This window comes from Aeromicrobium flavum (assembly GCF_007992115.1).
Classification (GTDB): Bacteria; Actinomycetota; Actinomycetes; order Propionibacteriales; family Nocardioidaceae; genus Aeromicrobium; species Aeromicrobium flavum.
Genome location: NZ_BJZQ01000012.1, coordinates 53,917 through 104,149, shown reverse-complemented (window position 1 = coordinate 104,149; position 50,233 = coordinate 53,917). Strand labels below are relative to the sequence as shown.

The 50,233-nt window shown below is 71.4% G+C and carries 58 protein-coding genes (1 of these 58 cut by a window edge); 12 read left to right on the top strand and 46 right to left on the bottom strand.

The window, feature by feature from the left end; all coding sequences use genetic code 11:
- From AFL01nite_RS11575 to dapA, 14 genes are all read right to left on the bottom strand, one after another.
- Window positions 1–334: ATP-binding cassette domain-containing protein (locus AFL01nite_RS11575; RefSeq protein WP_146827835.1), on the bottom strand; the 334-nt coding region annotated here is incomplete at its 3' end.
- A gap of 37 nt (window positions 335–371) precedes the next feature.
- A complete protein-coding gene (locus AFL01nite_RS11570; RefSeq protein WP_146827834.1) occupies window positions 372–890 on the bottom strand; it encodes a regulatory protein RecX in 519 nt (172 codons plus the stop codon).
- On the bottom strand, window positions 890–2,002 hold the full coding sequence (gene recA, locus AFL01nite_RS11565) for a recombinase RecA (protein ID WP_146827833.1): 1,113 nt from the start codon (window positions 2,000–2,002) through the stop codon (window positions 890–892). The genes AFL01nite_RS11570 and recA overlap by 1 nt, the downstream gene beginning before the upstream one ends.
- A gap of 233 nt (window positions 2,003–2,235) precedes the next feature.
- On the bottom strand, window positions 2,236–2,784 hold the full coding sequence (locus AFL01nite_RS11560) for a type 1 glutamine amidotransferase domain-containing protein (protein WP_146827832.1): 549 nt from the start codon (window positions 2,782–2,784) through the stop codon (window positions 2,236–2,238).
- 15 nt (window positions 2,785–2,799) lie between these two features.
- Window positions 2,800–2,994: a DUF3046 domain-containing protein gene (locus tag AFL01nite_RS11555; protein ID WP_146827831.1), complete on the bottom strand. Its 195-nt coding sequence runs from the start codon at window positions 2,992–2,994 to the stop codon at window positions 2,800–2,802.
- The gene (locus AFL01nite_RS11550) at window positions 2,991–3,287 is read right to left on the bottom strand and encodes a helix-turn-helix domain-containing protein (protein ID WP_146827830.1); all 297 of its coding nucleotides are present in this window, start codon (window positions 3,285–3,287) and stop codon (window positions 2,991–2,993) included. The genes AFL01nite_RS11555 and AFL01nite_RS11550 overlap by 4 nt, the downstream gene beginning before the upstream one ends.
- Window positions 3,271–3,804, bottom strand: a complete 534-nt coding sequence (locus AFL01nite_RS11545) for a CinA family protein (RefSeq protein ID WP_146827829.1) — start codon at window positions 3,802–3,804, stop codon at window positions 3,271–3,273. Before AFL01nite_RS11545 ends, AFL01nite_RS11550 begins: the two co-directional genes overlap by 17 nt.
- A complete protein-coding gene (locus tag AFL01nite_RS11540; protein ID WP_146827828.1) occupies window positions 3,801–4,436 on the bottom strand; it encodes a CDP-alcohol phosphatidyltransferase family protein in 636 nt (211 codons plus the stop codon). Before AFL01nite_RS11540 ends, AFL01nite_RS11545 begins: the two co-directional genes overlap by 4 nt.
- A 15-nt stretch (window positions 4,437–4,451) precedes the next feature.
- Window positions 4,452–4,883: a DUF2752 domain-containing protein gene (locus AFL01nite_RS11535; protein WP_186813927.1), complete on the bottom strand. Its 432-nt coding sequence runs from the start codon at window positions 4,881–4,883 to the stop codon at window positions 4,452–4,454.
- Window positions 4,884–4,893: 10 nt separating this feature from the next.
- On the bottom strand, window positions 4,894–5,208 hold the full coding sequence (locus AFL01nite_RS11530; protein WP_146827827.1) for a CD225/dispanin family protein: 315 nt from the start codon (window positions 5,206–5,208) through the stop codon (window positions 4,894–4,896).
- Between the two features lie 82 nt (window positions 5,209–5,290).
- On the bottom strand, window positions 5,291–7,729 hold the full coding sequence (locus AFL01nite_RS11525; protein ID WP_146827826.1) for an FtsK/SpoIIIE family DNA translocase: 2,439 nt from the start codon (window positions 7,727–7,729) through the stop codon (window positions 5,291–5,293).
- 63 nt (window positions 7,730–7,792) lie between these two features.
- A complete protein-coding gene (locus AFL01nite_RS11520; RefSeq protein WP_146827825.1) occupies window positions 7,793–8,500 on the bottom strand; it encodes a sirohydrochlorin chelatase in 708 nt (235 codons plus the stop codon).
- Between the two features lie 75 nt (window positions 8,501–8,575).
- Window positions 8,576–10,255, bottom strand: coding sequence for a ribonuclease J (locus AFL01nite_RS11515; protein ID WP_146827824.1), 1,680 nt, complete (start codon window positions 10,253–10,255; stop codon window positions 8,576–8,578).
- Complete coding sequence (gene dapA / locus AFL01nite_RS11510) at window positions 10,252–11,163, bottom strand: 4-hydroxy-tetrahydrodipicolinate synthase (RefSeq protein WP_146827823.1); 912 nt, start codon at window positions 11,161–11,163, stop codon at window positions 10,252–10,254. The genes AFL01nite_RS11515 and dapA overlap by 4 nt, the downstream gene beginning before the upstream one ends.
- A 49-nt stretch (window positions 11,164–11,212) precedes the next feature.
- On the opposite strand from dapA, the gene AFL01nite_RS11505 reads away from it, so the two are divergent.
- A complete protein-coding gene (locus AFL01nite_RS11505) occupies window positions 11,213–11,998 on the top strand; it encodes a thioesterase family protein (protein ID WP_186813925.1) in 786 nt (261 codons plus the stop codon).
- Between the two features lie 3 nt (window positions 11,999–12,001).
- Here the strand turns inward: AFL01nite_RS11505 and AFL01nite_RS11500 are convergent, their stop codons facing one another.
- Genes AFL01nite_RS11500 through AFL01nite_RS11490 form a run of 3 tightly spaced genes read right to left on the bottom strand, consistent with a single transcriptional unit; the run spans window position 12,002 to window position 13,709 of the window.
- Window positions 12,002–12,370, bottom strand: a complete 369-nt coding sequence (locus AFL01nite_RS11500; RefSeq protein WP_146827821.1) for a VOC family protein — start codon at window positions 12,368–12,370, stop codon at window positions 12,002–12,004.
- Between the two features lie 56 nt (window positions 12,371–12,426).
- The gene (locus AFL01nite_RS11495) at window positions 12,427–12,915 is read right to left on the bottom strand and encodes a dihydrofolate reductase (RefSeq protein WP_146827820.1); all 489 of its coding nucleotides are present in this window, start codon (window positions 12,913–12,915) and stop codon (window positions 12,427–12,429) included.
- Window positions 12,915–13,709 (bottom strand): thymidylate synthase, encoded by a 795-nt coding sequence (locus AFL01nite_RS11490; RefSeq protein WP_146827819.1) that lies wholly within the window; start codon window positions 13,707–13,709, stop codon window positions 12,915–12,917. Before AFL01nite_RS11490 ends, AFL01nite_RS11495 begins: the two co-directional genes overlap by 1 nt.
- Before the next feature lie 93 nt (window positions 13,710–13,802).
- Here AFL01nite_RS11490 and AFL01nite_RS11485 point away from each other — a divergent pair, with 93 nt between their 5' ends.
- Genes AFL01nite_RS11485 through AFL01nite_RS11470 form a run of 4 tightly spaced genes read left to right on the top strand, consistent with a single transcriptional unit; the run spans window position 13,803 to window position 15,778 of the window.
- A complete protein-coding gene (locus AFL01nite_RS11485) occupies window positions 13,803–14,258 on the top strand; it encodes a hypothetical protein (protein WP_146827818.1) in 456 nt (151 codons plus the stop codon).
- A complete protein-coding gene (locus AFL01nite_RS11480) occupies window positions 14,255–14,785 on the top strand; it encodes a GNAT family N-acetyltransferase (protein ID WP_146827817.1) in 531 nt (176 codons plus the stop codon). The genes AFL01nite_RS11485 and AFL01nite_RS11480 overlap by 4 nt, the downstream gene beginning before the upstream one ends.
- Window positions 14,782–15,474: an AzlC family ABC transporter permease gene (locus tag AFL01nite_RS11475; protein ID WP_146827816.1), complete on the top strand. Its 693-nt coding sequence runs from the start codon at window positions 14,782–14,784 to the stop codon at window positions 15,472–15,474. Before AFL01nite_RS11480 ends, AFL01nite_RS11475 begins: the two co-directional genes overlap by 4 nt.
- Window positions 15,467–15,778 carry an AzlD domain-containing protein gene (locus AFL01nite_RS11470; protein ID WP_146827815.1) on the top strand — a complete coding sequence of 104 codons (312 nt, stop codon included), beginning with the start codon at window positions 15,467–15,469 and terminating at the stop codon, window positions 15,776–15,778. Before AFL01nite_RS11475 ends, AFL01nite_RS11470 begins: the two co-directional genes overlap by 8 nt.
- A gap of 4 nt (window positions 15,779–15,782) precedes the next feature.
- On the opposite strand, the gene AFL01nite_RS11465 is transcribed toward AFL01nite_RS11470, so the two are convergent.
- Window positions 15,783–16,766: a helix-turn-helix transcriptional regulator gene (locus AFL01nite_RS11465; protein ID WP_146827814.1), complete on the bottom strand. Its 984-nt coding sequence runs from the start codon at window positions 16,764–16,766 to the stop codon at window positions 15,783–15,785.
- A gap of 121 nt (window positions 16,767–16,887) precedes the next feature.
- Here AFL01nite_RS11465 and AFL01nite_RS11460 point away from each other — a divergent pair, with 121 nt between their 5' ends.
- Window positions 16,888–17,283 carry a RidA family protein gene (locus tag AFL01nite_RS11460; RefSeq protein WP_146827813.1) on the top strand — a complete coding sequence of 132 codons (396 nt, stop codon included), beginning with the start codon at window positions 16,888–16,890 and terminating at the stop codon, window positions 17,281–17,283.
- 5 nt (window positions 17,284–17,288) lie between these two features.
- Here the strand turns inward: AFL01nite_RS11460 and dapB are convergent, their stop codons facing one another.
- From dapB to hppD, 15 genes are all read right to left on the bottom strand, one after another.
- Window positions 17,289–18,035: a 4-hydroxy-tetrahydrodipicolinate reductase gene (gene dapB, locus AFL01nite_RS11455; RefSeq protein ID WP_146827812.1), complete on the bottom strand. Its 747-nt coding sequence runs from the start codon at window positions 18,033–18,035 to the stop codon at window positions 17,289–17,291.
- Between the two features lie 10 nt (window positions 18,036–18,045).
- A complete protein-coding gene (locus AFL01nite_RS11450) occupies window positions 18,046–19,119 on the bottom strand; it encodes an ABC transporter ATP-binding protein (RefSeq protein ID WP_146827811.1) in 1,074 nt (357 codons plus the stop codon).
- Window positions 19,116–20,120 (bottom strand): LacI family DNA-binding transcriptional regulator, encoded by a 1,005-nt coding sequence (locus AFL01nite_RS11445; protein ID WP_146827810.1) that lies wholly within the window; start codon window positions 20,118–20,120, stop codon window positions 19,116–19,118. The genes AFL01nite_RS11450 and AFL01nite_RS11445 overlap by 4 nt, the downstream gene beginning before the upstream one ends.
- A complete protein-coding gene (locus AFL01nite_RS11440) occupies window positions 20,117–21,475 on the bottom strand; it encodes a GH1 family beta-glucosidase (protein ID WP_146827809.1) in 1,359 nt (452 codons plus the stop codon). Before AFL01nite_RS11440 ends, AFL01nite_RS11445 begins: the two co-directional genes overlap by 4 nt.
- Window positions 21,472–22,311, bottom strand: coding sequence for a carbohydrate ABC transporter permease (locus tag AFL01nite_RS11435; protein ID WP_146827808.1), 840 nt, complete (start codon window positions 22,309–22,311; stop codon window positions 21,472–21,474). Before AFL01nite_RS11435 ends, AFL01nite_RS11440 begins: the two co-directional genes overlap by 4 nt.
- 1 nt (window position 22,312) lies before the next feature.
- Entirely contained in the window at window positions 22,313–23,215 is a 903-nt protein-coding gene (locus AFL01nite_RS11430; protein WP_146827807.1) for a carbohydrate ABC transporter permease, read from the bottom strand.
- A gap of 92 nt (window positions 23,216–23,307) precedes the next feature.
- Window positions 23,308–24,594 carry an ABC transporter substrate-binding protein gene (locus AFL01nite_RS11425; protein WP_146827806.1) on the bottom strand — a complete coding sequence of 429 codons (1,287 nt, stop codon included), beginning with the start codon at window positions 24,592–24,594 and terminating at the stop codon, window positions 23,308–23,310.
- A 166-nt stretch (window positions 24,595–24,760) separates the two neighbouring features.
- A complete protein-coding gene (locus AFL01nite_RS11420; RefSeq protein ID WP_146827805.1) occupies window positions 24,761–26,992 on the bottom strand; it encodes a polyribonucleotide nucleotidyltransferase in 2,232 nt (743 codons plus the stop codon).
- Between the two features lie 240 nt (window positions 26,993–27,232).
- Window positions 27,233–27,496 carry a 30S ribosomal protein S15 gene (rpsO, locus tag AFL01nite_RS11415; protein WP_146827843.1) on the bottom strand — a complete coding sequence of 88 codons (264 nt, stop codon included), beginning with the start codon at window positions 27,494–27,496 and terminating at the stop codon, window positions 27,233–27,235.
- A 157-nt stretch (window positions 27,497–27,653) separates the two neighbouring features.
- On the bottom strand, window positions 27,654–28,589 hold the full coding sequence (locus AFL01nite_RS11410) for a bifunctional riboflavin kinase/FAD synthetase (RefSeq protein ID WP_246119693.1): 936 nt from the start codon (window positions 28,587–28,589) through the stop codon (window positions 27,654–27,656).
- A 33-nt stretch (window positions 28,590–28,622) separates the two neighbouring features.
- Window positions 28,623–29,507, bottom strand: a complete 885-nt coding sequence (locus AFL01nite_RS11405; protein WP_146827804.1) for a phenylalanine 4-monooxygenase — start codon at window positions 29,505–29,507, stop codon at window positions 28,623–28,625.
- Between the two features lie 21 nt (window positions 29,508–29,528).
- Entirely contained in the window at window positions 29,529–30,677 is a 1,149-nt protein-coding gene (gene fahA, locus AFL01nite_RS11400) for a fumarylacetoacetase (RefSeq protein ID WP_146827803.1), read from the bottom strand.
- Entirely contained in the window at window positions 30,674–31,363 is a 690-nt protein-coding gene (locus AFL01nite_RS11395; RefSeq protein ID WP_146827802.1) for a hypothetical protein, read from the bottom strand. Before AFL01nite_RS11395 ends, fahA begins: the two co-directional genes overlap by 4 nt.
- On the bottom strand, window positions 31,360–32,538 hold the full coding sequence (locus tag AFL01nite_RS11390) for a homogentisate 1,2-dioxygenase (RefSeq protein ID WP_146827801.1): 1,179 nt from the start codon (window positions 32,536–32,538) through the stop codon (window positions 31,360–31,362). The genes AFL01nite_RS11395 and AFL01nite_RS11390 overlap by 4 nt, the downstream gene beginning before the upstream one ends.
- Window positions 32,539–32,553: 15 nt before the next feature.
- The gene (gene hppD, locus AFL01nite_RS11385; protein ID WP_146827800.1) at window positions 32,554–33,753 is read right to left on the bottom strand and encodes a 4-hydroxyphenylpyruvate dioxygenase; all 1,200 of its coding nucleotides are present in this window, start codon (window positions 33,751–33,753) and stop codon (window positions 32,554–32,556) included.
- Between the two features lie 118 nt (window positions 33,754–33,871).
- Between hppD and AFL01nite_RS11380 the strand changes: the two genes are divergently transcribed.
- Genes AFL01nite_RS11380 through AFL01nite_RS11365 form a run of 4 tightly spaced genes read left to right on the top strand, consistent with a single transcriptional unit; the run spans window position 33,872 to window position 36,840 of the window.
- Window positions 33,872–34,411: an Lrp/AsnC family transcriptional regulator gene (locus tag AFL01nite_RS11380; RefSeq protein WP_146827799.1), complete on the top strand. Its 540-nt coding sequence runs from the start codon at window positions 33,872–33,874 to the stop codon at window positions 34,409–34,411.
- Between the two features lie 4 nt (window positions 34,412–34,415).
- Window positions 34,416–34,772 carry a hypothetical protein gene (locus AFL01nite_RS11375; RefSeq protein ID WP_146827798.1) on the top strand — a complete coding sequence of 119 codons (357 nt, stop codon included), beginning with the start codon at window positions 34,416–34,418 and terminating at the stop codon, window positions 34,770–34,772.
- A gap of 27 nt (window positions 34,773–34,799) precedes the next feature.
- Entirely contained in the window at window positions 34,800–36,179 is a 1,380-nt protein-coding gene (locus tag AFL01nite_RS11370) for a sensor histidine kinase (protein WP_146827797.1), read from the top strand.
- Window position 36,180: 1 nt separating this feature from the next.
- Window positions 36,181–36,840, top strand: coding sequence for a response regulator transcription factor (locus AFL01nite_RS11365; RefSeq protein ID WP_146827796.1), 660 nt, complete (start codon window positions 36,181–36,183; stop codon window positions 36,838–36,840).
- Here AFL01nite_RS11365 and AFL01nite_RS11360 read toward each other — a convergent pair whose 3' ends face one another.
- From AFL01nite_RS11360 to rimP, 9 genes are all read right to left on the bottom strand, one after another.
- The gene (locus tag AFL01nite_RS11360) at window positions 36,841–37,701 is read right to left on the bottom strand and encodes a serine/threonine-protein kinase (protein WP_146827795.1); all 861 of its coding nucleotides are present in this window, start codon (window positions 37,699–37,701) and stop codon (window positions 36,841–36,843) included.
- A complete protein-coding gene (locus AFL01nite_RS11355) occupies window positions 37,701–38,123 on the bottom strand; it encodes a hypothetical protein (RefSeq protein WP_146827794.1) in 423 nt (140 codons plus the stop codon). The genes AFL01nite_RS11360 and AFL01nite_RS11355 overlap by 1 nt, the downstream gene beginning before the upstream one ends.
- A gap of 212 nt (window positions 38,124–38,335) precedes the next feature.
- A complete protein-coding gene (locus AFL01nite_RS11350) occupies window positions 38,336–39,574 on the bottom strand; it encodes a phospholipase D-like domain-containing protein (protein WP_146827793.1) in 1,239 nt (412 codons plus the stop codon).
- Window positions 39,575–39,594: 20 nt separating this feature from the next.
- Window positions 39,595–40,482, bottom strand: a complete 888-nt coding sequence (gene truB / locus AFL01nite_RS11345; protein ID WP_146827792.1) for a tRNA pseudouridine(55) synthase TruB — start codon at window positions 40,480–40,482, stop codon at window positions 39,595–39,597.
- Window positions 40,472–40,912, bottom strand: coding sequence for a 30S ribosome-binding factor RbfA (gene rbfA, locus AFL01nite_RS11340; RefSeq protein WP_146827791.1), 441 nt, complete (start codon window positions 40,910–40,912; stop codon window positions 40,472–40,474). The genes truB and rbfA overlap by 11 nt, the downstream gene beginning before the upstream one ends.
- 2 nt (window positions 40,913–40,914) lie before the next feature.
- Window positions 40,915–43,737 (bottom strand): translation initiation factor IF-2, encoded by a 2,823-nt coding sequence (gene infB / locus AFL01nite_RS11335; protein ID WP_146827790.1) that lies wholly within the window; start codon window positions 43,735–43,737, stop codon window positions 40,915–40,917.
- A gap of 143 nt (window positions 43,738–43,880) precedes the next feature.
- Entirely contained in the window at window positions 43,881–44,153 is a 273-nt protein-coding gene (locus tag AFL01nite_RS11330; RefSeq protein ID WP_146827789.1) for a YlxR family protein, read from the bottom strand.
- Window positions 44,154–44,170: 17 nt separating this feature from the next.
- On the bottom strand, window positions 44,171–45,199 hold the full coding sequence (gene nusA / locus AFL01nite_RS11325; RefSeq protein WP_146827788.1) for a transcription termination factor NusA: 1,029 nt from the start codon (window positions 45,197–45,199) through the stop codon (window positions 44,171–44,173).
- A complete protein-coding gene (gene rimP / locus AFL01nite_RS11320; protein ID WP_146827787.1) occupies window positions 45,199–45,663 on the bottom strand; it encodes a ribosome maturation factor RimP in 465 nt (154 codons plus the stop codon). Before rimP ends, nusA begins: the two co-directional genes overlap by 1 nt.
- Before the next feature lie 73 nt (window positions 45,664–45,736).
- Between rimP and AFL01nite_RS11315 the strand changes: the two genes are divergently transcribed.
- Together AFL01nite_RS11315 and AFL01nite_RS11310 are read left to right on the top strand one after the other, a co-directional pair.
- Complete coding sequence (locus tag AFL01nite_RS11315) at window positions 45,737–46,150, top strand: hypothetical protein (RefSeq protein ID WP_146827786.1); 414 nt, start codon at window positions 45,737–45,739, stop codon at window positions 46,148–46,150.
- Complete coding sequence (locus tag AFL01nite_RS11310; RefSeq protein ID WP_146827785.1) at window positions 46,147–46,554, top strand: DUF4439 domain-containing protein; 408 nt, start codon at window positions 46,147–46,149, stop codon at window positions 46,552–46,554. Before AFL01nite_RS11315 ends, AFL01nite_RS11310 begins: the two co-directional genes overlap by 4 nt.
- Before the next feature lie 129 nt (window positions 46,555–46,683).
- Here AFL01nite_RS11310 and AFL01nite_RS11305 read toward each other — a convergent pair whose 3' ends face one another.
- From AFL01nite_RS11305 to AFL01nite_RS11290, 4 genes are all read right to left on the bottom strand, one after another.
- Window positions 46,684–47,817, bottom strand: a complete 1,134-nt coding sequence (locus AFL01nite_RS11305) for a TolB-like translocation protein (RefSeq protein WP_146827784.1) — start codon at window positions 47,815–47,817, stop codon at window positions 46,684–46,686.
- Window positions 47,818–47,943: 126 nt separating this feature from the next.
- On the bottom strand, window positions 47,944–49,686 hold the full coding sequence (locus tag AFL01nite_RS11300; RefSeq protein WP_146827783.1) for a proline--tRNA ligase: 1,743 nt from the start codon (window positions 49,684–49,686) through the stop codon (window positions 47,944–47,946).
- 9 nt (window positions 49,687–49,695) lie between these two features.
- Complete coding sequence (locus AFL01nite_RS11295) at window positions 49,696–50,070, bottom strand: DoxX family protein (RefSeq protein WP_146827782.1); 375 nt, start codon at window positions 50,068–50,070, stop codon at window positions 49,696–49,698.
- Between the two features lie 29 nt (window positions 50,071–50,099).
- A protein-coding gene (locus AFL01nite_RS11290; RefSeq protein WP_146827781.1) for a GNAT family N-acetyltransferase crosses the window boundary here: on the bottom strand, window positions 50,100–50,233 show its final stretch. Its footprint extends 733 nt past the window's final position; 134 of the gene's 867 nt are visible here — the last part of the coding sequence; its start codon lies off the right edge, out of view; its stop codon occupies window positions 50,100–50,102.

Here is a 50,233-nt window from a genome sequence, read left to right as displayed (position 1 = left end):
GGGAGCCGAGATCGGCGGCAGTGGCCTCCATCGCCCCCGTGGCGGCCGCCGCTCCGGTGCGACGGGCGAGGTACGCTCCGACCGTCTCTCCCGGACGGCGCTCGTGCTCCTGCGGGAGCCAGCCGACGAAGGCGTCGGACGGTGCCGTGGTCACCGACCCGGCCAGGGGCGCCGCCCGGCCCGCCAGCAGGCTCAGGAGGGTGGACTTGCCCGCCCCGTTGGCCCCGACGACCCCCACGACGTCGCCCGGAGCGACCGTCAGGTCCAGATCCGCGAAGAGGGTGCGGTGGGCATGTCCCCCGGACAGGCCCTTGGCGACCAAGGTGGCACTCACCTCGCGATCGTACGGTGACGCGACGCCCGCCCCGACATCACATCGACTCGAGCGGTTCGGCCTCGGCGTCGAGCTCGGCGCGGACCACGTCGAAGGCGACCTGCGGTGCGTACCCCTTGCGGGCGAGCATCGCGGTGAGCCGGCGGACCTGGACGGACTGGTCTAGACCCTGGACCGAGCGCAGCTTGCGCTGGACCAGCCGGTGCGCCGCCTGCCGCTCGCCGTCGGGATCGACGTCCTCGAGCACGACATCGATGATCTCCGACGCGACCTTCTTGCGCTGCAGTTCCATCCGCAGCACCGACCGCGCCAGGCCCTTGGACCGACCGCGCTGCTCAACCCAGAGGCGCGCGAAGCGCTCGTCGTCGACCAGCCCCTCGTACTCGAGCTGGTCGACCACGACGGTGGCCACGTCCTCGGGGAACTTCCGGCGCGCCAGCGCGTCGAGCAGCTCACCGCGGCTGCGGTCGCGCGCGGCCAGACGATCCATCGCGATCGTCCGGCCCGCGACGACGACCGCCCGCGGATCCGAGTCCGGATCCGTCGGGTCGATCATCAGAAGTCGGCGGCCGAGAGGTCGCCCGCCAGGTCGTCGGCCACCGGGGCGGCGTCGGCGGGCTCGTCGAGCTTCGCACCGATGCCGAGGTGCTCCAGGATCCGCTTGTCGATCTCGTCGGCCAGGTCGGGGTTGTCGCGCAGGAAGTTGCGCGCGTTCTCCTTGCCCTGGCCCAGCTGATCGCCCTCGTACGTGTACCAGGCACCGGCCTTGCGGACGAAGCCCGCCTCGACGCCCATGTCGATCAGGCTGCCCTCGCGGCTGATGCCCTGGCCGTACATGATGTCGAACTCGGCCTGCTTGAACGGCGGCGCCATCTTGTTCTTGACGACCTTGACGCGGGTGCGGTTGCCGACCATGTCGGTGCCGTCCTTGAGCGTCTCGATGCGACGCACGTCGAGGCGGACCGAGGCGTAGAACTTGAGCGCCTTGCCGCCGGTCGTGGTCTCGGGGCTGCCGAACATGACGCCGATCTTCTCGCGCAGCTGGTTGATGAAGATCGCGGTCGTGCCCGAGCCGTTGATCGCACCGGTCATCTTGCGCAGCGCCTGGCTCATGAGGCGGGCCTGCAGGCCGACGTGACTGTCGCCCATCTCGCCGTCGATCTCCGCGCGAGGCACCAGGGCCGCCACGGAGTCGATGACGATGATGTCGAGCGCGCCGGAGCGGATCAGCATGTCGGCGATCTCGAGGGCCTGCTCGCCGGAGTCGGGCTGCGACACCAGCAGGGCGTCGGTGTCGACACCCAGCTTGCGGGCGTACTCGGGATCGAGCGCGTGCTCGGCGTCGATGAACGCCGCGACGCCGCCGGCCTTCTGGGCGTTGGCCACCGCGTGCAGGGCGACCGTCGTCTTGCCCGAGGACTCCGGACCATAGATCTCGACGACACGACCGCGCGGCAGCCCGCCGATGCCGAGCGCGACGTCCAGGGAGATGGCGCCGGTGGGGATGATCTCGATCGGCGCACGGGCCTGGTCGCCCAGACGCATCACGGCACCCTTGCCGTACGAGCGGTCGATCTGCGCGAGCGCGTTCTCGATCGCCTTGTCCTTGTTGGCGCGGTCCTTGGGGATGTCGCGGTTCGAACCAGTCGTGCTGGTGTTCTTAGCCATGGGGCGTCCTTCGTGTCGTCGACCGTCACGGTCGTGGTGGCGGGCCATCTTCGACGGTAGGCGGACTCACTGACATTCGTGAGCCTCGTCGACTCGTCTGTGGATGACGCCCGACCTCACCGTCGGCCTGTGGAACGAGCCTAGGCCGAACAGGTGTTCGACGGAAGTCCGACACGCCGAACACCACCGCCCCGTCCGGAACGGACGGGGCGGTGGACCGGATCGACGCGGGACTACGCGACGAGCGCGTCGGCGATGGCGCCGACGAAGGCCGGGAGGTCGTCGGGGTTGCGGCTGGTGATCAGGTTGCCGTCCACGACGACGGTCTCGTCCACCCACTCGCCGCCGGCGTTGCGGACGTCGACCGCCAGGCTCGGGAAGCTCGTCAGGCGCTTGCCCTCGACGAGGCCGGCCGAGACCAGCAGCCACGGCGCATGGCAGATCGCGGCGACGGGGGCGCCGGACTCGAGCGCCTTCGTGGCGATCCGCTGGGCCTGCTCGTCGACGCGGAGGTGGTCGGCGTTGACGGTGCCGCCGGGGAAGACGAAGGCGTCGGGCCAGTCCTGGTCGAACTCGTCCAGGGTGCCGTCGACGCGCACCGAGATGCTCTGCTCGACGTCTCCCTGCATCGCCTGCAGGGTGCCGCCGTGGGGGGCGAAGATCCGCACGTCCGCACCAGCGTCCTCGAGGCTGTTGCGGGGAGTCGTGAGTTCGGACTCCTCGAAGTGGTCGGTCGCGATGATCGCGACGCGCTTGCCGGTCAGGTCGGGAAGGTCGCTCATGTCCCCGACGCTAACTCAGCGATCGCGTGACGGCAGGTCGAGCGCGGCGTGCACCGCTCGCCACACCTGTTGCGGGTCGACGCCCGCCTCGAGTGCCTCCATCGGGGTGCGTCCGCCCAGCGCCGTGATCGCCTGCTGGTGGGCCCACGACGACGCGTAGGAGGCCCCGAGGGCCGCCTCCATCCGCTTCCAGAACTCGCTGTGCCTCACGCGGCGGAGGCCCGGGCCTCTTCACGTGCGATCGACGACACGGTCGCCAGATCCGCAGCCTCCTCGAGCTCAAGCAGGGAGCTGACGTCGAGCAGAACCTTGCTCAGCGGCACCTCGAGCGCCTGGGCCAAGGCGGCGAGCAGCTCGGAGCTGGCCTCCTTCTGGCCGCGCTCGACCTCGGAGATGTACCCGAGGCTGATCCGCGCCCGCTCGGAGACGTCGCGCAGGGTCAGGCCTTCGGCGAGCCGACGTGCCCGGAGCACGTCGCCGATGAGTTCACGCATCGCGGTCATCGCCACCACCTTCCCTGTGAGGCTCAACGTCTGTCGGGCCGCTGTTCTTCCCCAGCCTATAGTGCAGGTCCGCCAGGACGGCGCGGACCGCCGAACGCCGCACCGCGTCCCGGTCGCCGGACAGCTCGAGGCGCCGCGACACCACTCCGTCGGGGCCGGCGACGGCGAGGTGCACCGTGCCGGGCGGGTGTCCCTCGGACGGGCCCGGGCCGGCCACCCCGGTCGTGCCGAGGCCCCACGTGGCGCCCAGCCGGTCCCTGACCCCCAGCGCCAACTGCTCGGCCACCGCCGGGTTCACGGTGCCCTCGCGGGCGATCAGGTCGGCGTCGACGCCGAGGACGGCCGTCTTGACGTCGGGCTGGTAGGCCACCACCGCCCCGCGCACGACGTCGGACGCCCCGGGGACGTCGACCAGCGTCGCGCAGACCAGGCCGCCCGTGAGCGACTCGGCGGTGGCGACGGTCTGTCCGGCCGCGCGCAGCGCCGCCACCACGTCGGCGGCGGAGACCGGGCTCACCGGACGACGTCGTCGGCCGGCGCCTGCGCGGCCAGCCGTCGGGCGTCGACGACGTACTGGACGCCCGTGACCAGGGCGAGGGCCAGCGCGGCCGCCATCACGACGTGGGTGATCCACAGCAGGCCGGTGGGCACGACGCCGCCCCACAGCTCGAACGGGAGGCAGTAGCCGGCGATGGCGACCGACTGCAGGACGGTCTTGAGCTTGCCGCCGCGTCCGGCCGGCATGACGAAGCCGCGACGGACCATGACCATGCGCATGACGGTGATGCCCCACTCGCGCACGAGCATCGCGACCACGGCGGCCCAGAAGACCGGCCCCCAGGCCTGGTCGTCGAAGAGGATCGCCAGTCCGATGAACGCCATCCCGGTGAGCGCCTTGTCGGCGATCGGGTCGGCCATCTTGCCGAAGTCGGTGACCAGGTTGTGCTTGCGCGCGATGTCGCCGTCGATCTTGTCGGTGGCCATGAGCACCGCGAAGGCCGCCCAGGCGGCGATGCGGTAGCCGACGGACTCGCCACCGTCGTGCAGCAGCAGCCACCCGAACACCGGGACGCCCAGGATGCGGATGACCGTGAGGGCGTTCGGGACGTTCCAGTTGCTCGGCTTGTCTGCCGGGAGCGACGAATCCATGGGGCTCAGTATGGCTCAGGAGGGTGAGAGCCACGTCCATCCGGGCACGTTCCGCGCCACCCAGTACGCCAGCACCACGACCAGCAGGGCCCAGATCCAGCGCGCCGGGACGCGGCTGGGGTGCCACGCGCGCCGGCCCAGCAGCCGCAGTCCCCACGCGGCCCACGCCACGAGCACGAGCGGGAGGAGCAGGACGGCCAGCGGGTTGCGGTCCCACGCTGTGGCGACGTCGCCCTGCGCCAGCGCGTGGACGGTGCGCAGGCTGCCGCACCCGGGGCAGTACAGGCCTGTGACGGCCAGGAACGGACAGGTCGGGTAGTGCCCCGACTCCTCCGGCGAGACCGTGGCGACGACGGCCGTCGCGGCCAGGCCGGCGACGGTGACGGCCGCGAACGAGAGCGCCCCGCGCCGCCGGATCTCTCCGGCGGGCGCGGGGCGCTGGGTCACGTCGCTCAGGTCAGAGGCTCGTCGTCGACGTGGACGTGCCGCTGGACGCCGCGATGATGATGACCGCGATGTAGATGAGGATGACGACGACGCCGACCACCGCGGACCAGATGGCCCACTGCTTGGCCTTGCGCGACGACTCCTGGGCTCCGGCGAGGTCGCCGGCGGCGAACTTGCCGTTGACCTGGGCCGCGTACACGATCGAGACCACGCCGAGCGGAAGGCAGCAGAACAGCGTCGTGAGGATGGCCCACACGAGGTTGTTCGGCGGCGGCGTCTGGCCGACCGGTCCCGAGGGCGGCGGAGGCGGAGCGTTGTAGGACATGCATTCCCTTTCGTGTCACCGTCCCCCCCGAGGGAGAACACGGTGGTTTACATGTTGATGCTGGTGCGCTGAGCCTAGTGGCTCAGCCGACCTGGATGCTCGCCAACACGTCGGACAGGTCGTCGGGCTTGACCAGGACGTCGCGCGCCTTCGACCCCTCGCTGGGCCCGACGACGCCGCGGCTCTCGAGGATGTCCATCAGGCGGCCCGCCTTCGCGAAGCCGACCCGCAGCTTGCGCTGGAGCATCGAGGTGGAGCCGAACTGCGTGTTGACCACGAGTTCGACCGCCTGCAGCACCAGGTCCATGTCGTCGCCGATGTCGTCGTCGAGCTCGCGCTTCGCCGCTTGGGGCGCCGTGACGTCGTCGCGGTAGGACGGCTGCAGCTGCTCCTTGCAGTGGTTGACGATGGTCTCGATCTCGGCCTCGGTGATCCAGGCGCCCTGCATGCGCATCGTCTTGTTGGCGCCCATGGGCAGGAACAGGCCGTCGCCCTGGCCGACCAGCTTCTCGGCGCCGGGCTGGTCCAGGATGACGCGGCTGTCGGCCAGCGAGCTTGTCGCGAACGCCAGACGGCTGGGGACGTTGGCCTTGATCAGGCCCGTGACCACGTCGACGCTGGGACGCTGGGTGGCCAGCACCAGGTGAATGCCCGCGGCACGGGCCAGCTGCGTGATGCGCACGATCGAGTCCTCGACGTCGCGCGGGGCCACCATCATCAGGTCGGCGAGCTCGTCGACCACGACCAGCAGGTACGGGTACGGGGTGAGCACGCGCTCGCTGCCCGGGGGCGGCTGCACCTTGCCGGACACGACGGCCTTGTTGTAGTCGTCGATGTGCCGGTAGCCGAAGTTGGCGAGGTCGTCGTAGCGCAGGTCCATCTCGCGCACGACCCACGCCAGCGCCTCGGCGGCCTTCTTCGGGTTCGTGATGATCGGCGTGATGAGGTGCGGGATGCCCTCGTAGGCGTTCAGCTCGACCCGCTTCGGGTCGACCAGGATCATCCGGACCTCGTCGGGGGTGGACCGCATGAGGATCGACGAGATCATCGAGTTCACGAAGCTCGACTTGCCCGAGCCGGTCGCGCCAGCGACCAGGAGGTGGGGCATCTTCGCGAGGTTGGCCACGACGTAGCCGCCCTCGACGTCCTTGCCCAGGCCGATCACCATCGGGTGGTGGTCGCTGCGGGCCTTGTTCGACCGCAGGACGTCGCCGAGGGAGACCATCTCCTTGTCGACGTTGGGGATCTCGACGCCGATCGCGCTCTTGCCCGGGATGGGCGAGAGGATGCGCACCTCGTTGGAGGCGACGGCGTACGCGATGTTCTTGCTGAGGGCGGTGACCTTCTCGACCTTGACGGCCGGGCCGAGCTCGACCTCGTAGCGCGTGACCGTCGGCCCACGCGTGTAGCCGGTGACGGTGGCGTCGATCTGGAACTGCTCGAGCACCTCGGTGAGGCGGCCGACGACCTCGTCGGACGCGGCCGAACGGGCCTTGGGCGGCGTGCCCTCCTTCAGGGCGCTCGGCTCGGGCAGCGTGTAGACGATGTCGCCGGAGAGGGCCAGCTGCTCGGCGCGGACGGGCAGCGGCTCGAGCGGCTTGAGCTCCGGCTGGGGCTCGGGCTCGGAGACGGCCGGGACGGGCGGCGTGAAGCTGACCGGCACCTGGCGGTCGTCGTCGGGTCCGTCGACGAGCGGGTTCTCGAAGGGCTCGTCGGGGATCGGCACGGTGCGCGGGTGGCGCTTCTTGACGGGCTCCGGCGTCGCCTCTGCGACGGGCGCGGCCTTCTCGCGGCCCAGGGCCTTGTCGAAGACGCCGCGGACCCGGTCGGGCACGGCGTACAGCGGCGTGGCCGTGACCACGAGGACGCCGAAGATCACGACGAGGACGAGGATCGGCGCGACGACCCAGCCGGTCTTGAGCAGGTCGACGAGGATCGCCGAGAACAGGAAGCCCACCGCTCCCCCGGCGTCGGACATGTCGGGGTCGCTCGGGCGGGGCGTGCCGTGCGCGAGGTGCACGAGGCCGAGGACGCCACCGACGATGGCGGCCCAGCCGATGACCTGGCGACCGGCGGGTCCGTTGCGGTCGGGATGACGCAGGGTGCGCCAGGCGACGACGGCCAGCAGGATCGGGACGGCCCACGCCAGGACGCCGACCGAGCCGGTCGTGACGCGGCGCACGGCGGCACCGACGCCGCCGGGGATGTCCCACCACACCGACGCGGCGGTGACGAGCGCCAGCGAGATCAGCGCCAGGCCGACGCCGTCGCGGCGCTGCTCGGCGTCGAGCTCGCGGGCGCTGTGGCCGATGCTGCGGGCGATCGCCCCCACCACGCCGGCCAGTCCCAGCCAGAAGGCCGTGGAGGCGCGCAGGATGCCCGAGAGGGCAACACTCAGTGGACCAGGACCGGTACGCGGCGCCGGCGCCTTGCGGGCAGGTTGCTTGCGCGGCGCGGGCTTCTTGCGGGCCTGGCTGCCGGACGGCCGCTTGCGCGGCGGGGAAGACGTTCGGGTCGCCATGCTGGCAAGGCTAAACCAGAACCTGAGAGTTCTCACGGACCCACGCCGCAGACGCGGCCGGGGTCAGTGGCTGGCCAGCCCCAGCTCGCCCGGGAACGGCAGGACGTCCGCCCGCTCGAGCGCGAGGGAGACGAGTCGCTGGTCGGGGGCCCCGGCTCCCAGCAGCGGGGCCGTGACGACGTCGGCGCCGAGGCGACCGATGGCGGAGGCGCCCTCGCCGGACGCGAGGGCGTACATCGAGACCACGACGCGCTGGTTGTGGGCCCGGGCGACGTCGAGGGCCTCGTCGACCGGCGTGCCGACGCCGTCGACGACGCCGACGTGCACCGGTCCGCCCCACACGGCGCTGAGCAGCCGGGCGGCCTTCGACACGTCGGCCAGCGCGCGGGGGCCGTCGGCGTGCGGTGCCACCATCACGATCGTGTCGGACGGGCGCGCGCCCGCCTCGATCAGGCGGCGCACGCCGATCTCGGCCAGGACCCAGTCGGGACCCATGGCCGGCGCCACGCGCACGCGCGGGTCGTCGGCCGCCGCCTCCTGCAGCAGCCGCGTCGCGGCCACGTCATGGGTCAGGACCAACGGCACGATGACCCGGGGCCCCGACGTCTCGGCCACGACGTCGCCCAGGGACGGCTGTTGGACGTCGACGAACGCGTCGACGACCTCGGCCCCCTGCGCATGACGCCGGACCGAGTTCACGAGCGACGCGATGGCGGAACGACCTTGGTGCGAGGTCGTTCCATGGCTGCACACGATGATCCGGGTCCTCACCCCTTCAGCGTGGTGAGGATCTGTTTCCCCCGGGTTACAGCCCCGGCGAGGTTGGGTAACGAGTGACGCGAGGTGTCAGGCCTCGAGCACCACCGGGACGATCAGCGGCCGACGACGCAGGCGGCGGCCGGCGAACGAGCCGATGACGCGACGCATGACCTGCTGCAGGGCCGCCGTGTCGCGCGCGCCCTCGGCGAGCGCCTCCTCCAGGGAGCTGACGAGCTTGGGCTGGATGGCGTCGAAGACCGAGTCGTCCTCGGCCAGGCCGCGGGCGTGGATCTCGGGTCCGCTGACGATCTTGCCCGTCGTGGAGTCGATGACGGCGATGACCGAGATGAAGCCCTCGGCCGCCAACGTGCGCCGGTCCTTGAGGTCGGAGTCGGTGACGTCGCCGATCGAGGCGCCGTCGACGTAGACGTAGCCCACCTCGTAGGCGCCGGCGATCTCGGCGTGACCGTCGATGAGGTCCACGGCGTAGCCGTCCTCGGCGATGATCGTGTTGGGCACGCCGGTCTGGCGGGCCAGCGCCGCGTTGGCGTGCAGGTGGCGGATCTCGCCGTGCACCGGCATCACGTTCGACGGCTGGACGATGTTGTAGCAGTAGAGCAGCTCGCCGGCCGACGCGTGACCGGACACGTGCACCAGCGCGTTGCCCTTGTGCACGACGTTCGCACCCAGCTTGGTCAGGCCGTCGATCACGCGGTAGATCGCGTTCTCGTTGCCGGGGATCAGCGACGAGGCGAGCAGCACGGTGTCGCCCGGCTCGAGGTGCACCTGCGGGTGCGTGCGGTTGGCGATGCGCGACAGGGCCGCCATGGGCTCGCCCTGCGAGCCGGTGGACATGAGCACCATGCGCTCCGGCGGGGCGGCGTCGATCGAGTCGACGACCACGCCGTCCGGCACCTTGAGGTAGCCCAGCTCGCGGGCGATCTGCATGTTGCGCACCATCGACCGGCCGACGTACGCGACCTTGCGGTTGTGCTTGACCGCGGCGTCGAGCACCTGCTGGACGCGGTGGATGTGCGAGGCGAAGGACGCGACGATGATGCGCTTCTTGCTGCGCGCGAACACCGCGTCGATCGCCGGGGTGATCGACTTCTCGGCGGTCGTGAAGCCGGGCACCTCGGAGTTGGTCGAGTCGGTCAGGAACAGGTCGACGCCGGCCTCGCCGAGGCGCGCGAACGCCCGCAGGTCGGTGATGCGGCCGTCGAGCGGCAGCTGGTCCATCTTGAAGTCGCCGGTGTGCAGCGCGACGCCGGCGGCGGTCTTGATCGCCACGGCCAGCGCGTCCGGGATGGAATGGTTGACCGCGACGAACTCGCACTCGAACGGGCCGAAGGACTCGACGTCGTTCTCGCTGACGACGTGCATCGGCACGTCCTTCAGGCGGTGCTCCTTGAGCTTCGGCGCCAGCAGCGCCAGCGTCAGCTTCGAGCCGATCACGGGGATGTTCCCGCGCTCGCGCAGCAGGTACGGCACGCCGCCGATGTGGTCCTCGTGACCGTGCGTCAGCACGAGGCCGACGATGTCGTCGAGGCGCTCACGGATGGGCGCGAAGTCGGGCAGGATCAGGTCGACGCCCGGCTGGTGCTCCTCGGGGAACAGCACCCCGCAGTCGACGATCAGCAGCTTGCCGTCGAACTCGAAGACGGTCATGTTGCGACCGATCTCGCCCAGACCCCCCAACGGGACGACGCGCATGGCGCCCGGCGCGAGCGGGGCGGGAGTGGGAAGTTCGGTGTGCATATGGCTCATGCCAGTAGATCAGCGTCCTTGAGTGCCGCTCGAATGACCTGGACTTGTTCGTCCGTCGCGGGAGTGAGCGGCAGTCGCACGCCCGCGTGAGGGATGACGCCGAGTTCGGCGACGGCCGCCTTGGCGGCGATCGCACCCTGCGTCTGGCCCATGATCGCGTGGATCAGGGGAAGGAGTTCGTTGTCGATGTCGCGCGCCCGGGCGAGGTCGCCGGCGTCGACGGCCTCGATCATGGCCTTGATGCGGGCCGCCGCGACGTGGCTGACCACGCTGACGACCCCCACCGCACCGAGCGCCAGCCACGGCAGGGCCAGCGCGTCGTCGCCGGCGTAGAGCGCCAGGCTCGAGTTGGCGCGCAGGCGCGCACCGCGGACGAGGTCGGCGGACGCGTCCTTGACGGCCACGACGGTCGGGCGCGACTCCAACTCGGCGTAGGTGGCCTCGCTGATCTCGACGCCGGTGCGACCGACGATGTCGTAGAGCATGATCGGCGTGTCGCCGCCCGCGGCCGCGACGGCATCGATGTTGGCCAGCAGACCCGACTGCGGGGGCTTGCTGTAGTACGGGGAGACGAGCAGCAGGCCGTCGACGCCCGCGCGGACCGCCTGCTCGGCGAGCTCGACGGTGTGGCGGGTGTCGTTGGTGCCGACGCCGGCGAGGATCGCGGCGCGGTCGCCGACGGCCTCGATCACGGCGGCCAGCAGGCGGCCGTCCTCCGCGCCCGTGGTGGTGGGCGACTCGCCGGTGGTGCCGCTGACGACGAGGCCGTCGCTACCGTTGTCGACCAGATGGGTGGCCAAGGCGGCGGCGGCATCGAGGTCGAGCTCGCCGTCGGTGGTGAACGGCGTGGCCATCGCGGTCAGGAGACGACCGAACGGCGCGGCCTCGGTGGCGAGCGGAGACGTCATGTACCGAGGTTACCGCCACGCTGTCGGACCTCTCGGGCAGGATGAACCGGTGACCGACCACTATCCGCAGGACACCCTCGCGACCCGTGCCGACGACGGCACGCTGACGCTCGAGGTGACCGACCGCTGGAACACTCCCCTGGGTAAGCCGAACGGCGGCTGGGTGCTGGCCGCGATGCTGCGCGCCGCGATGGACACCACGGACGTGGGCCGTCCCGCGGTCGCCGCCATCACCTACTTCGCCTCCCCCGAGCCGGGCACCACGGCCACGCTGACGGTGACGCCCGTGAAGCTCGGGCGCCGCGTCCAGACCGTCGACGTCGACCTCGGCTGCGACGGCCGACCCCTCGCCCGCATGACCGCGAGCTTCGCGCGCGACCACCACGGGCCCTCCCAGGAGCTCGGCGCGGCCCCGGCGCTCCCCGACCCCGCCACGCTGCCCGACCCGCGCGAGCTGGGCATGCCGACCGACGGGCTGTTCGGCCGGATCGAGTACCGGATGGCCGAGGTGCCCGGATGGGCGACGGGCGAGCCGACGGGCGACCCCACCACGACGCTGTGGCAGCGCCTCGATGGAGGCACCGCGATCGACTGGCCGGCCGTGGCGCTCCTGACCGACGCCTCTCCCCCGCCCGTGATGGAGCTGGGCCAGATGAAGTCGATGACCGTGCAGCTGACGGTGCACTTCCACCGCCTGCCCGAGCAGGGCGGATGGGTCGCCTCGCGCTTCAGTACCCGGCACGTCGCGGAGGGCTTCCACGAGGAGGACGGCGAGCTGTGGGACGACCAGGGCCGCCTGCTGGCCCAGTCGCGCCAGCTCGCGATCCTGCTCTGAGGGTCAGTCGGGGGTGTCGGTGACGCCCTCGTAGAGCCCAATGACGTTGCCGTCGGGGTCCTCGAAGATCGCCCACCAGCTCGTCTCGGAGATGGGCTGGCGCTCCATCACGACGCGCGCGCCCTGCTCCTTGGCCGCGGCGAGCGTCTCCTCGATGGAGTCGACCTCGACGTACGAGCGCGGCTGGGTGAAGCCCTCCGAGCGCGGTGCGAGTCCGCCCCCGCTGATCTCGTTGGGTGCCTGCCACATCGGGTAGCCCTCGAAACCGGGGTACTCGGTCATCTTCCAGCCGAACAGCCGGCCGTAGAACTCCTGGGCGCGCCGGGTGTCGGCCACCGGGATGTCGACGTGCGTGATGTCACCGTGTGCCATGGGATGTCTCCTCTCGTTCCCGCCAGTGTCGGACGGGGACGAGCCGGCGACAAGGGTCAGCGGCGGACGTACGTGGCGATCTCGTAGTCGGGCGTGCCCGCGTGGCGCAGACGATCGACCTCGATCCAGCGCGCGGGGTCGATGGGCCCGAAGAAGGCGTCGCCGTCGGGGCTGAGCGGGACGTGCGTGACCACCATCGTGTCGACGAGTCCACGCTCGAGCGCCTCGTCGTACACCGTCGCCCCGCCGACGAGGAAGACCTCGCCGTCGACCTCGCGTGCCCGATCGAGCGCGGTGTCCAGGTCGCCCGCGACGATGACCGCGGGATCGCCCGGGTCCCAGTCGGCACGCCGGGTCAGCACGACGGACGTGCGGCCCGGGAGCGGACGCCCGATCGACTCGTACGTGGCCCGGCCCATCACGACCGGGTGCCCCCACGTGAGCTCCTTGAACTGGCGCATGTCTCCCGTGCGCGGCCACGGCATGCCGCCCTCATGGCCAATGACGCCGTTGTCGCCCACGGCCACGACGATCGTGACGCCCATCAGACGGCGATCGGCGCCTTGATGGCGGCGTGCGACGTGTACCCCTCGATCGCGATCGACTCGAGCGTGAAGTCGTCGATGTCGGTGATCGCGGGGTCGAGCCGCAGCGTGGGCAGCGGCAGCGGGTCGCGGGTGAGCTGCTCGCGCGCCTGGTCGAGGTGGTTGACGTAGAGGTGGCAGTCGCCGCCGGTCCAGATGAACTCGCCGGGCTCGAGGCCGGTGAGCTGGGCGACCATCTGCGTCAGCAGCGCGTAGGAGGCGATGTTGAAGGGGACGCCGAGGAAGACGTCGGCCGAGCGCTGGTAGAGCTGGCAGCTCAACTTGCCGTCGGCGACGTGGAACTGGAAGAACGCGTGGCAGGGGGCCAGCGCCATCGCGTCGAGGTCGGCCACGTTCCAGGCGCTGACGATGTGCCGTCGCGAGTTCGGGTCGGTTCTGATCGCCTCGATGACGGCGCGCAGCTGGTCGATGTGCTCGCCGCCGGGGGTGGGCCAGGAGCGCCACTGGTAGCCGTAGATGGGGCCGAGGTCGCCGTTCTCGTCGGCCCACTCGTCCCAGATCGTGACGCCGTGGTCGCGCAGGTACTGGGTGTTCGTGTCGCCGCGGATGAACCACAGCAGCTCGGCGACGACGCTCTTGAGGTGCACCTTCTTGGTGGTGACGACGGGGAACCCCTCGGCCAGGTCGAACCGCATCTGGTGCCCGAAGACGCTGCGCGTGCCGGTGCCGGTGCGGTCACCCTTGGCCACCCCCTCGTCGAGGATCCTGCGGACGAGATCGAGGTAGGCCTGCATGTCCGCAGACTAGCAACGCGGCCCGACGATCCGTCGGCGTGACGTGGAATACTGACGCGCGTGCCGGAACCCCTCGCTCCGACCCCAGCGGACGTGAAGCGATTCGTCGCCCTCCAGCTCGGAGTCACCGCAGTCTTCGCCGTCCTCGTGGTGGCCGTCTTCGGTCGCGACGGCGACCCCGGCGCCCGCTGGTGGGCCGCGCTGGCCCTGATCGCCCTGGTGTTCGCCGCCACCGCGCTCGTCTCGCGCTGGTGGTCCGGCGCCGGGAGCCTGCCTGCCGACGAGCCCGCCCCGCAGGGCACCGCGATGCGCCGGCTCTCCTCGCACATCGCCCGGGCGTTCCTCGTCCTCGAGGTCCCGCTCGTCGTCTCGGCGGTGCTGGGCCTCTCCGGCCTCATCGGCGGCCTCGTGCTACTGGTGGCGGTCGTCCCCGCCCTGGCTGCGCTCACCTTCGGCACGTGGCCCACGCGACGCAACGTCGACCGGTTCGCCACGGCGCTGGAGCGCGACGGCGCCGACTCGGGTCTGCGCGAGGCGTTCGCGCGATGAGCTCCGACGTCTCCGTCCGGCTCGCGTGGCCCGACGACGCCCCCGCGATCGCCGCCGTCCAGCGAGCCCACTGGCTGCGCACGTACGGCGACGTGGTCGAGGCCGACGAGCTCGACGCCCTCGACGAGACCGTCATGACGGCCCGCTGGAGCCAGCTGATCAGTGCGCCGCGCGACGCCCGGATGCGGGCCCTCGTCGCCCTCGAGCGGGCGACGGTGCGCGGCTTCGCCCTCGTGCATCCCTGCCACGACCCCGACGCCGACCAGATCCGGGACGCCGAGATCGGCGAGTTCGTCGTGGGCGTCGACCACCGCAACCTCGGCCACGGCTCGCGACTGCTGCACGCGTGCGTCGACACGGTGCGGGCCGACGGCTTCGAGCGGGCGGTCTGGTGGGTCTCCCCCACCGACGACGTCCTGCGCGCGTGGCTGCTGGCCTCGGGCTGGGCGCCGGACGGCGCGCACCGCGAGTTCGCCGCCGTCACGGGCCCGCTCAAGCAGATCCGGCTCCACACCACGCTGACGTGAGCGAGTCGACCAGCGACCGGCAGGTCATCGCCGACTCCCTCGGTGTCGGCATCGGCGTCGGCCTGTACGGCGTCAGCTTCGGTGCCCTCGCCACCACCGGCGGCCTGTCCGTGTGGCAGGCCTGTGCGCTGTCGCTGCTGGCGTTCACGGGCGCCTCGCAGTTCGCCTTCCTCGGCGTCGTGGCCGCCGGCGGCTCGCCGGCGACCGGCGCCCTGACCGCCGTCCTGCTGGGCGTGCGCAACACGTTCTACGGGATCACCCTGGCGCCCGTCCTGCGGCTGAAGGGGTGGCGCCGGCTCGCGACGGCCCACGTCGTGATCGACGAGTCGACCGCGATGGCGGTGGTGCGCGACGATCCCCGGCAGGCCCGGCTGGGCTTCTACTGGACCGGACTGACGATCTTCCTGATCTGGAACGTCATGACCCTCGTGGGCGCGGTCGCGGGCGAGAGCATCGGCGACCCGCGCGCGATCGGGCTCGACGCCGCCGTGGCCGCCGCGTTCCTGGGATTGCTGTGGCCGCGGCTCGACTCGCCGTCCTCGCGCCTGCTGGCCCTGCTGGCTGCGGCGGTGGCGCTCGGGCTGGTGCCGTTCACGCCGCCCGGCGCGCCGATCATCATCGGCGGCCTGGTCGCCGTCCTGGTCGGCCTGCGTTTCGTCCCCTCCGCGGACGGCGACCGCGATGACTGAGCTGTGGTGGGGCGTGCTCGCGGTGGCCGTCGGGTGCTACGGGCTCAAGCTGCTGGGACTGTCGATCCCCGAGCGCCTGCTGGAGCATCCCGTCACCGTCCGGGCGGCCGCGTTCATCCCCGTCGGCCTGCTGGCGGCGCTCGTGGCGGTCCAGGGGTTCGCCGACGGGTCCGAGGTCGTGGTCGACGCCCGGCTGGCCGGTCTCCTCGTGGCCGCCGTGCTGCTGTGGCGCAAGGTCCCGTTCCTGGTGATGCTGATCGCCGCAGCGGCGACCGCGGCGCTGGTGCGCGCCCTCGGCGGCTGATCCTTCACGGCGGCCCCGCCCGCGGATCCTCGTACCGGGCGGCGAGGGCCGTCGCGCGGCCGTGGAGGGCGGAGCGCAACGCATCGGGCGCGAGGACCTCCGCGCCGGTGTCGAGCTGCCAGATCGCCCACACGGCGTGCCGCAGGTCCTCGAACGTCACGTCCAGGCGGACCCAGCCGTCTGCCTCCGGTTCCTCGGCCCGCACGGCGCGGGCCATGTCGAGCAGCTCCTCCTGGCGCCACGGGGCGACCCTCACGACCACGGCGAGGTGATCCGCCGAGAGGAATCGGGCGCTGCGCTCGATCCAACTGCGCTCGAGATCGATGCTCGCGGAACGTTCCGCCGGTTCAGGGAGCGCCTCGGCATCCACCATGCGGGAGACCCGGTAGGTGCGATCCTCGCCGGACTTCGACGCCAGCAGGTAGGTGCGGCCACGGACGGTGACCAGCCCGAGAGGGTCGACCGTGTGCACGCGCGGTGCCTGGTCCGGGGCGGAGTACTCGAAGCGAAGCCGGTGCCCGGTGAGCACGGCGTGGCGGACCTGGCTCATCACCGATGTCGCGATGTCCTCGCTCGGCGATCGGCGTGAGAGCAGGTCGGCCCCGGGCTCGACCAGGAATCGCTCCGCCGCGTCGTCCATGGCGACTCGATGGCCCTCGGGCAGGGCATCGATCACCTTGCGCATGGCTGAAGCCAGCGCGGAGCTGAGGCCGAACACCTTCTGGCTGCCTCCGGACACCGCGGTCACCAGCGCGAGCGCCTCCTCATGGTTCAGGCCCGTGAGCTCCGTGTGGAAGCCCGGGAGCAGGGTGAAGCCGCCGTGTCGGCCCCGGTCGGCGTAGACCGGAACGCCTGCCGTCGACAGGGCCTCGATGTCACGCAGCACCGTGCGCACCGACACCTCCAGCTCGCTCGCCAGTGCGGCGGCGGTCATCCGGCCTCGCCGACGCAGGAGCAGCACCAGGGAGACCAGCCGATCCGCACGCATGGATCCATGATCACCGAAACATGACACAGGGTGACGTGATTCTTCGGGACGCTGGTCGTGGGCGTCGCAGACAACGGCCGACCGGTCCGCCGGGCGCCCGACCGCAGCGATGGGAGTCGTGATGGAACGCACCGCAGTCAACCCGGTGACCTGGTCACAGGAGTTGGGGTTCAACCAGGGCGAGGTCGTCTCCGGACAGACCCGCACCCTCTACATCTCGGGTCAGACCGCGATGAGCACCGACGGACGGCCCCAGCATGAGGGGGACGTCGCGGCGCAGCTCGCGCTGGCCCTGGACAATCTCGAAGCCGTGCTCGGCGAGGCGCGCATGACACTCGCGAACCTCGTGCGCCTCACCGTCTACACGACCGATGTCGACGCACTCTTCCCGCACTACGGCGTCCTCGCCGGTCGGCTGGCCGCTTCCGGCGTCGCACCCACCACGACGATGCTGGGCGTGACGCGCCTGGCGATCCCCGGCCAGCTGGTCGAGCTCGAGGGAACCGCCGTGGACTGACCGGGTCAGTCGAGCTCGAGGACCTCGTCGAGACCGACGGTCACGCCGGGGTGCTCCGGGATCCACTGCAGTGCGGCGACGACGCCCGGCATGAACGACTCACGACTCGACGAGTCGTGGCGGATGCTGAAGATCTCGCCGGGATCGCCCAGCACGACCTCCTGCGAGGCGATGAACCCGCGGGCGCGCAGGGCGTGGACCGGGATCCCCTCGACCTTGGCTCCCCGAGCCCCGTCGGGGTCGGTGGTCGTGGCGTCGGGCAGCGCGGCCGACCCCGCCTCGCGGCGCGCCTCGGCGATCAGCTCGGCGGTGCGGACCGCGGTGCCCGACGGCGCGTCGACCTTGTCGGGGTGGTGCATCTCGATGACCTCGACGGACTCGAAGAACGGCGCGGCGACGGCGGCGAACCGCATCATCAGGACGGCGCCGATCGAGAAGTTGGGGACGACCAGCGCGCCGACGCCCTCGTGGCCGGAGACGATCTCGCGCAGCTGCGCGACCTTCTCGTCACCGAAGCCAGAGGTGCCGATCACCACGTGGATGCCCCGCTCGAGGCACCAGCGGGCCTGGTCGAAGGCGACGTCCGGCGTCGTGAACACCAGGACCGCCTCGGCCTGCGCCTCGGCGATCGCCTCGAGCTCGTCGCCGACGTCGATCCCGGCGACGAGCTCGAGCCCGTCCGCCGCCTCGATCGCCGCGGCCGAGGTCGATCCCATCCGGCCCTTCGCACCCAGTACCGCCACCCGTGTCATGGGCCCGATGCTATCGACCCAGCCGGTGACCCGTGACGGGGTCGAAGTGGTGGACCGCGTCGGGGTCGATGACCTCGAGGTGCGTGGTGGTCCCCTTGACCGGCGGATTCCGCCAGTCCGTGCGGGCGACGACCGGCGGCGTGACGCCGTCGGCCCGTCCGTAGAGGTAGGCGTCCGAACCGAGCTCCTCGACGACGTCGACCACGATCGGCAGGCCCTCGTGCGAGACCGCGAGGTTCTCGGGGCGCACTCCCACCACGACCGTGGAGCCGCCCGCCCCCGTCAGGGCCTCGCGCGGCACCGGCAGGATCCGCGTGCCGAACTCCACCCCACCGTCGATCACCGGCAGTTCGAACAGGTTCATCGCCGGCGAGCCCATGAACCCGGCCACGAAGAGGTTCACCGGGTGGTCGTAGAGCTCGCGCGGGGCCGCGACCTGCTGCAGGACGCCGTCCTTGAGCACCGCGACCCGGTCGCCCATCGTCATCGCCTCGACCTGGTCGTGGGTCACGTAGACCGTCGTCGTCCCGAGCCGGCGCTGCAGGGCCGCGACCTGCGTGCGGGTCTGGACCCGCAGCTTGGCGTCGAGGTTCGACAGCGGCTCGTCCATGCAGAACACCCGGGGCGACCGGACGATCGCGCGCCCCATCGCCACGCGCTGGCGTTGGCCTCCGGAGAGCGCCTTGGGCTTGCGGTCGAGGTACTCGGTCAGGCCCAGCAGCTCGGCCGCCTCGGCCACGCGGGTGGTGATGTCGGCCTTCGGGACCTTGGCGATCCGCAGCGCGAAGCCCATGTTCTCGCCGACCGTCATGTGCGGATACAGCGCGTAGTTCTGGAACACCATGGCGATGTCGCGCTCCTTGGGCGGCATCCTGGTGACGTCGCGGTCGCCGATGAGGATGCGCCCGTCGTCGACGTCCTCCAGGCCGGCGAGCATTCTCAGCGTGGTGGACTTGCCGCAGCCGGACGGGCCCACGAGGACCAGGAACTCGCCGTCGGCGACCTCGAGGTCGACATGGTCGACCGCCGGCCGCTCCTGCCCGGGGAACACCCGGGTCGCACCCTCGAAGACCACACGACTCATGACGACTCTCCCAGTTGCAGCTCTGCGGGCAGGATGACCGACGTCCGCTCGTCGTCGGGGTGCTCGATCCGCCGGGCCAGCAGGTCGACCGCGGTGGCACCGAGGTCGCCGAGCGGCTGGCGCACCGTGGTGAGGGCGGGGGTCGAGGCGGCCGCGGCGGCCGAGCCGTCGAAACCGACCAGTGCGACGTCGCCGGGCACGTCGAGGCCCTGGCGCGACAGCTCGCGCAGGGCGCCGAGGGCCATCACGTCGTTCGCCGCGAAGACGGCGTCGAGGTCGGGGCGCCGCTCGAGCAGCGCGGCCGCGCCGCTGACGCCGCTGGCGTCGCTGAAGTCGCCCGGCTCGACCAGGTCCTCGTCGTAGGGCAGCCCCGCCGCCTCGAGCGCGTCGCGGTAGCCGTCGAGACGGTCCCGGCCCGAGGCCATGTCCTGGGGGCCGGTGATGCAGGCGATCGTGCGCCGGCCGCGCTCGACGATGTGGTCGACCGCGCGGCGCGCTCCCCCGCGGTTGTCGACGTCGACGAAGCAGGCCAGCGGGTCGCGGGGGCGGCCGACGTAGACGATCGGCAGCCCCGCGCCTTGCGGGAGGCTCAACGCGTCGTGCAGCGACACGACCATGACCCCGTCGACGTGCTGGGGCGTGAGGAACTGGCCGAGGCGCTCCAGGTGCGACTCGTCCGGCACCATCGACAGCACCAGCCGCCGTGACGTCGCGTCGACGGCGCGCGAGATGCCGCGCACCAGGCCGGCGAAGAACGGCTCGGCGAACACGCGCTCCTCGTCCTCGGCGATGACCAGCGAGACCGTGTCGGTGCGGCGGGTCTTGAGCGAGCGCGCCGCTTGGTTCGGCACGTAGCCGAGCTCGCGGACAGCGTGCTCCACCGCCTCTCGCGTGTGCGGCGAGACGTGCTCCGAGCCGTTGACGACCCGCGACGCGGTGCCGCGGCCCACCCCGGCGAGGCGGGCCACCTCCTCCAGCGTGGGTTGGCGACCGTCCGTCATGACCTCTCCTTCGTGCTGCTCGCCCGGGCGAGCTCGGCGAACCAGCGGGCGCTGGCCTTGGGCGTGCGGACCAGCGTGTCGAAGTCGACGTGGACGATCCCGAACCGCTTCGCGTACCCCTCGGCCCACTCGAAGTTGTCCAGCAGCGACCACGCGAAGTATCCGCGCACGTCCACCCCCGCGTCGATCGCGTCCGCGAGCGCCGCGAGGTGTCCCGCGACGAACGCGATCCGGTCATGGTCCTCGACCGTGCCGTCCGGGCCGACGACGTCGTCGAACGCCGCGCCGTTCTCGGTGATGTAGATCGGGAGGGGCGGGTAGTCCCGGTGCACCTGCGCCAGCACCTCGCCCAGCCCCACCGGGTCGATGTCCCACCCGGACGCGGTCTTCGGCCAGTCCCGCTCGACGAAGTCGACCTCCGAGGCACCCGGCCACGGACCGGCCGCCACGACGTGCCGCGAGTAGTAGTTGACGCCCAGGAAGTCGAGCGGCGCGGCGATCGTCGCGAGGTCGCCGGCCCGGATCACGTCCGTGCCCCCGACCCCGGCCACGTCGTCGAGGACGTCCTGCGGGTAGCGGCCGAGCAGCACGGGGTCGAGGAACCACCGGTTCATGAGCCCGTCGATCCGGCGCACGGCGTCGTCGTGGCGGCCGGTGTCGTCGGCGGGCGAGATCGCGTACAGGTTGAGGGTGATCCCCACCTTCGCCCCGGGCACGCGCTCACGCAGCCGCGGCACCGCGAGGCCGTGGGCCAGGTGGAGGTGGTGGGACGCCGCCAGTGCCGCTGCGGGCTCGGTGCGGCCGGGCGCGTGGATGCCCGCGCCGTAGCCGAGGAAGGACGCGCACCAGGGCTCGTTCAGGGTGGTCCAGTTCGCCACCCGGTCGCCGAGCGCGTCGGCCACGATCGCGGCGTAGTCGGCGAACCGCTCGGCGGTGTCGCGCACGGGCCAGCCCCCGGCGTCCTCGAGGGCCTGGGGCAGGTCCCAGTGGTACAGCGTCGGCCACGGCTCGATCCCGGCCTCGAGGAGCCCGTCGACCAGCCGGTCGTAGAACGCCAGGCCCCGCGGCTCGGCCGGCCCCCGGCCGTCCGGCTGGATGCGCGGCCACGCCACGGAAAACCGGTAGGCGCCCAGCCCGAGGTCGCGCACGAGCGCGACGTCCTCGGGCCAGCGGTGGTAGTGGTCGACGGCCACCTCGCCACTGTCGGCGCGGAAGGTGCGACCGGGCTGGGCGCAGAAGGTGTCCCAGATCGAGGCGCCGCGGCCGTCCTCGGACGTGGCCCCCTCGATCTGGTAGGCCGACGTCGCCGCACCCCACACGAATCCGGGGTCGAACCGCTCGCTCAGACCGTTCATGACTTGAGGCCGCCTTCCATGATGCCGCCGACGATCTGGCGGCCGAAGAGGATGAACACCAGGACGAGCGGCAGGGTGCCCATGAGGGTCCCGGCCATGACCAGCGCCTGGTCGGTGTAGTAGCCGCCCGACAGGCGCGAGAGCGCGACCTGCACGGTGGGATGGTCGAAGTCGAGCGCGATGTAGGGCCACAGGAAGTCGTTCCAGCGCTCCATGAACGTCAGCAGGCCGAGCACCGCGGCCGCCGGGCGCAACGCCGGGAAGACGATCGACCAGAAGATCCGCAGCGTGGAGGCGCCGTCGACCCGGGCGGCCTCGATGAGCTCGTCGGGGATCGCCTGGGCGGCGTACTGGCGCATGAAGAACACGCCGAAGCCGCTGACCAGGAACGGCAGCGTCACCGACGCCAGTCCGCCGGCGAGGCCGAGCTTCGTCATGAGCATGTAGAGCGGGATGAGGCCCAGCTGGACGGGCACCATCATCGTGGCGACCACGACGACCAGCAGCACGTTGCGGCCACGGAACTTGAGCTTCGCGAAGGCGAACCCGGCCAGGGCGGACGTGACCACGACGGCCAGCGTCGCGACCGAGGCGACGATCAGCGTGTTGAGCAGGGCCTCGGCGAACTGGACGTCCGCGTTGGCGAAGACGCGGTCGACGTTCGACACCAGCTGGTCGCCGGGCAGCAGCGGCGGCGGGATGCCGAGGATGTCGCTGTTGGCGCGCGAGGCCATGACGAGCATGAAGTACAGCGGAGCGGCCGACAGCAGCACGACGAACGTCAGGGTGACGTACATCAGCGGCGAGGCGCCGGCGGCGCGGGTGCGAAGGCTCATGTCAGTCCGCCGATCGGATGCGCCGCAGCAGCAGCAGGTTGATCGCCGCGACGACGGCGATGATGAGGAACAGGACCCACGCGATCGTCGAGGCGTACCCGAACCGCTGGCCGGTGAAGGCCTGCTGGACCAGGTACATGGCCACCGTCTGGAACTGGCTGCGGTTGCCGCCGGAGATCGCGTTGGCGCCGGTGTTGAACAGCAGCGGCTCCGTGAACAGCTGGATGCCACCGATGGTCGCGACGATCGTCACGAAGATCAGGGTGGGGCGCAGCATCGGGACCGTGATGGACCAGAACTGGCGCCAGGACGAGGCCCCGTCGATGCGTGCGGCCTCGTACAGCTCCTTGGGCACCGACTGCAGCGCCGCGAGCAGGATGAGGGCGTTGTAGCCGGTCCAGCGCCAGTCGACCATCACCGCGATGGCGATCCACGACGACCAGCGGTGGGCCCGCCAGTCGACCCGATCGAGCCCGATCTGCTCCAGCAACCAGTTGGCGATGCCGAAGTCGCGGGCGAAGATCATCCCGAAGATGATGCCGACGGCCGCGACCGAGGCCACGTTCGGCAGCAGGACGCCCATCCGCCAGAAGGTCCGCGACCGCAGTCGCGTGTTCAACAGCTGCGCCAGCACGGTGGCCAGGATCAGCTGGGGCACGGTCGCCAGCACGAAGATGCCGAACGTGTTGACCAGTGCCCGCCAGAAGGCACTGTCGGCCATCAGCTCGCGGTAGTTGGCCAGCCCGACGAACTCGACCTTGCCGGCCAGCAGCGTCCACTCGTGCATCGACACCCAGGCGGTGTAGACGAGCGGGAACAGCCCGAAGACCGCGAAGACGAGGAAGTAGGGCGAGACGAACGCCAGTCCGGCGCCCTGTTGGCGTGCCAGTCGCGTGCGTGCCATGACGAGATCCTCTCCGAGTGGGGGTCCGGGCGTGGGCAGCCGGTGTCCGCGCCTTGGAGGAACGCGCGGACACCGGCCGCGTCAGGGGTGCGTCAGCGGGCGGCCTTGGTGGCCGCCGCCTTCGCGTCGCTCCAGCCCTTCGCGGGCGGAACCTCACCGTTCTCCACACTGCGCAGGGCGTTCTCGACCGCGTCGCGGACGGGGACGTTCTTGGTGCCGAGGTAGACCGGCTCGAGCTGGGCCGCACCGGCCACGAACAGCTGGCCGACCGGAGCGTCGTTGAAGTAGGCGTTCGTCGCCTCCTTCAGCTCGGGCTTGTCGTGCAGCGCCGGCAGGGAGGGCAGGCGACCCTCGGCCTCGAAGGCCAGCATCTGGCCCTCCTCGCCGCTGAGGTAGTCGATCAGCTCGATCGCCATCTCCTGATGCTTGCCGGACTTCGGCACGGCGAGCCAGGAGCCGCCCCAGTTGCCGCCACCACCGGGCACCGTGGCGATGTCCCACTTGCCCGCGTTGCCCTCACCGGACTGGTCCTTGATGTACCCGGTCATCCACGCCGGGCACGCGATGGTGGCGAACGAACCGTTCTTGAACCCGGCGTTCCACTCGTCGCTGAAGGCCTTCAGCTGGGCGGACAGGTCGGCCTCGGTCATCTCGACGGCGTAGTCCCACGCGGACTTGACCGCCGGGTTGCTGTCGAAGACCAGCTCGTCGTCCTTGTCGAAGTACGTGTGGTCGCCCTGCTGCATCAGGATCGAGTTGTACGTGTTCGTCGAGGAGTCGACGAACGCGACCTTGTCGCCGCCGATGCCCGACTGGAACTTCTTGCCCGTCGCGATGAACTCGTCCCACGTGGGCCAGAGCGTGCCGACCTCGTCGCGGTCGGTGGGCAGGCCGGCCTTCTCGAACAGGTCGCGGCGGTAGCACATCGCCAGGCCGCCGACGTCGGTCCCGTAGCCGATCGTGGTCTTGCCGTCGGCGGTCGTGGCCTTGTCCCACACCCACGGGAGCCAGCGGTCCTTGACGTCGTCGCCCCCCTTCTCCTGGAGGTTGACGAACTTGTCGGCGGCGGCCAGGAAGGCGACCGTCTGGCCCTCCTCGATCGCCACGACGTCGCCCGCGTCGCCGCCGGCGGCGATCTGCTGGGTCAGCTTGGTGTTGTACTTGCCCAGGTCGCCCTCGGCCGTCTCGACGATCTTGACGCCCGGATGGTCCGCCTCGAACTTCTTGTAGGCCTCGGTGTACCCGAACTTGCCGAACAGGTTCACCCGCAGGGTGATGTCTTCCCCGTCGTCGCTCGATCCACCGTCGCCGCAGGCTGCCAGTCCGCCCAGGGCGATGGCTGCGGTGAGTGTGGCGGCGAACTGTCGTGTGCGATTCACGTCATGCCTTCCGTCGGTCCCCCACCCGACATGGGAGCGCTCCCATGAGTGTGGCTCACGTCACAGCACGACGTCAAGACAAAATTGGGAGCGCTCCCACATGCGTGCCCAGGAACGACGAAGCCCCGCACCCGAAGGGGTGCGAGGCTTCGTGACGAGCGATCGATCAGGCGTCGGCCGACTCCTGCGAGGACTCCTCGGCCGTCTCGACGGCCGCATCCTCGGTCGTCTCGACCACCGGGATCAGCGAGAGCTTGCCGCGGTCGCCGACCTCGGCGATCTCGACCTGGATCTTGTCGCCGACCTTGACCACGTCGTCGACGTTGTTCACGCGCTGGCCGCCGTTGAGCTCGCGCAGCTTGCTGATGTGCAGCAGGCCGTCCTTGCCCGGCAGCAGCGAGATGAACGCGCCGAAGTCGACGGTCTTGACGACGGTGCCGAGGTAGCGCTCGCCGACCTCGGGCATCGTCGGGTTGGCGATCGCGTTGACCGCGGCGCGCGCGGCCTCGGCCGAGTCGCCGTGCTCGGCGCCGATGAAGACCGTGCCGTCGTCGTCGATCGAGATCTTCGCGCCGGTGTCGTCCTGGATCTGGTTGATCATCTTGCCCTTGGGGCCGATGAGCTCGCCGATCTTGTCGACCGGGATCTTCACCGTGATGATCCGCGGAGCGAAGGGGCTCATCTCGTCGGGCTCGTCGATGGCCTCGGCCATGACGTCGAGGATCGTCTGGCGGGCGTCGTGCGCCTGCTGCAGGGCACCGGCGAGCACGTCGGCGGGGATGCCGTCGAGCTTGGTGTCGAGCTGCAGGGCGGTGACGAACTCCCGCGTGCCGGCGACCTTGAAGTCCATGTCGCCGTAGGCGTCCTCGGCTCCGAGGATGTCGGTCAGCGTGACGAACTTCTGCTCGCCGTCGACCACACCGGAGATGAGGCCCATCGCGATGCCGGCGACCGGGGCGCGCAGCGGCACACCGGCGTTCAGCAGGCCCAGGGTGGACGCGCAGACCGAGCCCATGGACGTCGAGCCGTTGGAGCTCAGCGCCTCGGAGACCTGGCGGATCGCGTACGGGAACTCCGCGCGCGACGGGAGGACGGGCAGCAGAGCCCGGCCGGCCAGGGCGCCGTGGCCGATCTCGCGACGCTTGGGCGAGCCCACGCGACCGGTCTCGCCGGTGGAGTACGGCGGGAAGTTGTAGTTGTGCATGTAGCGACGCGTCGTCTCGGGCGAGAGCGTGTCGAGCTTCTGCTCCAGATCGAGCATGTTCAGCGTCGTGACGCCCAGGATCTGGGTCTCGCCACGCTGGAACAGCGCCGAGCCGTGGACGCGCGGGATGACGCCGACCTCGGCGGACAGGGCGCGGATGTCGGCCAGGCCACGACCGTCGATGCGCACGTTGTCGCGCAGGACGCGCTCGCGGACAAGCTCCTTGGTGAGCGAGCGCAGCGCGGCGCCGAGCTCCTTCTCACGGCCCTCGAAGCGATCGCCGAGCTGCTCGATGACGTTCGCCTTGATCTCGGACTCGCGCTCCTCACGGTCGGCCTTGCGGACGATCGTGAGCGCGCCGGCCAGGTCGGCCGAGGCGATCTCGCGGACGGCCTCGTAGGCGTCGTCCTCGTAGTCGAGGAAGACCGGGAAGTCCTGGACGGGCTTGGCGGCGGTGGCCGCGAGCTCGGCCTGGGCCTCGCACAGCTGGCGGATGAAGCCCTTGGCGGCGTCGAGGCCGCCGGCCACGATCTCCTCGGTGGGCGCCTGGACGCCGCTCTGGACGAGCTCCCAGGTGTTCTCGGTGGACTCGGCCTCGACCATCATGATCGCGACGTCGTCGCCCGCGACCCGGCCCGCGACGACCATGTCGAACACGGCCTCCTCGAGCTGGCTGTGCGTCGGGAAGGCGACCCACTGACCGTCGATCAGGGCAACGCGGGTGGCGCCGATCGGACCGGTGAACGGCAGGCCGGAGATCTGCGTGGACGCCGAGGCGGCGTTGATCGCCAGGACGTCGTACGGGGTGTCGGGGTTGAGCGCCAGGACCGTGATGACGACCTGGACCTCGTTGCGCAGGCCCTTCTTGAAGGTCGGGCGCAGCGGGCGGTCGATCAGGCGGCAGGTGAGGATCGCGTCCTCGCTGGGGCGGCCCTCACGACGGAAGAACGAGCCGGGGATGCGACCCGCGGCGTACATGCGCTCCTCGACGTCGACCGTCAGCGGGAAGAAGTCGAAGTGGTCCTTGGGGTGCTTGCCGGCCGTGGTGGCCGAGAGCAGCATCGTGTCGTCGTCGAGGTAGGCGGCGACGGAGCCGGCGGCCTGCTGGGCCAGCAGACCCGTCTCGAAGCGGACGGTGCGGGTGCCGAAGCGGCCGTTGTCGAGGACGGCTTCGACGGTGGTGATGTCGGACATGTGAGTCCCTTCTGCAGGAGATGCTCTCCTGCGGTTTCGGGACGAGGCGGCTGCGCCGGCGCGGTCCGCGTTCGGACCCGGGCCGGGCCGGTCTTCGATCGAGGCCCGCGGTCGCCGGTGGCGCTCCGAGGGCCACTACCGAGGACCGAGCAATCGCCGACCTCGTCGTGGGTGTTGCGTGTGCTGTTGTGGGTGATGCGGAACGGGCGGCCATCCCCAAGGGGATGACCGCCCGCGATGTCAGCGGCGCAGGCCGAGACGCTCGATGAGCGAGCGGTAGCGCTCGATGTCCTCGTTCTGCAGGTAGTTCAGCAGCCGGCGACGGCGACCGACCAGGAGCAGCAGGCCACGACGGCTGTGGTGGTCGTGCTTGTGCTCCTGCAGGTGACCGGTCAGGTGCGAGATACGGCCGGTGAGCAGCGCGATCTGGACCTCCGCGGATCCGGTGTCGCCCTCGCCCGTGGCGTACTGGTCAATGATCTCCTGCTTCGACAGGTTCGCCACCGTGGGGGCAGCGGTCTTCTTCGACACGTGTTCTCCTTGGAGTCCGTTGCACGGCGCGCCCGGGCCTGTTCACCGGGGCACTCTGGGTCCGTGGCCGATCTACGGCAACCCTCAGGGTATCAGCGGCCCGGTGATCGCTCCTAATCGCCACGCGCGCTCAACGCAGCAGCGCGGAGCGGGCCGCCGAGACGTCCCGGTGCATCTGCTCGACCAGGGCCTCGAGGCCGTCGTAGGCGACCATCTCGCGCAGTCGCGCGACGAGCTCGACCCGGATCCGCGAGCCGTAGAGGTGCAGGTCGTCGCGGTCGATCACGTAGGACTCGACGCGCCGGTCGGTGACGCCCTCGAACGTGGGATTGGTGCCGATCGAGGTGGCGGCGGGCAGGCGCGCGCCGTCGGGCAGGACGACCCACGCGGCGTAGACCCCGTCCGGCGGGACGGCGTACGACTCGTCGACCGGGACGTTGGCCGTCGGGAAGCCGAGCTCGCGGCCGCGCCGGTCGCCCTCGACGACGACGCCGGACACCTCGTGCGGTCGGCCCAGGACCTCGGCCGCCTGAGCGACGTCCCCGGCCGCGATCGCCTCGCGCACGCGGGTGGACGAGAAGGCGACGCCGTCGCCCGCGAGCGAGGCCTCGGTCGCGGTGAACCCGTGCTGCTCCCCCGACGCGGCGAGCGTCTCGATCGAGCCCGAGGCGCGACTGCCGTACCGGAACCCGTCGCCGACGACGACGGCGCGCGCGTGGCACTGGTCGAGCACCACGGCGCGGACGAACTCGTCGGGCGACCAGGACGCCATCTCGGCGGTGAAGTCGAGCACGCGGACGTGATCGGCGCCGTGCTGGTGCAGCAGCTCGATGCGCCGCTCCAGGGTCGTGAGCAGCTTCGGGGCGCGCTCCGGCGCGAAGATCGCGACCGGGTGCGGGTCGAAGGTGATGGCGACCGTGGCCGCGCCGTCGCCGGCGGCGGCCCGCGTGGCCGCGAGCAGCGACTGGTGGCCCCGGTGGACGCCGTCGAAATTGCCGATCGTGACCGCCGTCGGGCCGGACACCGACGTGTCGGGAGCGCCGTCCATCGCCTTCCAGATCACCACGGCGACACTGTGCCACACGCGCCACGGACCGGGTCAGGCAGCGGACCTCATCGCCGCGATCGAGTCGTCGGTGCACGTGTCCCAGAACCCGCCGACGACGTCCTGGACCTGCGCGAACGACGACGCCGCGAACAGCACCTCCTGGTAGTGGGTGATGTCGTACTCCGTCGTGCCCATCTCGACCAGGTCCAGCGGCCGGATCGTCATGTGCCGGAACTCCTCGATCTCGCCGGGGCTCGACAGGATGCCGGCGCCGTACGCCTTCAACCCGTCGGGCTCGTGGACCACGCCGAACTCGAGCGTGAACCAGAAGACCTTGCTGACGAACTGCAGCGCCTCGTCGGACTCGACGCGCCGCGCCGCCGCGCCGGCCGCCTCGTAGAGGTCGGTGAACCGACGGTCGGCCAGCGTGTTGCCGTGGCCGACGACCTCGTGCAGGACGTCGGGCTCGGGCGTGTAGAGCGGCACCGAGTGGTGCCGGACGTACTGGGTGGCCCAGAACCCGCGGTCGGCCAGCGCCCCGTAGAACTCGCGCAGCGGGACGAGTCCCGCCGCCGGCTGGTAGGCGAATCCGGTGAGCGGCGCGAGGGCCGCCGACAGGTCGGCGAGCTGCGGCACGTGATCGTCGGGCAGGCCGAACGCCTCCTTGCCGTCGAGGTACTCCCGGCACGCGTACGTCCGGTGCTTCTCGTGGAGATCGGCACACACGACGCGCCACACCTCGTGCTCGGCGTCGGTGTAGTCGATCACCGGCGGTGGCTCGCCGGGCGTCCACTGCGCCGCCGCGGTGGCGATGCGGTCGCGCCGCTCGCGGTACGTCGGGTCGTGCAGGCCGGGGTGCCCCTCGCTCAGCTCGACCGAGACGCTGCCGTCGTCCTTCTTCACGACGGGCGCGAAGTATTGGCCTTCCTCGAACATGTCACTCCTCCCCCGTGGTCGTCAGACCACGTGTCCTTCGACCTCGCCCAGGGGCAGCAGTCGGCCGTCGCGGGTCCGGGCCGCGGCGGAGATGGTCACGGTGTCCCCGTCGGCGAGGAAGCCGCGCTCGGTCCCGTCGTCCAGGGCGAGCGGTCTCGTCCCGTTCCACGTGAGCTCGAGCAGCGAGCCCAGCTGGCCGGTCTCGGGGCCGCTGACCGTGCCGGAGGCGAACAGGTCGCCCGGCCGCAACGACGCCCCGTTGACCGTCAGGTGCGCGAGCATCTGCGCGGGCGTCCACGCCATCGTCGCGAACGGCGGGTGCGAGACGACCGAGCCGTTGATCGCGATCGTCAGCTCGAGGTCGAGTCCGGGGCCGGGCGGACGCAGGTACTCCTGCAGGTCGACCTTCGGCTCCGGCGGGTCCACGTGCGCGTCGGCGAGTGCCGCCCAGGGCACGATCCACGGCGAGACGGACGTCGCGAAGGACTTGCCCAGGAACGGGCCGAGCGGCACGTACTCCCACGCCTGGATGTCGCGGGCCGACCAGTCGTTCACGACGCAGACGCCGAAGACGTGCTCGGCGAACGCCTCCACCCCGACCGGGCGGCCGAGGGTCGACCCGGCGCCCACGACGAACCCGACCTCGGCCTCGACGTCGAGCCTGGCGCTCGGGCCGAAGCCGATCGAGCCGTCGGCCGACCGCAGCTGGCCGGACGGACGGTGCACCGGCGTGCCGGAGACGACGACCGTGCCCGCGCGCCCGTGGTACCCGATCGGCAGGTGGTCCCAGTTGGGCGTCAGCGGATCGCCGTCCGGCCGGAAGATCCGCCCGACGTTCGTGGCGTGGTGCCGCGAGGCGTAGAAGTCGACGTAGTCGGCCACCGCGAACGGCAGGCGGAGGTCGACCTCGGCCACGGGCCTCGCCGCCGGTGCGCCGCGGACGTGCTCGAGGAGGGCTGCTCGCACCGCGGCCCACGCGTCGGGGCCCGCGGCGAGGAACCGGTCGAGGCTGCCCTCGGCGAACAGGAGCGCGTGGTCCGGCACCAGCGTCGGCGCGAGCTCTGTCAGGTCGAGCACGCCCTCGCCGATCCCGACGCCCACGCGCGGCCCGTCCACGTCGGGAGCCGTGAAGCTGCAGTAGGGCAGGGTGCCCGGGTCGAAGTCGGTCATGCGATCAGCCCGAGTCCGCGCAGGCCGGCGAGCGGCTCGTCGAGGTCGCACGTGCCGATCGACCGGAGCAGCCGCCGCGACTCGCCCAGCGATGCGAGGTCGAGCCGGTCCGCCGCCGCGGTCAGCACCGGTGCGGGGTCGTCGCCGCGCATCGCCGCGACGACCGCCGCCATCACGTTGACGAACCCGTGGGCCCCGTCGTGTGCGATCGCGGCGTGCAGTCCGGCGGTCAGCTTGAACGGCTGGTCGTGCTCCACGCAGTGCCGGATCGCCGCGGCCAGCTCGTCGACCGTCGGCACGTGGTCTCCCCCGCACCGCAGCTTGAGCACGGCGTCGTCCGGGACGCCGAGGCCGTCGCCCCACGGCATCTCCACCGCGACCGGCCGGACGGGCAGGCCGGCGAGCGCACGGACCGGTCCGAGGATCTCGGCGGACGCGACCGACACCGGCGACCCCGCCACGAGGCCCAGTGCCGGGACCACGTCCTCGACCCGGCCGACCACCGCGATCCCGAGCGGCTCGGTCGCCTCGGCGATGACCGCGGGCACCCGCGCCAGGTCGCAGACCAAGGGGCCGACCAGGTCGCTGTCGCGGCCGAGGTGGGCCTTCACGGCCACGTCGACCGGCGCGTTGCCCGGCGGGAACATGGCCGCGTCGTCGAAGAGCCGCGCGAAGGCCGTCGTCATGCCCGCCCCCAGGAGCGGTGGTAGACCCCGTCGTCGACGGCTCGGCCGCCCTCGCCCAACTCGAGCGGCCGGAAGGTGTCGACCATGACCGCCAGCTCGTCGAACGACTCCGCGCCCAGGCTCGCCTCGATCGCCGACGGCTGCGGTCCGTGCGAGTGTCCGCCCGGGTGCACCGAGACCGAGCCCTTGCCGATCCCGGATCCCTTGCGCGCCTCGTAGTCGCCGTCGACGTAGAACATGATCTCGTCGGAGTCGACGTTCGAGTGGTAGTACGGCACCGGGATCGCCAGCGGGTGGTAGTCGACCTTGCGCGGCACGAAGTTGCAGACGACGAAGTTGGTGCCCTCGAACACCTGGTGCACCGGGGGCGGCTGGTGCACACGCCCCGTGATCGGCTCGAAGTCGGCGACGTTGAACGCGTACGGGTAGAGGCAGCCGTCCCAGCCGACGACGTCGAACGGGTGCCGCGGCACGACGTGGACGGACCCGGCCAGGCCCGACGGGCCGGAGCCGCGGTGCAGCACGAGCACCTCGACGTCGGTCTCGTCGCGCACCTCGGGCTCACCGGGCCCGCGCAGGTCACGCTCGCAGTACGGCGCGTGCTCGAGCAGCTGGCCGAAGCGCGAGAGATAGCGCTTCGGCGGCCCGATGTGGCTGTTCGCCTCGATGCAGTACGCCCGGACGTCGCCCTGCGGGACCCACCGGTGCGTCGTGGCGCGCGGGACCACCAGGTAGTCCCCCGGGCCGAACGGGAGGTGCCCGAAGACCGTCTCGAGGACACCGCGGCCGGCCTCGATGAACACGCACTCGTCGCCGGTGGCGTTGCGGTAGAGCGGCGACGGGCGGGCGCCCACCACGTACGAGAGGCGCACGTCGGCGTTGCCGAGCACGAGCCGACGCCCGGTGACGAGGTCGCGGTCGGCGTCGTCGAAGAGGTCGTGCAGCCTCAGGTGCCGCGGCAGCAGCGGCTCGTTGGGGGTCGTGGCCCGATCGGGCAGCTGCCAGGTGCGCGCCTCGACGATCGCCGAGGGCACGCCCACGTGGTAGAGCAGCGACGAGTCCGAGCTGAAGCCCTCCTCGCCCATCAGCTCCTCGCGGTAGAGCGACCCGTCGGCCGCCCGGTGCTGGGTGTGCCGCTTCGGCGGGACCCGCCCCATGCTGCGGTAGTGGGCCATCAGGGCCTCCCGGACTCAGAAGTTGCCACGTCGCGCCTGCTCGCGCTCGATCGCCTCGAACAGCGCCTGGAAGTTGCCCTTGCCGAAGCCGAGCGACCCGTGCCGCTCGATCAGCTCGAAGAACACCGTGGGCCGGTCGCCGACGGGCTTGGTGAAGATCTGCAGCAGGTAGCCGTCCTCGTCGCGGTCGACCAGGATCCCCCGGCGCTGGAGCTCCTCGATCGGCACGCGCACCTCGCCGATCCGCTCCCGCAGCTGCGGGTCGGTGTAGTAGGAGTCGGGGGTGTCGAGGAACTCGATGCCCGCGTCCCGCAGCCAGTCGACCGTCGCGAGGATGTCGTTCGTCGCGAGCGCCAGGTGCTGGGCGCCGGGGCCGCCGTAGAACTCCAGGTACTCGTCGATCTGCGACTTCTTCTTCCCGATCGCCGGCTCGTTCAGGGGAAACTTGACCCGATGGTTGCCGCTGGCGACGACCTTGCTCATCAGGGCGCTGTACTCGGTGGCGATGTCGTCGCCGACGAACTCGGCCATGTTCGTGAAGCCCATCACCCGGTGGTAGAAGTCGACCCACGCGTCCATGCGGCCCAGCTCGACGTTGCCGACCACGTGGTCGAGCGCCTGGAAGATCCGCTTCGGCGCCCCCTCCGGTCGCGTGATCGTGGACGAGCGCTCCACGTAGCCGGGCAGGTACGGGCCGGAGTACCGACTGCGGTCGACGAGGGTGTGCCGGGTCTCGCCGTACGCGCCGATCGCGGCCCGGCGCACGGTGCCGTGCTCGTCGCTGACGTCGTGCGGCTCCTCGAGGATCGTCGCCCCCTGCTCGCGGGCGTGCCTGATGCAGGCGTCGACGTCCGGCACCTCGAGCGCGATGTCGACGATGCCGTCGCCGTGCCGGCGGTGGTGGTCCATCACCGGGCTGTCGGGGTCGACGCCGCCGCGCAGGACGAACCGCACCGCACCGCTGACCAGGACGTAGGCATGGTGGTCGCGGTTGCCCGTCACGGGGCCCGAGTACGCGACCAGGTCCATCGCGTAGGCGGACATGAAGAAGTGGGCGGACTGCGTCGCGTTGCCGACGTCCCACACGATCGCGTCCCACCCGGTCACCGGGAACGGGTCGGTGGTCGCGTCGTGCTCGACGAGGCCGACGAGCTGCTGCAGCTGGCTCAGGTCGAGGTGGGCGAGGCGTTCGGCATCGGTGAGGTCGAGGCTCATGTGATGCAGGACACACCCGTTGGCGTCGGTGGGCAACCGCGCCGGTGCGAGGTGGTCAGGGTAGTCATTCCGACCACGAACTCCGGTGCCGAACTGTCCAGATTGCTAGGCTCGGTGCATGTTGGACCGACTCGACGTCGCGCTCATCGAGGCGATGCACACCCATCCCCGCGTCGGAGACCTGGAGCTGTCGCGCCTGCTGGGGGTGGCTCGCGCGACGGTCCAGTCGCGGCTGCGCAAGCTCGAGGAGTCGGGCGTCGTCACCGGCTACGCCCCCGACATCAACCTCGCCGCCGCGGGCCACCCGGTGCAGGCGTTCGTCACGCTGCAGATCGTGCAGGGCTCCATCGACGCCGTCACCGCCGAGCTCGACTCCCTGCCGAACGTGCTCGAGGCCTTCATCACCAGCGGCGACGCCGACATCGTCTGCAAGATCGCCGCCACCTCGCACGAGGACCTCAAGGACACGCTGCTGCACATCAGCCGCTCGGGGTCGGTCGCGCGCACCAGCAGCGTGATCGTGCTTTCCGAGCTCGTGCCGACGCGGGTGCTGCCGATGTTGCACAAGGGCGCCGCCGACCCACCGCCGCGTGCGCCCGCCTTCCGCCGAACTCTCATCGACCGCTCATCCGGATCGGCCTCCCAGCAGGGAGAATGAGGGCATGCGCCCCCGTCCCCTGCTCACGATCGCGGTCGTCGCAGCGCTCGTGCTCGTGCTGGGTGGCCTCCTGGTCGACCGGCTCCTGCCCGCCGACGGCTCGGACGGAACCGTCGAGCCCGTGGTCATCAGTCCCGCCGGGCTGACCCGGTCGGGCGGCCCGACCGCCACCGCTCCCCCGGCCTCGCCCGCAGCGACCCCGCCGACCACCCCGCCCACCGCGCGTCCGACCACCCCGGCGCCCACCCAGCCCACGCAGGTGAAGCCGCGCCCCCGGCCGGTCGACGAGGACGACGACGACCACGAGGAGGATGACGACCGACGGGTCGGCGAGGACGACGATGGCCCGGACGATGACTGACCACTGCCCACGACGGACCGGACGACGGTGAGGCGTCGCTGGGGCAGCTTCTCGGTCCGCAGCCGACTGATCGTCGCCATCGCCGCGCTGGTGGGTGCGACCCTGCTCGCCGCAGGGATCACGATGTGGGTCGTCGAGTCGCGCCGCATCGACCAGGGCATCGACGCCGCGATCACCCAGGAGTTCGCCGAGTTCCGGGCGTCCTTCGGAGCGGACGAGCAGATCGGCGCCGACGCCCGGCTCGAGGCGTTCCTGGCCCGCACGCTGCCCGACAACGGCGAGGTCGTGTGGGCGTTCCCCGCAACGGGCAGCCCGCAGTACATCGGCAACTCCGACCGGAACCTGCTCGACTCACCGCGGTTCACGGCACTCGTGCGGGACCTGCGGACCACCGGCGGCATGCGCACGTTCGAGTCCGGGGGTCGGCGGTACCGGGTCGGCGTCCTGACGGTGCGGCAGGGCGACCAGACGGCCGCGCTCGTCGTCAGCCGCAACCGGACGCTGGCGCAGGAGCGCCTGACCGACCTGCTGACGACCTACGCCCTCGTCGGCCTGCTGTCCCTCGTCATCGTCGTCGCCGCCTCCTCCTGGCTGGCCGGGCGTCTGCTCGCTCCCCTGACCCGGCTGCGCCACACGGCCCGCGACATCAGCGCCGGCTCCCTGGACGAGCGGCTGGAGGTCACCGGCCACGACGACCTCACCGACCTGCAGATCACGTTCAACGCGATGCTCGACCGACTGGAGGCGGCGTTCGCGACCCAGCGGCGGATGCTCGACGACGCCGGGCACGAGCTGCGCACCCCCCTCACGGTGCTCCGGGGGCACATCGAGGTCATGTCCGAGCGCGACCCCGAGGACGTCCTCGAGACCAAGGCGCTGCTGCTCGACGAGATCGACCGGATGTCGCGGCTCGTCGACGAACTGCTGGTGCTGGCGAAGGCGCGCCGCCCCGACTTCGTCCGGCTGGAGCCGGTCGACCTGGAGGTGCTCGGCCAGGGCGTCATCGCGCGCTGCCGCGCGCTGGCCGATCGCGACTGGCGCACGGACCTGGCCGCCTCGGGCGAGGCCCTCCTGGACGGTCAGCGCATCACCCAGGCGATGCTGCAGTTCGCCGACAACGCGGTCCGGCACACGCAGGACGGCGACACGATCACCATCGGATCGAGCGCGGCCGGCGGAGTGGTCGAGTTCTGGGTGGCCGACGACGGGCCGGGCGTCCCGGCCGAGCTGCGGGCCGAGATCTTCGACCGGTTCACCACCACCGGGTCGCACGACGGGTTCGGCCTGGGCCTGTCGATCGTCAGCGCGATCGCCGAGGCGCACGGCGGAGCGGTCGTGCTCGATGAGTCTCCCCCGGGCTCCGGGGCCGTCTTCCGCCTGCGCCTGCCGATCGTGGAGGATCGGTGACATGAGCCGGATCCTGGTGGTCGAGGACGAGGAGCGCATCGCGTCCTTCATCGCGAAGGGCCTGCGTGCCGAGGGGTTCGCGCCCACCGTGGTGGCCGACGGCGTCACGGGTCTGGACTACGCGCTCAGCGGCGAGTTCGACCTCATCGTGCTCGACATCGGCCTGCCCGGGATGGACGGGTTCACGGTGCTGGAGCGGCTGCGCGAGGAGAAGTCGCCGCTGCCCGTCATCGTCCTGACGGCGCGGGACTCCGTGACCGACACGGTGGCCGCGCTCGAGGGCGGCGCCGCCGACTACATGAGCAAGCCGTTCCGCTTCGCCGAGTTGGTGGCGCGGGTCCGGCTGCGGCTGCGCACGACGGGCGAGACGATCGTCAACGAGGACCTCGCGGCCGGGTCCGTGCGGCTCGACGTCCGCAGCCGCCGCGCCTACGTCGGCGACCGGGAGGTCGACCTGTCCGCGCGCGAGTTCGCGCTCGCCGAGGTGCTGTTGCGCCACCGCGGGCAGGCGCTGTCCCGCGAGCAGCTGCTGTCCCACGTGTGGGGCTACGACTTCGACCCCGGCTCCAACGTCGTGGACGTGTACGTGGGCTACCTGCGCAAGAAGCTCGGCGCCGGTCTCGTCACCACCGTCCGCGGCATCGGCTACCGCGTCGAGTGATCAGCGCCGCAGGCTGAAGCCCGACAGGCGCGCGGCGGGCAGCGACGCCAGCAGCGGCTCGATCCGCTCGACGAGCTCGGTGGTGGACGGCCGGTCGGCCGGGTCGAACGCCAGGCAGTCCATGACGAGGTCGCGGACCGGAGCGGGGACGAAGTCCGGCATCGGCGCCGGCGCGGTGGTCAGCTGGGGCCAGCGGTCCTCGGCGGTGAACCGCCAGGCCCGATGGCCCACCGCGGCTCGGTAGAGGCTCGCGCCGATCGACCACACGTCGCTGGCGGGGCCGATCGGGCCGTGGGCCACCGGGTCGCACTGCTCCGGCGGCATGTACTCGTCGCTGCCGACGGGTTGGTCCAGCGACGCAGCCGTCTCGAAGTCGAGCGCGAGGCTCAGGTCGATGAGCTTCGCCGGCGCGCCCATGATGACGTTGCTCGGCTTGACGTCCAGGTGCACCAGTCCGCGTGAGTGCAGGTGGTGGATGCTCCCGGCCAGCTCGAGGGCGAGCGGCAGCAGCTGGTGCAGCTGCACCGGACCGTCGCGGAAGATGAGCGCCGACAGCGTGGGGCCGTCGAGGTGCTCCAGCACCAGGTACGGCCGCTCGGCCTCGTCGTCGTAGTCGTAGAGCCGCACGATCGACGGGTGCGCCAGCTGCGACAGGACCTCGATCTCGCGCAGGGTCCCGGCGATCGCGTCGGCGTCGTCGACCAGCTCGGCGCGGAGGACCTTGACCACCACGGGCGCCAGCCTCGTCTCGTCGTACGCGAGCCAGACCTCGTGGTGCAGTCCCCCGCCGAGCTCGGCGATGCCGAGGAGCCCCGGCGGCAGCTGCGCCGCCGGGGCCTCGGGGTCGGGGTTCTGCGGCATCAGCGGCCGTTCGTGCTGGGCGCGGACCGGCGGCTCGGGGCCGACTTCACCGTCTGCGCGGACTTGCGGCTCGGCGCGCTGGCCTTCGACTGCTTTGAGGCGCGCGACTGCACGGTCTGGCGCGACTGGACCGTGTTGGCGGTCGGGTCGTCGGCCTGCTGGCCGGCAGCGGCCACGGTCTGCCGCGACACCGTGGTGTTGACGGTGTTCTGGGTCGGATCGACGGTGGGGCCGGCCGTCGGGTCCGGGGCCGGGGTCGGGTCGTCGTCGACGACGGTCGAGACGACGCTGCTCGTCGAGTCCTCGCGCTTGGCCGGATCGGGCGAGCTGCCCGTCGCGGCCTGCGCCACGACGACTCCGCCCGTCGTCAACGCGACGGTTCCGGCCAGCGCCACGATCCCGGTACGGATGCTGCTGTTCATGGGTCCTCCTCGAAGTTGGTGACTCCACTCTCGCCGCCGGCCGTGAGGCCTGGGTGAGACCTCCATGAGAGGACTCTCATGAACGGGCGCCGTCCCCGGGCCCCACCGGAGGGCGGTGAGGGTGGTCCCACCCGAGGACCCCGCGTGGGACCACCCTCACCGCTCGGCGGGATGCGGTGGGACCACACGCACCGCTCCCTCGGCGGGAGCCTTCAGACCAGCGGCCGCCACGGCCGGAGCAGGGCCTCGTAGAGTCGGGCGATGGTGGAGCGGGCGCGCCAGGTGGCGGCGTCGAGGGTCTCGGCCTTGTCGGCGTCGCGGGCGAAGATGGCGCTCATCCCGGCGGCGAGCTTCTCGTCGAGGATCTCGAGGTTGATCTCGTAGTTGCCGGTCAGGCTGAGGCGGTCGATGTTGGCCGTGCCGATCGTCGACCACTCGCCGTCGATCGTCATCGTCTTGGCGTGCACCATGTGGTGGCGGTAGCGCAGGATCTCGACGCCGGCCTCGAGCATCGGGCCGAAGTACCCGCGGGCGATGAAGTCGGCCACGACGTGGTTCGACACGCGCGGCACGAGGATCCGCACGTGCACACCGCGTCGGCTGGCGTCCACGAGCGCCTCGAGGATGTTCTTGTCGGGGATGAAGTATGCCTGGGTGATCTCGATCGTGGCCGTGGCCCGGTCGATCGCCTCGAGGTACATCCCGCGGATCGGATAGATCAGCTGCCGGGGCACGTTGCGGTGGGCGCGCACGTGCGGATCCCACGTGGCCTCCGACATGGCGACCATCGTCTCGGTGGGCCGCACGTCGTTCCAGAAGTCGATGAACGCGTTCTCGAGGTCCCACACGGCCGGGCCCGTGACCGCGACGTGGGTGTCGCGCCACTCGTCCGCGTAGAGGCTGCCGATGTTGTAGCCGCCGACGAAGCCGATCGTGTCGTCGACGACGAGGATCTTGCGGTGGTCGCGTCCCCACGACCGCGGGCTGAACACCGCGAGCCGGCGCGGGAGGATCGGGTACCGCATCATCTTCACGCCGTGCCCGAAGCGGTAGAACCGCGGCGGGACCACGAGGTTCGCGAAGCCGTCATAGATCACGCAGACCTCGACACCGCGATCGGCCGCGTCGCGCAGCGCCTGCCGGAACCGCCGGCCCATCGCGTCGCCCTTGATGATGTAGGACTCCAGCAGGACCCGGTGCCGTGCACCGTCGATCGCCGCGAGCATGTCGTCGAACAGTGCCTCGCCGGAGATGTAGACCTGCACCTCGTTCTCACCGCCGATGGTGAAGTGCTCGGCCTCGACCCGCGGCAGCGGCGGGATGCCCTTGCCACGCGTCCGCTTGCGGATCGAGGTGGTGACCATCAGCGAGACGATGGCCGCGACCTGCACCAGCAGGCCGCCGATCAGCACGCGCCGGACCCAGCCATGGGGTGACGACGGGAACGACATGGCGCTCAGCCTAGGCCGTCTCAGACGAAGACCGCGAGCGGGCGCGCCCCGGCACCGGCGGCTTCGTACAGGGCGAGGAAGGCGCCGTCGGGCGCGAAGACCGCCACCGGACGACCCTCGGGCACCACGAGGTCGGGCAGGGCCCGACCGAACCGCACCGCCTGCGCCTGCTCCTGCGTCAGGTCGACCGGAGCGAACGAGGCGCGGGCCGCGACGTCGAGGCCGACCATGTCGAAGGACTCGGCCAGCTGGTCGAGCGTGCGCGCCTGCTCGAGACCGAACCGGCCGACGCGCGTGCGCCGCAGGCTGGTCAGATGACCGCCGACGCCGAGTGCGGCACCGAGGTCACGCGCCAGCGCGCGCACGTACGTGCCGCTGGAGCACTCGACCCGCACCTGCGCCTCGGCGCGCACGCCGGGCGTGAAGGAGATCAGCTCGAACGTGGCGACCTCGACGCGGCGCGCCTTGAGCTCGACCTGCTCGCCCGAGCGCACCCGGGCGTACGAGCGCTTGCCGTCGACCTTGATCGCCGACACCGCGGACGGCACCTGGTCGATCGCGCCGGTCAGCGGCAGCATGGCCTCGCGCACCGCCTCCGCGCCGAGGGACGAGGCGTCGGCGGAGCCGGTCTCGTCCCCCTGCGCGTCGTCGGTGACGGTGGTCGCGCCGAGCGCGATCGTCGCGAGGTACTCCTTGTCCGCGCCGGCCACGTGGCCGAGCAGCCGGGTGGCCCGGTTGACCCCGACCACCAGCACGCCGGTGGCCATCGGGTCGAGCGTGCCGGCATGCCCGACCTTGCGCGTGCCCGCCAGCCGGCGGACCCGCGCGACGACGTCGTGCGACGTCCAGTCGGACGGCTTGTCGACGACGACGAGGCCGGAGCCGGGGCCCGGTGACTCAGTCGTCACCGGGCTCCTCGTCGTCCTCGCGGGCCTTGTACGGGTCGGGTTCGCCCGCGTACGCGGCACCCTGGGCCTGCTCGGCGACGCGCGCGTCGGACTCGCGGGCCTTCGCCAGCAACTCCTCGATCTCGCGCGCCGTCTCGGGCACGGAGTCCAGGAAGAACTCCAGCGACGGGGTGTGCCGGGCACCGAGCTGCTTGCCGACCTCGGAGCGGATCAGTCCCGTGGCGCTGACCAGCGCCGCGGCGGTGTCCGCCCGGGCCGTCTCACCGCCCATGACCGTGTAGAAGATCGACGCGTGCTGACCGTCGCCGGTCAGCCGCACATCGGTGATCGTGACGAAGCCGAGCCGCGGGTCCCTGACCCGCCGCTCGAGCATCGTCGCGACGATCTCCTTAATCCGGTCGGACTTCTTGGCCTGACGTGGACTGGCCACGATCAGTCCCGCTTCTTCTCGACCAGCTCGAAGGCCTCGATCACGTCGCCGACCTTGACATCGGAGTACGAGACCACGACACCGCACTCGAAGCCCTCGCGGACCTCGGACGCGTCGTCCTTCTCGCGACGCAGCGACAGGACGTCGAGGTTGTCGGCCACGACCGAGCCGTCGCGCACGATGCGAACCTTCGCATTGCGGCGGATCGAGCCACTCGTGACCATGCAGCCGGCGATGTTGCCGCCCTTGACCTTGCTCGACTTGAACAGGTCGCGGATCTCGGCGGTACCGAGCTGCTGCTCCTCGTAGATCGGCTTGAGCATGCCCTTGAGGGCCGCCTCGATCTCGTCGATCGCCTGGTAGATCACCGAGTAGTACTTGATCTCGACGCCCTCGCGGTCCGCCAGCTCCGTCGCCTTGCCCTGCGGGCGGACGTTGTAGCCGACGATGACCGCGTTGGACGCGGCCGCCAGGTTGACGTCGGTCTCGGTGATCGCACCGACACCACGGTCGATGACGCGCAGCGCGACCTCGTCGCCGATCTCGATCCCGGCCAGCGAGTCCTCCAGCGCCTCCACCGAGCCGGCACCGTCACCCTTGAGGATGAGCAGCAGCTCGTCGGTCTCGCCCTTCTCCAACGAGGACATGAAGTCCTCGAGGGTGCGGCGACCCGAGCGCTTGGCCAGCAGCGCGTTGCGCTCCCGGGCCTCACGCTTCTCGGCGATCTGGCGGGCGAGGCGATCGTCCTCGACGACCATGAAGTTGTCGCCCGCACCGGGCACGGCCGTCAGGCCGAGCACCAGCGCCGGACGCGACGGGGTCGCCTCCTGGATGTTCTCGCCGAACTCGTCGAGCATGGCGCGCACGCGACCGAAGGCCGGTCCTGCCACGAGCGAGTCGCCGACGCGCAGCGTGCCGCGCTGGACCAGCACGGTGGCCACGGGGCCACGACCGCGGTCGAGGTGAGCCTCGATCGCGAGGCCCTCGGCCCGCTGGTTCGGGTTGGCGCGCAGGTCGAGCTCGGCGTCCGCCGTCAGCACGATGGCCTCCAGCAGCGCGTCGAGACCGATCTCGGCCTTCGCCGACACGTCGATGAACATCGTGTCGCCGCCGTACTCCTCGGGCACCAGACCGTACTCGGTCAGCTGGCCGCGGACCTTGGTCGAGTCGGCGCCTTCCTTGTCGATCTTGTTGACCGCGACGACGACCGGCACATCGGCGGCCTTGGCGTGGTTGAGCGCCTCGACCGTCTGGGGCATGACGCCGTCGTCCGCCGCGACGACGAGGATCGCGATGTCGGTCGCCTGGGCACCACGAGCACGCATGGCGGTGAACGCCTCGTGACCGGGGGTGTCGATGAAGGTGATCGCACGCTCGTTGCCGTCGACCTCGGTGACGACCTGGTAGGCACCGATGGACTGCGTGATGCCACCGGCCTCCTTGGCCGCGACGTTCGCCTTGCGGAGCGCGTCGAGCAGCTTCGTCTTGCCGTGGTCGACGTGACCCATGACGGTGACGACCGGCGGGCGCGCCGCGAGATCGGCCTCGTCGCCCTCGTCCTCGCCGAACTCCAGCGAGAAGGACTCGAGCAGCTCGCGGTCCTCGTCCTCGGGCGAGACCACCTGGACGTCGTAGTTCAGCTCCTCACCGAGCAGCTGCAGCGTCTCGTCGTTGACCGACTGCGTCGCGGTGACCATCTCGCCCATGTGGAACAGCACCTGGACGAGCGATGCCGCGTCGACTCCGACCTTGTCGGCGAAGTCCGTCAGCGAGGCGCCACGCGCCAGGCGCACGACCTGGCCGTCGCCCTTGCGGACGCGCACGCCGCCGATCGACGGCGCCTGCATCTGGTCGAATTCCTGACGCTTCGCGCGCTTGCTCTTGCGACCACGACGCACAGGGCCACCGGCGCGACCGAAGGCACCCTGGGTGCCTCCGCGCTGGTTGCGGCCCGGTCCACCGGGGCGACCGCCACCGGGAGGGCCACTGAAGCCGCCGGGACGGGCGCCGGCACCGCCGCCACCGCCGGGACGGCCTGCGCCGCCGCCGGGACGGCCGCCGGGACCACCGGCGCGACCGCCGGGGCCGGGACGTCCGCCGGGACGGGCGGGCGTGACCGAGGACTGCTTGGGCATCATCGCCGGGTTGGGACGAGGCATGCCCGGGCGCGCCGGAGCGCCACCCTCACGAGCGGCAGGCGGCCGCGGTGCGCGGTCCTGCTGCATGCCCTGCTTCGACGAGAACGGGTTGTTGCCCGGACGCGCCGCGGGGGTGCGGGGACCGGGACGGGGGCCACCGGAGCCCGCGGAGCCGCCCGTGGGCAGGCCACCGGCAGAGCCGGGACGCGGAGCCGGGGCGGGACCGGGACGAGGGCCCGGGGTGCGGGTCGGCGCCGGACCAGGACGGGCGTCCGTGGTCTCGGCGGCGGCCGCGGCCGGAGCCTCGGGAGCCGGGGCGGGAGCCTGCGACTCCTCGGGCGCCGGGGTGGGTGCCTCCGGGGCCGGGGCCGGGGTGGGGGCCGGGCCGGGCTTCGGCGCGGTGGGGGCCGACGGGGTGGCCGGCGGAGCGGCGGGGGTGGACTCGGGGGTCTTCTCGGCAGCCCGCGGGGCCTCGTCCGCCTTCTTGGCGGGAGCCTTCCTGGCAGCCTTCTTGGCGCCCTGCTCGAGCAGGCGATCGCCGTGCTCCTCCTTGAGGCGGCGCACGACAGGCGCCTCGACGGTCGAGGACGCGGACTTCACGTACTCGCCCATCTCCTTGAGGGTGGACAGGACGACCTTGCTCTCAACACCTAGCTCGCGGGCGAGCTCGTGGACTCTGACAGCCACTCTTCTCCTTCAGGGATCCGGCCCCGAAGGAGGCACGGATCAGTAGTTGACGTACAGGCTCATCGGTAAGTACTCATCGAGTGCTCATGAGCGAGTGCTCCGATTTCCGTTTCGAGTGACACCGGTCGGTGCCACGAGGGTGGTCAGGCGCTCTGATCGGCCACGGCCCGTACCCAGTCGGCCACAGCGTCCGTGCTGCCGGGACCTTCGAGACGAAGGGCCCTGACGAACGCTCGCCGGTCGAGCGCGAGCTCCAGGCACCGTTCCGCGGGGTGCAAGTGCGCTCCGCGGCCCGGTCGAGATCCGCCGGGATCAGGCTCCACGGTCCATCCCGTGGCATCCCGACCGGCGACGACTCTCACCAGAGTGGTCTTGTCCGCACGCTGCCGACAACCGACGCACGTACGAATCACCATCGACAAGTCTAGCGGCTCTACCGAGAGGACGACGAATCGCCGTCGGGGACGGGGGCCGTGTCGGGCCGGATGTCGATGCGCCAACCGGTCAGCTTCGCTGCGAGGCGGGCGTTCTGGCCCTCCTTGCCGATGGCCAGGGAGAGCTGGAAGTCCGGGACGATCACCCGGGCGGAGCGGGTCATCTCGTCGACGATCGTCACGCCCTTCACCTGGGCGGGCGACAGCGCGTACGCGATGAACTCGGCCGGGTTCTCACTGAAGTCGACGATGTCGATCTTCTCGCCGTGCAGCTCGTGCATGACGGCGCGGACCCGCTGGCCCATCGGGCCGATGCAGGCGCCCTTGGGGTTCACGCCGGCGGCGTTGGCCTTCACGGCGATCTTCGTGCGGTGACCGGCCTCGCGGGCGATCGCGGCGATCTCGACGGTGCCGTCGGCGATCTCGGGCGACTCGAGCGCGAAGAGCAGCTTGACCAGGTTGGGGTGGGTGCGCGAGAGCTTGACGCGCGGGCCGCGCATGCCGCGCTCGACCTCGTAGACGTACGCCTTGATCCGCTCGCCGTGCGCGTAGCGCTCCTCGGGGACCCGCTCGTTGACCGGCAGGATCGCCTCGACCGTGCCGAGGTCGATGAAGACGTCGCCCGGCGAGCGGCCCTGCTGGATGACGCCGGAGACGATGTCGCCGACGCGGCCGGAGAACTCGCCGAACTTCTTCTCGTCCTCGACGTCGCGGATGCGCTGCATGATCAGCTGGCGCGCCACGGAGGCGGCGAAGCGACCGAAGTCCTCGGGGGTGTCGTCGAACTCCTCGGAGAGCGTCGGAGCGGGCGCCTCGCCGTCCTCGGCCGGCGGCGGCGTCAGGCGCTCGCGCGCCCACACCGTGACGTGGCCGGTCTTGCGGTCGAGCTCGACCCGCGCGGTCTGCTGGGCACCCGCGGTCTTGTGATAGGCCGAGAGCAGCGCGGTCTCGATCGCGTCGACGACGACGTCGACGCTGATCCCCTTCTCGCTCTCCAGCATCCGCAGCGCGGACATGTCGATGTCCATCAGACGTCCTTCCGGTTCAGCTCGATCTGGACGACGGCCTTGACGATCTCGTCGTACGGGAAGCGGGTGACCTCACCCTGGATGGCCAGGTCGACGCCCGCGTCGTCGCTGGCGCGGATGCGGGCCTCGAAGCGCTCGCCGTCGACCAGCTCGACGGCGACGACGCGGCCGGCGTTGCGCCGCCAGTGTCGAGGAGACACCAGCGGGCGGTCGACGCCGCGCGACGCGACCTCGAGCGTGTAGGGGGACTCCCCCATCACGTCGGACTCGTCGAGCGCGGCGGAGATGGCACGCGTGGCCTCGGCGACCTGGTCGATGCCGACGCCGCCGTCGCGGTCGACGGCGATGAGGAGGCGACGACGCTCGGCCTTGCCCACCAGCTCGACCTCGTCGAGGTCCAGCCCCAGGGACGAGGTGACGGGCTCGAGAAGACTCGAGATCCGGTCGATGATGGGGGTCGTCATCGGTGCTCCTCTTCAGTTGTGGTCCGTGAAGACCCCACCTTACCGAAGCCGGTGCGGTCGGTAGTCTGCGGTCGTGAGCAGCCGTCGCGTCGTCCTGGTCGCCGCCGGCGGCACCGCGGTGGCGCTGGCCGGGCTGTTCGCCACCGACACGTTCGACGACGCCCTGCGCGCGGTGGGGGCGAAGCCGAAGCACCTCCCCCGCCCCGAGGACACGTCGCTGATGAAGGCCGTGGTCGACGACCAGCAGCGCGTGCTGGCGGTCGCCCGCGGCACCGGCAACGCCCCCGTGGTCGACCTGCTCAGCGCTCAGCTCGAGCAGCTGGGAGCCATCCCCGGGTCACGCACCGCCACCGGCGACCTCGCCCGGTCCCTGCGGACCGCGGCCGGCCACCGGGCCACCGACGCGCGTGCGGCGATCTCCCCCGAGTTCGCTCAGGTGCTGGCGTCCCTCGCGGCCGGTCTCGCGCAGGCGGAGACGCTGGCATGAGCGACATCGAGCTGCGTCTCACGCAGCGCTGGCTGGCCCTGGAGCACGAGGCGATCTGGGTCCTGGGACTCGTGGGCGCCCGCTTCCCCGATCTCGCCGACGCCGCGCGGAAGGAGCTGGCCGCGCATCGCACGACGCGCGACCGGCTCCGCGCCGTCGTCACGTCACTCGGCGGTCGGCCCGTCGGCACCGCCGCGGCCTACGACGTGCCCGACCCTCGCGATGCCGCCGCGGGCCGCGTGCTCGTGCAGGACGTCGAGTCGCGGATCGCCGCCGCGTGCGTCCGTCTCGTGCCCGAGACCACCGAGAAGGCCCGCGACCGAGCCGTGCGCGGCCTCCGGACCGCCGCACTGGCGCAGGTGCGCTGGGGCGCCGCCCCCGAGCCGTTCCCCGGCCTGGACTGACCGCGCCCGGTCCCGCTGCTCGCGCCTCCGCACGCGAGATGTGTCGCGGTACCCACTCGATTCTCGTCAGATCCAGGGTTTCCGGGTGGAGAGCGCTACACATCTGGTCCGCCGGAGGCGGAGCGCAGGTCAGCGACGGAGTTCGATCACGGGCTCGGTCGCGTCGGGCTCCCAGCTGCCGAGCACGGCCAGGGAGAACGAGCGGGTGTGCAGGCCTCGCAGGTTCCGGGTCGCGGGCACCTGCAGCAGCTTCTCGCGCTCGAGGTCGAACACGTACTGGGTCTGGCGGCTGTCGTCGTCGACCGTGAACATCACCCATCGGCCGTTCGCCTGCGGCCAGGCGAACCTCCCTCGGGCACCCTCGACCACGAAGCGCTCGTCGCCCGTGTCGATCGTCAGCTCCTGTGGCGACCCGGCGCAGACGACCCTGACGCCCTCGCCGGCCGAAGCGCCGCAGTCGGCCGCCAGCTCCGTGCCGTCGATCTCACCTTCGGCGCCCCGCTCGACGTCCCAGTCCACGACGCGATCGGCGAAGGCCACCGTGAGCACGTCCTTGGGCGTGCTCGGGACCGGCGACCTGTCGCCGAACACCGCGGACGCGCCCGGCGCCACGGGCTTCGGCTCGCCCGAGCCGTCGGCCGGCACCCGGTACACCGAGGTCCTCGCGGGCGCCGCGTCGAGATCGTCCCCATCCACCCCGACGAAGTACACATGACCGTCGTGGATGACGGGCGACGCGTCCGCGCGGGCGACCGAGCGGACGAGACGTCGCTCGACGCCGGTGGCCATGTCGCGGACGTACAGGTTGCCGGACATGCGGGTGCTCCGCGCCTCGATCCAGACGACGAGGTCACGCTCGACCACGGCCGACAGTATCTGGAGCGCGTTCCCGGGGAGCCGGTCGCGCGCCACCGGGCCCTGGCGCCGCGCGCGGTCCGAGAGCACCGTGGTGCGGCCCGTCCTCGGATCGCGCGCCACGAGAGCCACTGCATACGGGTCGCCGCCCGTCGCGTCGCCGTCGGCGCTGTGCGCGTGACGCTGGTGGATCTCCGTGCCATCGGTGGTCCACCCCACGAGCGAGGCGGCGCGCCCGTCGAGTTCCGCGGGGACCCGGGTGACGACGTCGTAGTCCTCCCCCACCGTCAGCACCGGCGTCGCGTCGTTGATCGTCAGCACTGTGGGGCCCGTAGCGCCTGGTTCAACCTTCGTCGTGCAGGCGCCCGCGAGCGTGAGCACGAGCAGGACGGCGGCGAGTCGCTTCACCGATCCATCGTCCGGGGGCTGTCAATCCCACGCACGCGAGATGTGTGGCGTTCTCCACTGAATTCCACGGAAATCCCCGGAAAACGGGTGGCCAACGCTACACATCTCGTCCGCCGGAGGCGGAGCTCAGGCCGTCAGCGTGGCGACCAGGTCGGCCACGGCCACGTCGCGGCGCTCGCCGGTGGCGCGGTCCTTGACCTCGACGACGCCGTCGGCCAGGCCCTTGCCCACCACGACGATCGTCGGCACGCCGATCAGCTCAGCGTCCTTGAACTTCACGCCGGGCGACATCTTGGGCCGGTCGTCGTAGAGCACATCCAGGCCGGCGGCCTCGAGGTCGGCGACGATGCCGTCGGCACCCTCGAACAGCTCGGGAGCCTTGCCCGCCACCACGAGGTGCACGTCGAACGGCGCGACCTCCTTCGGCCACACGATGCCGAGCTCGTCGTACGATCCCTCGACCACTGCGGCGACGGCGCGCGAGACGCCGACTCCGTAGGAGCCCATCGTGACCGTGACGAGCTTGCCGTTCTCGTCGAGCACCTGCAGTCCCAGCCGCTCGGCGTACTTGCGGCCGAGCTGGAAGATGTGGCCCATCTCCATGCCGCGGGCGAGCTCGAGCGGACCCGAGCCGTCGGGCGCGGGATCGCCGGCGCGCACCTCGGCTGCCTCGATCGTGCCGTCGGACGTGAAGTCGCGGCCGGCGACCAGGTCGAAGACGTGCGAGCCGTGGACGTCGGCGCCGGTGATCCAGCTGGTGCCGTCGACCACCCGCGGGTCGGTGAGGTAGCGGATGCCGGTGGCGTTCTCGGTGCCCAGCACGCCCGGACCGATGTAGCCCTTGGCCAGGTCGGGGTACCGGGCGAAGTCCTCCTCGCCGAAGGGCTCGACCTCGGCCGGCGACACCTGCACCTCGAGCCGCTTGGCGTCGACCTCGCGGTCGCCGGGCAGGCCGATCGCCAGCGGCTCGGTGGAGCCGTCGGGGTGGCGCAGCATGATGAGGACGTTCTTGAGCGTGTCGGCACCGGTCCACGGGCGGTCGTCGCGCGGGAACGCGGCGTTGGCGTGGGCGACGAGCGTCTCGATGGTGGGGGTGTCGGGCGTCTGCTCGGCGTGCGCCGCCGGCAGTCCGTCGAAGGCGATCGCGTCGGGAACGACCGTGGTGACCGCCTCGACGTTCGCAGCGTAGCCGCCGGGCGACCGGACGAAGGTGTCCTCGCCGGTCTCGAGCACCGCGAGGAACTCGTCGCTGGCCGAGCCGCCCATCGCGCCGGAGTCGGCCTTCACGATGACGTAGTCGAAGCCCAGCCGGTCGAAGATCCGGATGTAGGCGGCGCGATGCGCCTGGTAGGCCTGCTCGAGTCCCTCGTCGGTGACGTCGAACGAGTACGAGTCCTTCATGATGAACTCGCGGCCGCGCAGGATGCCCGCGCGCGGACGCGCCTCGTCGCGGTACTTCGTCTGGATCTGGTAGAGGACCGCCGGCAGGTCCTTGTAGGAGCCGAACAGGTCCTTGACCAGCAGCGTGAACATCTCCTCGTGCGTCGGGCCGAGCAGCATGTCGTTGCCGCGACGGTCCTTGAGCCGGAAGAGGTTGTCGCCGTACTCGGTCCAGCGGTCGGTCGCCTCGTACGGGTCGCGCGGCAGCAGCGCGGGGAAGCGCACCTCCTGGCCGCCGATCGCGGCCATCTCCTCACGGACGATCGCCTCGACCTTGGCCAGCACCCGCAGGCCCAGCGGCAGCCACGAGTAGATGCCGGGGGCGACGCGACGGACGTAGCCGGCGCGGACGAGCAGCTTGTGGCTCGGCACCTCGGCATCGGCGGGATCGTCGCGCAGGGTACGGAGGAACAGCTGGCTCATGCGCATGGCACGAGGTTATCGGCTGGCGCGCGCCAGGCTCAGGGCCGCCCGGATGAGCGGCCACTGCAGCGGCAGCCGTGCCACGACGCCGGCCTTGTACGCCGGCGAGGCGCGCCGGCTGCGGACCACGTCGGCGGCCATCTGCACGTTGGCGGGGAACACGGCGGCGAGGAGTCCGGCGGACGCCAGCGCCCCCACCCGCCGGGTGCGCGGCGCCACGACGGCCGCCGCGCAGACGAGCTCCGCCACGCCCGAGGCCAGGACGAGCTCGCGGTGACGGGGCAGGAACCTGGGCACGATCGCCTCGAAGACCCGGGGCCGGACCAGGTGGATGACACCGGAGACGGCGAACGGGACGGCGACGAGCGCCAGGTCGGTGCGACGGGACATGGGTCTTCTTCCGGTGGGGGCGGTGCGGGTCAGAGCAGGATCGAGGCGAACGTCTCGACCTGGCGGAAGCCGACGTTCTCGTAGGCGCGCCGGGCGGGCGTGTTGTGCTCGTTGACGTAGAGCGTGACCGACGGGGCCACCGAGCGGCGCACCTGCCGGATCA

What these genes read in the sequence shown, in the direction of transcription:
- AFL01nite_RS11360 (WP_146827795.1), bottom strand. Translation starts at nt 37,701, where the DNA reads ATGCCGCAGAACCCCGACCCCGAGGCCCCGGCGGCGCAGCTGCCGCCG.
- AFL01nite_RS11445 (WP_146827810.1), bottom strand. Translation starts at nt 20,120, where the DNA reads ATGACGGACGGTCGCCAACCCACGCTGGAGGAGGTGGCCCGCCTCGCC.
- rimP (WP_146827787.1), bottom strand. Translation starts at nt 45,663, where the DNA reads ATGACGACCCCCATCATCGACCGGATCTCGAGTCTTCTCGAGCCCGTC.
- AFL01nite_RS11440 (WP_146827809.1), bottom strand. Translation starts at nt 21,475, where the DNA reads ATGAACGGTCTGAGCGAGCGGTTCGACCCCGGATTCGTGTGGGGTGCG.
- AFL01nite_RS11525 (WP_146827826.1), bottom strand. Translation starts at nt 7,729, where the DNA reads ATGGCGACCCGAACGTCTTCCCCGCCGCGCAAGCGGCCGTCCGGCAGC.
- AFL01nite_RS11495 (WP_146827820.1), bottom strand. Translation starts at nt 12,915, where the DNA reads ATGGGCGTCACGATCGTCGTGGCCGTGGGCGACAACGGCGTCATTGGC.
- AFL01nite_RS11300 (WP_146827783.1), bottom strand. Translation starts at nt 49,686, where the DNA reads ATGCGCATGAGCCAGCTGTTCCTCCGTACCCTGCGCGACGATCCCGCC.
- AFL01nite_RS11435 (WP_146827808.1), bottom strand. Translation starts at nt 22,311, where the DNA reads ATGAGCCTTCGCACCCGCGCCGCCGGCGCCTCGCCGCTGATGTACGTC.
- AFL01nite_RS11405 (WP_146827804.1), bottom strand. Translation starts at nt 29,507, where the DNA reads ATGTTCGAGGAAGGCCAATACTTCGCGCCCGTCGTGAAGAAGGACGAC.
- AFL01nite_RS11500 (WP_146827821.1), bottom strand. Translation starts at nt 12,370, where the DNA reads ATGGCACACGGTGACATCACGCACGTCGACATCCCGGTGGCCGACACC.
- AFL01nite_RS11375 (WP_146827798.1), top strand. Translation starts at nt 34,416, where the DNA reads ATGCGCCCCCGTCCCCTGCTCACGATCGCGGTCGTCGCAGCGCTCGTG.
- AFL01nite_RS11560 (WP_146827832.1), bottom strand. Translation starts at nt 2,784, where the DNA reads ATGAGCGACCTTCCCGACCTGACCGGCAAGCGCGTCGCGATCATCGCG.
- AFL01nite_RS11465 (WP_146827814.1), bottom strand. Translation starts at nt 16,766, where the DNA reads ATGCGTGCGGATCGGCTGGTCTCCCTGGTGCTGCTCCTGCGTCGGCGA.
- AFL01nite_RS11450 (WP_146827811.1), bottom strand. Translation starts at nt 19,119, where the DNA reads ATGAGTCGTGTGGTCTTCGAGGGTGCGACCCGGGTGTTCCCCGGGCAG.
- AFL01nite_RS11540 (WP_146827828.1), bottom strand. Translation starts at nt 4,436, where the DNA reads ATGGATTCGTCGCTCCCGGCAGACAAGCCGAGCAACTGGAACGTCCCG.
- AFL01nite_RS11380 (WP_146827799.1), top strand. Translation starts at nt 33,872, where the DNA reads ATGTTGGACCGACTCGACGTCGCGCTCATCGAGGCGATGCACACCCAT.
- AFL01nite_RS11460 (WP_146827813.1), top strand. Translation starts at nt 16,888, where the DNA reads ATGGAACGCACCGCAGTCAACCCGGTGACCTGGTCACAGGAGTTGGGG.
- recA (WP_146827833.1), bottom strand. Translation starts at nt 2,002, where the DNA reads ATGGCTAAGAACACCAGCACGACTGGTTCGAACCGCGACATCCCCAAG.
- AFL01nite_RS11295 (WP_146827782.1), bottom strand. Translation starts at nt 50,070, where the DNA reads ATGTCCCGTCGCACCGACCTGGCGCTCGTCGCCGTCCCGTTCGCCGTC.
- AFL01nite_RS11330 (WP_146827789.1), bottom strand. Translation starts at nt 44,153, where the DNA reads ATGGTGATTCGTACGTGCGTCGGTTGTCGGCAGCGTGCGGACAAGACC.
- AFL01nite_RS11470 (WP_146827815.1), top strand. Translation starts at nt 15,467, where the DNA reads ATGACTGAGCTGTGGTGGGGCGTGCTCGCGGTGGCCGTCGGGTGCTAC.
- AFL01nite_RS11515 (WP_146827824.1), bottom strand. Translation starts at nt 10,255, where the DNA reads ATGAGCCATATGCACACCGAACTTCCCACTCCCGCCCCGCTCGCGCCG.
- hppD (WP_146827800.1), bottom strand. Translation starts at nt 33,753, where the DNA reads ATGAGCCTCGACCTCACCGATGCCGAACGCCTCGCCCACCTCGACCTG.
- dapB (WP_146827812.1), bottom strand. Translation starts at nt 18,035, where the DNA reads ATGACACGGGTGGCGGTACTGGGTGCGAAGGGCCGGATGGGATCGACC.
- AFL01nite_RS11480 (WP_146827817.1), top strand. Translation starts at nt 14,255, where the DNA reads ATGAGCTCCGACGTCTCCGTCCGGCTCGCGTGGCCCGACGACGCCCCC.
- AFL01nite_RS11570 (WP_146827834.1), bottom strand. Translation starts at nt 890, where the DNA reads ATGATCGACCCGACGGATCCGGACTCGGATCCGCGGGCGGTCGTCGTC.
- AFL01nite_RS11390 (WP_146827801.1), bottom strand. Translation starts at nt 32,538, where the DNA reads ATGGCCCACTACCGCAGCATGGGGCGGGTCCCGCCGAAGCGGCACACC.
- AFL01nite_RS11355 (WP_146827794.1), bottom strand. Translation starts at nt 38,123, where the DNA reads ATGAACAGCAGCATCCGTACCGGGATCGTGGCGCTGGCCGGAACCGTC.
- AFL01nite_RS11310 (WP_146827785.1), top strand. Translation starts at nt 46,147, where the DNA reads ATGAGCGACATCGAGCTGCGTCTCACGCAGCGCTGGCTGGCCCTGGAG.
- AFL01nite_RS11550 (WP_146827830.1), bottom strand. Translation starts at nt 3,287, where the DNA reads ATGACCGCGATGCGTGAACTCATCGGCGACGTGCTCCGGGCACGTCGG.
- AFL01nite_RS11530 (WP_146827827.1), bottom strand. Translation starts at nt 5,208, where the DNA reads ATGTCCTACAACGCTCCGCCTCCGCCGCCCTCGGGACCGGTCGGCCAG.
- AFL01nite_RS11350 (WP_146827793.1), bottom strand. Translation starts at nt 39,574, where the DNA reads ATGTCGTTCCCGTCGTCACCCCATGGCTGGGTCCGGCGCGTGCTGATC.
- AFL01nite_RS11420 (WP_146827805.1), bottom strand. Translation starts at nt 26,992, where the DNA reads ATGTCCGACATCACCACCGTCGAAGCCGTCCTCGACAACGGCCGCTTC.
- AFL01nite_RS11395 (WP_146827802.1), bottom strand. Translation starts at nt 31,363, where the DNA reads ATGACGACGGCCTTCGCGCGGCTCTTCGACGACGCGGCCATGTTCCCG.
- AFL01nite_RS11365 (WP_146827796.1), top strand. Translation starts at nt 36,181, where the DNA reads ATGAGCCGGATCCTGGTGGTCGAGGACGAGGAGCGCATCGCGTCCTTC.
- dapA (WP_146827823.1), bottom strand. Translation starts at nt 11,163, where the DNA reads ATGACGTCTCCGCTCGCCACCGAGGCCGCGCCGTTCGGTCGTCTCCTG.
- AFL01nite_RS11490 (WP_146827819.1), bottom strand. Translation starts at nt 13,709, where the DNA reads ATGCAGGCCTACCTCGATCTCGTCCGCAGGATCCTCGACGAGGGGGTG.
- fahA (WP_146827803.1), bottom strand. Translation starts at nt 30,677, where the DNA reads ATGACCGACTTCGACCCGGGCACCCTGCCCTACTGCAGCTTCACGGCT.
- AFL01nite_RS11430 (WP_146827807.1), bottom strand. Translation starts at nt 23,215, where the DNA reads ATGGCACGCACGCGACTGGCACGCCAACAGGGCGCCGGACTGGCGTTC.
- nusA (WP_146827788.1), bottom strand. Translation starts at nt 45,199, where the DNA reads ATGGACATCGACATGTCCGCGCTGCGGATGCTGGAGAGCGAGAAGGGG.